We start from the raw sequence: 55,657 nt of genomic DNA on the forward strand, positions 1-55,657 counted from the left end.
GCCCGGGGGCCGGATTACGCAGTGCTGAGCTCCGGCAGCAGGCGGTCATACTCGAGCTTGACCACCGCATAGCACTCGCAGGCCCTGGCCTCCAGCCCGGCCCTGTCCAGAACGGTGATGTGGCCGCGCTGGTAGCGGATCAGACCGGCTTCCTGCAGTTTTCCGGCGGCCTCGGTGACGCCTTCGCGGCGTACCCCGAGCATGTTGGCGATCAGCTCCTGCGTCATCAGCAGTTCGTCCGACGACAGCCGGTCGCGGCTCAGCAGCAGCCAGCGGCAGAGTTGCTGGTCAAGCGAGTGATGCCGGTTGCACACCGCCGTCTGCGCCATCTGGGTCAGCAGTGCCTGGGTGTAGCGCAGCAGCAGATGCTGCAGTCCGATCGAATTATTGAATACCTGCTTCAGCAGTTGTCCCGGCAGCCGGTAGGCGTGGCCGGCGCTCTGCACGACAGCGCGGTTGGGCATGGTTTCGCCGCCCATGAACAGGGCGATGCCGATGATGCCCTCGTTGCCGACCACGGCGACTTCGGCCGAAGCGCCATCAAGCATGACGTAGAGCAGGGAAACGATGGAGTCGGTCGGGAAATACACGTGGCGCAACTCGTGGCCGGACTCGTAGAGCACGTGACCGAGCGGCAAAGGGACCCTTTCCAGCTGTGGGCTGAAGCGGGCATATTCATCCGCCGACAGGGCTGCGAGCAGATGATTATTGAGTGGATCATCAAGGGGAAGCATGGCCGATCTCCTGTTCCGGTCTTACATCACGCTCACAGTCCTCTGGCTGACAGGACCTTTTCGATGCTTGACGTACCATTGTTAGTATAGTAAGCCTGGCCTGGCCTGGCCTGGCCAGGCCAGGCCAGGCCACCGATTGTGGCCGCAGTGGCCGAGGCAATACGCACTATGAGCGTTAGCGTACAGAACTTTTCTTCCAACCGCGACATGATGGAGTCAAGGATCGGCGTTGGAATTGGAAACTGCCCTGGTAACGGGGTTGTGGAAGCCTTAACGGCCTGTCCGGTACAGCCACTGAGAGAGGTCATTCCATGAAAACGCTACAGAATATCGCACGTTGCGCCCTGGTCGCAGCTATGTTGCTCGGTCTGGCGGCTTGTTCCGGCATGTCGCAGCGGGACTCCAATACCGCCGTAGGTGCCGGAGTCGGCGCCGTCGGCGGTGCCGTACTGACCGGTGGCAGCGCCGTAGGTACCGTGGGTGGTGCCGCAGTTGGCGGCATCATCGGTCACGAAATCGATCCCAACTAGGGTTAGTTCATTTAGGTTTGCCGCGCCCGCCGCTTTGAGCGGGCGCGGCTTTTTTACGTCGGCGCCGCAAGAGCGCCTCAGGCACAAAAAAAACCGGCTCCCTGTTAAAGGGCGCCGGTTTTTTGGGTCTTGCCGGGTGCTAAGGAAATCTATCTGCTCGGTCATGGCGTCAGGCAGCCATTGCCCGCGGCCTCTTGGCGCTGGCGGGGCTCCTTATCACCGGCAGGTTTCACTGGCCCTAGTTTACCGGCGCCGGCTCAGGCCCATGACCAGTGAAATGACAAAGAGCACGATAAAAATCAGAAACAGGATTTTGGCAATTTCGACGGCGCCGGCTGCGATACCGGTGAATCCCAGTATCCCGGCGACAAGGGCGACAATGAAAAATACCACGGCATAGTACAGCATCTGCTTTTATCTCCTCTGTTGCGTTCAGCGGGCCGGGATGCAAACCGGAGCCATGCTGCCGTTACTTGATTCGCATGTCGTTTTTGACCGATGTTACGCCCTCGACGTGGCGGGCCAACTCGACCGTCTTGTTGATATCGGCCTGTGAGCTGACGAAACCGCTCAGTTGCACCACGCCCTTGAAGGTCTCGACGTTGATCTCGGCGGATTTCAGTGTGGGTTCATTGAAGATTGCCGCCTTGACTTTGGAGGTCATGACAGTGTCGTCGATATACTCGCCGGTTCCTTCCTGCCGGGCGGTGGATGCGCAGCCTACGAGCAGGGCCAATATGGCAACCATGAAAAAGGCGGGAAAACGTTTCAGTAATGGCATGATCTGGTACTCCGGATAGTCAGGGGTCAGTCTGGTCAGCTTTCGACAGCTGGGCGAGCAGCAGGTACAGACGTACGCGCCCTCGTCATCCTGATGGTCGTTTAATCCGGCGTCGGCGTCTGTGCGCAAACGCACATTGCGTCACTTCGTTGCCGCCCGGCCACTGAACATGGCGGCCATCACCGCCGCCTGCCCCGCAACGCAGGGCGGTGATCAACGTCGAGGTCGAAGTCGAAGTGCGATCAGGACGCTTGCATGATCAGGCTGTAAAGCGAATTGTCGCTACAAAAACAGCTGCAGGCTGACGCCTCCAGACCGGCGCGGTCGAGAATCCTGATATCTCCGCGGCGGTAGCGGATCAGTTTGCGTTTTTGCAGCGTGCTGGCGGCCTTGGTGATGCCGACACGACGTACGCCCAGAATCAGGGCCAGGAATTCGTGGGTGACATGAAAACGGTCCGACTGTGCCCGATCCTGTGCCATCAGCAGCCAGCGGGCAAGACGGGCCTCCAGCAGATGAAAGCGGTTGCAGGCCGCAGTCTGCGCCAGCTGGCCCATCATTACATAGAGGTAGCGTTTCAGCAGTCTGCGCCAGGCGAAGCTGAGTTCGAGTTCGCGGCAAAACTGCGCGGTCTCCATGCGCAGCGCCTGGCCCGGCCCCAGTACGCTGGCATGCAGAGACGACAGATTCAGGCCCAGTATCAGCGAGATGCCCAGCATCCCTTCCTCCCCGATCAGCATCACCCCCAGGCGGGTGGCCCCGTTCATTGTTGTCGTCAGGGAAATGAAGCTTTGCGTCGGAAAGTAGACATAAAGCAGGGGCGTGCCAGGTTTAGCCAGAACCTCGTCGAAGTTCAGCGTGACTTGCTCGCAATTAGCGAGAAAACGCTGTCGTTCAGTGTCAGGCAAACCCGCGATCAGTCGGTTGACGGCAGGCACAGGTTTCGTAATCGGCACAATGGTTTTCCTGGTGAGGGAAATTCTGTAAGCGGTATCGGCTGCGGTCTATATGTCACGCCGATATGGCCCCTTGACGCTGATGCATCCACTGCAGCTTGAAACTAAAGCGGTAGCCTGTCTGGGCGCTAGCGCACATAGGGCTCCGGCATTTGGCCGCTATGAGCGTTAGCGCACAGAAGCCTCTCCTGAAAGTGGGCGATGATAGTCATGACGATAGACCCGGACGCTCGGATCGAACGGTCATGCACACGGTATCGGGGCATTGAATCCCTGTTCGGTGGCCATCATCGTTGCGCGGGCGCAACGGCTCGTCGGAACGACTGCGATGCCGGCCTCCAGGGCTTGCACCCTCTTCACGTTAGGCAGGAGACTTGTCATGAAATTGATGTATGGATTCGGTTCGGGGCTGGCGCTGCTGACGGTGCTGACGCTGGGCGGCTGTGAAAACATGAACAACCCGTCCAGCAATTCCGATTACGGCACATCCGACCACAGATCCGATTACGGCCGATCTGATTACGGCCGATCCGACTACAGATCTTCCGACAACAGGTCATCCGATTACGGCAACGGCAATCAGACTATCTATTCGGGGTACGGTGTCGTGCAGTCCATTGAGCTCGTGCGACAGGAGAGCAGTGGCAACGGTGGTGTGGGTATAGGCACCATCGCCGGCGCCGTTGTCGGGGGTGTGGTCGGAAGCCAGGTGGGGTCCGGCCACGGCAGCACAGCGGCGTCGATCATCGGTGCGGCCGGCGGTGCCTATATTGGCCATGAACTGGAAAACCGGCAACAAACGCAGACCGCCGATGTATACAGCGTCCGCGTGCGCATGGAGAACGGTTCCACTCAAACGCTGCTGCTGAGCAACAACCCCGACCTGCGCGTGGGTGACCGGGTCAGAATCAGCAATGGCATGATGGAACGTTACTGACAGGGCGGGTGGCCGGCATGAAGTTGCCCGCAAGGGTTCGCAGGTCAGCTGTCGTACACCGAATCAACCGGAGGCATGGATCATGAAAGGGCTCAAGACCCTCGGCACGCTGCTGTTCACGGCAGCGCTGCTGGCAGCATTGTCTGGCTGCGAGAAGGAAGGACCGGCGGAACATGCCGGCAAGGAGATCGACAAGGCGATGCAGGACGCCGGCGATCAGCTTGAACAGACCGGCGAAGATATCAAGGAGGCGGCCAAATAGCATGACTGACGGGTGCCTGGCCACTGGCCAGCCACGGGGCTGTTGTCATGGGTGATCGACTGAAGAGTCTTATTCATTGCATCCGGGAGCGGCTGTGGGAACTGCCATTCAATATCGCTGTGTTCGAGGCCTACGTGGGCGGCCGCTGGTATACCTTCGATGCCACGCAGCCAGCGTTAAGAGGCGGGTATGTGGTGCTTGGCTACGGGCGGGATGCCGCCGATGTCGCGGTCTTCAATCAATTCGGCCCCGCCTCTTTTGCCACGGCGCAGGCGGTGCGGGTCGAACGCCTCCATGACTGATCCTGAGCAGGAATCAGGAAATCTTCAATCATTTGCCGACGAGGATCGCCTGCTTGCTTTTCAACATCCAACATCGCACCCGCTATAACTATTCTCAACCCGTGCGGCTGAGCCCGCAACAGCTCCGCTTTTACCCGCGCTGCGACGGCTCGCAGCGCGTCGTCGCTCATCAGCTCAACATCAGTCCCGCACCGCACGGGCAGAATGAACATCTCGACCTGGAAGGCAATCGCGTTACTCAAGTCTGGTTTGAGGGCGAAACCCAGCATTTCGAGATCGAGGTCGACATGCAGGTCGAAACACTGCGCAAAAATGCTTTCGATTTCAAGTTGGCGCCGGAATCAATGCTATTGCCGATCGACCACGAGCAAGATGCGATCTGCGCCAGGGCCTACCTTGATCGCAGTCGCGCGGACGACGCGGTGACCGCCTTTGCGGCGGAACTCAGCCTGGGTGTCAACCGTGATACCTTGCGATTTCTCGATCGCCTCAATCGGCAGTTATACGATGAATTTACCCAGATCCGTCGTCACTCAGGCGCGCCGCAGGCACCGGCGTTCACCTTGCGGAGCCGGCGCGGCGCCTGTCGCGATCTGGCGGTCCTGTTTGTCGACTGCTGTCGGGCCGAGGGCATAGCGGCGCGTTTTGCCAGTGGCTATCAGAAAGGCAACCTGCAGCGCGATCGTCGGGATCTGCATGCCTGGCCGGAGGTGTATCTGCCGGGTGCCGGTTGGCGCGGATTCGACCCGACCCATGGTTATGCGGTCGCCGATACGCATGTGACCATCGCGGCGGCGGCGCGCGCACGCGATACCCTGCCCGTCAGTGGTATTTTTGTCGGTGGGGGCGCGAGAAGCGTGCTCGACTTCGCGGTGCAGATCCAGGTCTCGGACCCATAAGCGGTGATTCCGCCGGGTGCACCAGCATTGAGCTTATGACCCTGGGATTCCAGCAGGCTGAACTATATGGGTAATCAGGAAACATTTTCAGCGTCACTGGTCATTTTAATCACCGATATCATGGTTCGATTCTCCGGATGGGTACCTGGCTGTTGAGCAGCGTGCAAGCGGACCCGGCGGGTGGTGCCGCCCTGGATCGAAAGTGGTCAGTAAACCGATCGCTCCTGTCGCTGGCCGCTTCGGTCCGGCTGTGAGTGGGCACGGCGTGTCGGAGCCCGTCGGCGAGGCAAAGTTCGAGTTCCTTTGATTCAGTGCGCGCCTATGAGCGCTAGCGTACAGAAGCCCCTCCTGAAAGTGGGCGATGATGGTCATGATGATCGACGCAGGCTCCCGGATGGAGCGGGCATGTACACGGCACCGGGGCATGGAATCTCTGTTCGGTCGATAACATCGTTACGCACGCGGAACACAACCCCGGCTTTCGAGTAAGCGGCCGGGTCCGCATCAACCGGAGGCATGGATCATGAAAGGGCTCAAGACCGTTGGCACGCTGCTGTTCACGGCAGCGCTGCTGGCAGCATTGTCTGGCTGCGAGAAGGAAGGACCGGTGGAACATGCCGGCAAGGAGGTCGACAAGGCGATGCAGGACGCCGGCGATCAGCTTGAACAGACCGGCGAAGATATCAAGGAGGCGGCCAAATAGCATGGCCGAGGAGTGCCTGGCCACTGACCAGCCACGGGGCTGTTGTCATGGGTGATCGACTGAAGTGTCTTATTCATTGCATCCGGGAGCGGCTGTGGGATCGGCCATTCAATGTCGCTGTGTTGTCCGTCGCCGCCGTGTTTCCAGCAAAGGCGGCGGACGATCATGGCATCGGCCGGCTGAATCCTTCGATCATCCAGGCTTCGATCGAGACGTTGCTCTGCATTATATCGGCCAGCATGCTGCTGATATTGCCACCCTTGCCATCGCATCGATGGTGTCCGCCTGGGCGTCAGCCAGCAGCAATGCAAGGCTGCACGCCTATTCGCTGGTCATTTCCGACTATATTTCCCAGAACGCGCTCTCGATCTTTGTGGGCGCCGTTATCTTCAGCATCGTTGCGCCGCTGCCTTGAAAAACGGTTATTCCACAGAGTGCCGGGCGCTTCGCTTTGTTCATCATCACCGGGCTGATACTTGCCATGGTGGTCATTTCGTTCGTCGGCCGGGTCGACAGCATTGCGCCCCCAGGGGCCGGGAGTCAGGTCAATGGATGAAAACGCGCCCAGAGACGGGGAGTCAGGCCTAGGGATGAAAAGGAGTACTCAGGTGGTAGCGAGTCAGGATCCAGAACAGAGCAGCAGCTTATCCAATACCGGCCTGGTGGTTTCGGTGCGCGGCAGTGTCGTGGATATCCGCTTCGACCGGTATCTGCCGCCGATCTACTCGCTGCTGCGCGCGGGCGATGAACAGCAGATCGTGATCGAAGTGCTGGCCCAGCGCGATGCCTGTCATGTGCGCGGTATCGCCCTGACGCCGACCCAGGGGCTCGCCCGCGGGATGACCGTGAATGACACCGGCGGGCCGCTGCAAGCGCCCGTGGGCAAAGGTATTGTGTCGCGCATGTTCGATGTGTTTGGCAATACTATCGACCGCGAAGGGGCCTTGTCCGATGTTCAGTGGCGTTCGGTGCATCGGTCGCCGCCGCCCCTGGCGCGACGCTCCACCCGCGCTGAAGTGTTCGAAACCGGCATCAAGGTAATCGATGTGCTGCTGCCGCTGGAGCGTGGCGGCAAGGCGGGTCTGTTCGGTGGTGCCGGTGTGGGCAAGACGGTACTGCTCACCGAGATGATCCACAACATGATCGGGCACCAGGAGGGCATCAGCATCTTCTGCGGTATTGGCGAACGCTGCCGCGAAGGCGAGGAGCTCTACCGCGAGATGAAGCAGGCGGGGGTGCTGCAGAACATGGTGATGATCTTCGGCCAGATGAACGAGCCTCCGGGCAGCCGTTTTCGCGTGGGCCATGCCGCACTGACCATGGCCGAGTATTTCCGCGACGATGAACACCGCGATGTGTTGCTGCTTGTCGATAACATCTTCCGTTTCATCCAGGCGGGCATGGAAGTGTCCGGCCTGATGGGACAGATGCCCTCGCGCCTGGGGTATCAGCCAACCCTGGGTACCGAACTCTCGCAACTGGAGGAACGTATTTCCAATACCGACACCGGCGCTATCACCTCGATCCAGGCGGTGTATGTGCCGGCGGATGATTTCACCGATCCGGCCGCCGTGCATACCTTTTCCCACCTGTCCTCCTCCATAGTGCTGTCGCGCAAACGGGCGAGTGAGGGGCTCTATCCGGCCATCGATCCCCTGCAGTCCAGTTCCAAAATGGCCACTCCGGGTATCGTCGGCGAACGGCATTACCTTCTGGCGCAAGAGATTCGCCGCACCCTCGCGCAATACGCTCAACTCAAGGACATTATCGCCATGCTTGGCCTGGAACAGCTGTCGTCGGAGGATCGCAAGGTGGTTGCCCGCGCCCGGCGGCTGGATCGGTTTCTTACCCAACCCTTTTTCACCACCGAACAGTTCACCGGCCTGAAAGGCAAGCTCGTCAGCCTGGATGAGGCTCTGGACGGATGCGAGCGCATCCTGCACGACGAGTTCGAAGACTACCCGGAGAGTGCGCTCTACATGATCGGCTCGGTAGACGAGGCAAAACAGAAAAAGTCCACCGCCACAGCCGTGGTGGATACAGACCCCGAAACGGACGTGAAACATGGCACCGATACCGATGAACCTTAAGGTACTGCTGCCCTATGGCATCTTCGTCGAGACATCCGGCGTGTCACGCATAGTGGCGGAAACCCGGGCTGGCGCCTTTGGGCTCCTGCCGCACCGCCTGGACTGCGTGGCGGCGCTGGTACCGGGGATACTGATTTACGAAACCGCTGCGGACGGCGAACTGTTCGTCGCGGTGGATGAGGGTGTGCTGGTCAAGGCTGGCGCCCAGGTGCTGGTTTCGGTGCGCCGGGCCCAGGCCGGAGCGGACCTTAAGCAGTTGCGCCACCAGGTGGAGCAGGAGTTTCTGAGTCTGGACGCACAGGAGCAGAACCTGCGTTCGGTCATGGCAAAACTGGAAAGCGGCTTTGTGCGCCGTTTTGCGAGCCTTAACCATGACCGATAAGCCTGAAATAGAGGGACAGAAAGCGCCGGATTTTGCCACCGAGGTCGGTGCCAAGGCGGCGCGCAAGCTCAAGGCCCGGCGCCACGCCACGCCGGGAATCTGGTTTGGCCTGGGCATGATGGGCCTGATCGGCTGGTCCGTGGTGGTACCGACGCTGCTGGGTGCCGCCATCGGTTTCTGGTTGGACAAGCACAGTCCCGGCCAGTATTCGTGGACGCTGGCGCTGTTGATGGCCGGGCTGACGATCGGCTGTTTGAATGCCTGGCACTGGGTTGCCAAGGAGGATCAGGCGATGCGCGACGAACAGGAGGATAGAGATGAGTGAGATGCTGATTCTGGTCATGAGCGGTGCCGCCGGCTTTGGTCTGGGCGTGTTTTTTTTCGCCGGTCTGTGGTGGACGATTCGCCGGAGTTTCTCGGCGCAACGCCCTGCGCTGCTGTTACTCGGCAGCATGCTGTTGCGCATGGGGATCGTGCTGGCGGGGTTCTATCTGGTGTCCGATGGCGACTGGCGGCGCCTGTTGCTCTGTCTGCTGGGGTTCGTTATCGGGCGTTTTACCCTGACACGTTTCGCAGGCCCGCCACTAGAGCAGTTGCCTCCCGCAGCAAAGGAAACCGGTCATGCCCCTTAGTCCCGACGAGATGGTGCTCTGGCAGTGGGGCATAATCCAGCTCAACGCCACCATTGTGTATACCTGGCTGCTGATGCTGGTACTGGCGGTTGGTGCCAAACTGATCACCCGCAAGCTCAGCACCGGGCTGACCCGTTCCCGCTGGCAAAATCTGCTGGAGATCATCGTAACCGCGATCGTGAAACAGATCGAGGAGGTCGGTCTGTCCCATCCGCAGACCTATCTCGGTTTCCTCGGCACGCTGTTCCTGTTCGTCGCCACCGCCAGCCTGTTTACCGTTATTCCCGGCTATCAGCCGCCAACCGGATCATTGTCGACCACAGTGGCACTGGCGCTGTGCGTGTTTGTGGCGGTGCCGCTGTTCGGCATCGCGGAGCAGGGACTGGCCAACTACCTGCGCTCCTACGTACAGCCGACCTTCATCATGTTGCCGTTCAATCTCATCAGCGAGCTGTCGCGCACCCTGGCCCTGGCGGTTCGTCTGTTCGGCAACATGATGAGCGGCGCGATGATCATCGGCATTTTGCTCAGTATTACGCCCTTCGTCTTTCCGATCGTGATGACGCTGCTCGGCCTGCTCACGGGCATGGTACAGGCCTACATTTTCAGCATCCTGGCTGCGGTCTATATCGCCGCCGCCACACGGGTACGTGCCCGGGACAGCGGATCTGAGGCGCAGGTCAGCCCCGAAAAAAAACCTGGTTAAACTAAGGAAATCCTATGGATAGCATGACACTCATTGCCCTGGCTTCGATACTCATCGCCGGTCTGACCACCGGTTTCGGCACCATGGGCCCGGCGCTTGCGGAAGGCCGGGCGGTGGCGACGGCACTCACATCGCTGGCGCAGCAGCCCGACGCTGCCGCCACCATTACCCGAACCCTGTTTGTCGGTCTGGCAATGATCGAGTCCACGGCGATCTACTGCTTCGTGGTCTCGATGATTCTTATTTTTGCCAATCCGTTCTGGAATTACGCCCTCGCTCAGGCCGCAGGACAATAGACCATGCTCATCAATTGGTTCACCGTCGGCGCCCAGCTGCTCAATTTTCTCATCCTGGTGTGGTTGATGAAGCGCTTTCTGTACCAGCCCATCCTTGATGCCATAGACGCGCGGGAAAAACGGATCGCCGCCGAGCTGGCCGGCGCGGCGGCGAAACAGACCGAGGCCGAGCAGGCGCGTGATGACCTGCGTCGCAAAGATGCGGCTTTCGACCAGCAGCGCGCCACGCTGCTGAGTCAGGCGGTGGACGCGGCACAGAAGGAACGCCAGCGGCTGCTCGATGAAGCGCGACAGGCGGCCGATGCCCTGAGCGTAAAACGCAGGCAAGCACTGGAGCAGGAACAACAGCACCTGAGTGATGAGCTCGCCCGCCGCACCCGGGATGAAGTTTTTGCCATTGCGCGCAAGGCGCTGACGGATCTGGCCGGAATCGGTCTGGAGGCGCGCATGAGCGAGGTGTTCGTGCAACGTCTGCGCGATCTGGACAGCGCCACCCGTGACGATCTCGTCAGCAGCCTGACGTCCGGGTCCGAGCCGGTACTGGTTCGCAGCGCCTTCGATCTGCCGGCGCTGCAACGCAGCGCGATACAGGCGGCGCTGGAGGATCTCTTTGCAGCCAGTATCCAGCTCCAGTTCGAGACAGCGCCAAAACTGATCAACGGTATCGAGCTCAGTGTCAACGGGCGCAAACTGGGCTGGAGTATCACGGATTACCTGTCGGCGATGGAAAAAAGCGTCGGCGAACAGCTGACGGTGCCCGATGCCGATGCCGATGCCGATGCCGATGCTCCGGCCGAAACCCCTGAGTCCAAGCCCAAGCTCAAGCTCAAGCTCAAGCCCAAGTCCGAGTCCGAGTCCGAGTCCGAGTCCGAGTCCGAGTCCGAGTCCGAGTCCAAGCCCAAGCCCAAGCCCAAGCCCAAGCCCAAGCCCAAGCCCAAGTCCAAGTCTGAGCCCGAACCTGAATCCGAATCTGAATCCGAGTCGTCTGAGTCGTCTGAGTCGTCTGAGTCGTCCGGGCGGACCGAGCCGGAGCCGCGCCCATGAGTGCGCCGGCCGATACCCTGCAGGAGGTTTTTGAGCGCACCTTTGCCGATCTGCGCCAGGGGCGCGAGGCCTTCAGCCCGCAATTGACCGCACAGGAGGTGGGCCGGATCACCGGCCTGTCCACCGGCATCGCCCGGGTCAGCGGCCTGCCCGGCGTGGGGTCCGATGAGCTGGTCAGCTTTGGGGAGGGCGTATTCGGCATCGCGTTCAACGTGGACGAGGACGAAATCGGCGTGGTGCTGCTTGGCGAATACTGGCGTCTGCAGGCCGGCGACGCCGTCGAGCGCACCGGCCGGGTCATGGACGTGGGGGTAGGGGACGGCTTGCTGGGACGCGTCATTGACCCGCTCGGCCGGCCCCTCGATGGCGCAGGCCCTGTCGTCACCAGCGCACGCCTGCCCATCGAACGCCCTGCGCCGCCGATCATGGACCGGGCGCCGGTCACGGTACCGCTGCAGACCGGCCTGAAGGTGATTGACGCGCTCATTCCCGTCGGTCGAGGCCAGCGCGAACTGATCCTCGGCGACCGCCAGACCGGCAAAACCGCCATTGCCATCGATACCATCCTGAATCAGCGTGGCAAGGATGTGCTCTGTGTCTATTGCGCCATCGGCCAGCGTGCCTCTGCCGTGGCGAAGGTCGTGGCCACCTTGCGGGAGCAGGGGGCACTGGAATACTGCGTCGTGGTACTGACCGAGGGCAACGACCCGCCGGGCCTGACCTACATCGCGCCCTATGCCGCCACCAGTATCGCCGAGTATTTCATGGCCCAGGGCCGCGATCTGCTGATTGTTTACGACGACCTGACCCACCACGCCCGCGCCTATCGCGAGCTGTCTCTGCTGCTGCGCCGCCCGCCCGGTCGCGAAGCCTTCCCCGGCGACATCTTCTATATCCATTCGCGATTGCTCGAACGTTCGACACGGCTGCGGCCGGAATGTGGTGGCGGCTCGCTCACCGCGCTGCCGATCATCGAAACCGAAGCGCAAAATATCTCCGCCTATATTCCCACCAATCTGATCTCCATTACCGATGGCCAGATCTACCTGTCGCCGTCGCTGTTTGAGCTGGGGATGCTGCCGGCGGTCGATGTCGGCAAATCCGTTTCCCGCGTCGGCGGCAAGGCGCAACGGGCGGCGTACCGGGCCGTGGCCGGGGATCTCAAACTCGCCTATGCCCAGTTCGAGGAACTGGAAACCTTTGCCCGTTTCGGCGCCCGCCTGGACGAAGACACCCGCAAGGTAATCGAGCATGGCAGGCGTATCCGCGCCAGCCTCAAGCAGGCCGAATTCTCGCCCGTGCCCATGACCGCGCAGATCACCGTGCTGCTGGCGCTGGTCGAGGGCCTGTTCGACGCGGTGCCGCTGGAACGGATGGCAGAGGCGGAGTCTGCGGTGAGCACGGCAGGCAGCGAGATGGCGGACGAGGTCGGCGCGCGACTGGACAGCGCCGACAGCCTCAGCGATGCCGATCGCGCCAGCCTCCTCGCGCAAGCCCGCGCCGCCCTCGAGGCCCTAGCGCCTGAACCCGAGCCAACGCAGTCCGAGCCCCTTGACGCCGAGTCGCTGAAACCGGAGCCCGTGAATCCAGAGCCCCCGCAACCCAAGCCCCCACAACCCGAGCCGACCGGAGAGGGGGCGTGAGCAATACCACTGAGAGCCTGCGCCGCAAGATCGATAGCGCCACTGATCTGCAGTCCGTGGTCCGCACCATGAAGGCACTGGCGGCCTCGAGTATCAGCCAGTACGAGCAGGCAGTGAGTGCGCTGGGGGAGTACGCCCGCAGCGTGGAGCTGGGATTGAGCGTCTGCTTTCGCGGCGCCGATACCCTGGTAGCGATGACCACCGAAGCGGGCAATACCCAGGAGCGCGCCCTGGGGGCCGTGGTCTTTGGCTCCGACCAGGGGCTGGTGGGGAAATTCAACGATGTCGTCACCGATTATGCCCGCCAGACGCTGGCAGCCCAGCCAGTTCCACCCCTGATCTGGGCGGTCGGCGAGCGCGTGCATGCACGCCTGGAGGATGCGGGCCTGCCGCTGGCCGGCGACTTCAGCGTGCCGAACTCGGTCAAGGCGATCACCCGGCTGGTCGGGCAGATTCTGGTCGAGAGCGAGGCGCGGCTGAGCCAGGGCGAGATCAGCGGACTCTGTTTGTTCTATAACCGCCCCACCTCCGGCGCGGTCTACGCGCCTGTGAGTCAGCGGCTGTTACCGCTGGATGCCGACTGGTGCCGCCAGTTGGCCGAGCGGCCCTGGCCGACGGGCAACCTGCCCGAGGCGATAGGCGCGGGAACGACAACGCTGCAGGCGCTGATCCGGGAATATCTGTTCGTTTCGCTGTTCCGGGCCTGCGCCGAATCCCTGGCCAGCGAGAACGCGAGCCGGCTGGCGGCGATGCAGCGTGCCGACACCAACATCGGCGAACTGCTGGACGAGCTCCACCTGACCTTCCACCGCGTGCGTCAGGGCGGCATTGACGAGGAGCTGTTCGATGTCATCTCCGGCTTCGAAGCGCTGCCCAAGCGCTAGCAGGCGTATGTACGCCAGCGTACAGAGGCATCCACCGGATGGGTGCAAACTGATGCCAAGCGGGTACCCAGGCCGCCACCAAGGTGACCTGACATGAACCCAGGGAGTCCAAAATGTCCATACAACTGCATGAAGAAAACGGCGGCACCATGATTGTCGTTCAGGTTAGCGGCAAGCTGGTAAAGGCCGACTACGAACACTTTGTCCCTGAGTTCGAGCGGCTCGTTCAGGCGCACGGAAAACTGCGCCTGCTGTTCGACATGGCCGGGTTCCACGGCTGGGAGCTCAGTGCGGCCTGGGAGGACCTGAAATTTGGCGTCAAACATTTCGACGACATTGAACGACTGGCAATGGTTGGGGAAAAAAAGTGGCAACAGGGTATGGCCAGGTTCTGCAAGCCGTTTACCAAAGCCCAGGTCCGCTACTTCGATCACAGCGATGCCGCTGAGGCACGCAAATGGCTCGAACAGGCGAACGGTACTGACTGAAAGGCCGGCAGGGTGATCGACATGCCTCAGGGGGCGCCGCATCGGCGGCGGCGGCATCAAGCGCAAGGGTTGGCGGGTGGGGCCGGCTTCGTTGCCGGCAATCAGCTCACCCTGTTGCAGAACGGCGATGACTATTTTCCTGCCATCGAAGCCGCGTTTGACCAGGCCCGGCATGAAATTCAGCTTGAAACCTATATCTACGAAGACGACGCCACCGGGCAGCGGATTGCTGCGGCACTGGCAAGGGCTGCCCGGCGCGGTGTAATCGTCTGTTTGCTGATCGACGGCTATGGTTCCAGAAACCTGCCACCCGCCAGGATCGAGTGCCTTCGATCCGAGGGGGTCAGGGTGCTGGTCTACCGCCCCAGAATATCGCCCTGGACATTTCGGCGTAAGCGCCTGCGCCGCCTGCACCGAAAAATCGTGGTGGTGGACCGGCAGATTGCCTTTATCGGCGGGATCAACATTATCAATGATTGTGCCGCCGCCGGCGACCTGGCCCCTCGCCAGGACTACGCCGTCGCCGTGGAGGGGCCTCTGGTGGAGACGATTCTGCGTTCGACCTCGCGGCTCTGGTCAAGGGTGGCCTGGTTTTCCTTGCGCAAGGACTGGGCCCACCGGATCGATGTGCCGCGCCCGACCGCCGCAGGGGGAGCCATGAGCGCGGCTTTTTTGACCAGAGACAACGTCCGTCATCGCCGCGAGATCGAGGCCGCCTACCTGCAGGCGATCCGGCAGGCGCACTCCGAGATCATTCTTGCCCATGCCTACTTTCTGCCAGGGCGCGAATTCCGCCATGCACTGGCTGGCGCGGTACAGCGCGGGGTGCGGGTGGTTCTGCTGTTGCAGGGAAAAGTGGAATATCGTCTTGAGCATTACGCGGTACGGGCGCTCTATGGCACCCTCCTCAATGCGGGTATCGAGATTTACGAATACCACAAGAGCTTTCTCCACGCCAAAGTGGCGGTAATCGATGCCCATTGGGCGACCATAGGGTCTTCGAATATAGACCCCTTCAGTCTGTTGCTTTCGCTTGAGGCCAATCTGGTTGTCGACGACGAGGTCTTTGGCGGCAACTTTTCCCGGATGCTGAAAGAGACCGTCAGAACCGATGGCTGGCGGATATTGTCGGAAAGCTGGAAGCAGCAGCCCATCTATTTACGCTTTTTTAGCTGGCTCAGTTACGGACTGCTGCGTTTGATGAGAGGACTCAGCGGTTATACGCGTGAAAACGACCGGACCAGGAACGAGTGAATGCCTGGCAGCCTCCGGATGCGGTAATAGTCGAGACTCCGGGTGTCCGGAGCAGGAGAAAACATGATTAAAAAAGCAAAAACCAAACCCCATAAAGTGCCAGCGCCGGATGAACCGGCAGAAGCTCAAAATACGTTCTGCGGCCCGCATCGCAAACTGCCGCCCGTCAAGGCGCTGGCCGATGAGGATGTGCCGCTGCTCGACCGGCTGCTGCATGCAACCATGGGGCGGGTCTATGGCCTGTCTCCGGCGGCGTTGGGCCTGACCTATGCCGACTGGCTGATCCATCTCGCGCTTGCACCTGGAAAGCAGGCTGAATTGGCCGGCAGCGCCACGGACAAGATGGCGCGCCTGGCGGATTTTATGCTGCGGCAGTCCAATGGATCGCAGCCCATGGAATGTTGCGCCGAACCGCTGCCGCAGGATCACCGCTTTGTCGACCAGGGCTGGAATGAGTGGCCCTTTAATCTGTACCAGCAGGCTTTCCTGCAAACCGAGCGGTGGTGGCAGGAGGCCACCAAGGTGCGTGGCATGAGCCAGCACCATGCCGCTGTGCGGCCCTTTATCGCCCGCCAGATTCTGGATATGTGGTCGCCGCTCAATTTTCCCCTGACCAATCCGCGCATCATGAAAGCCGCCGCGGAGCAGGGCGGGCTTAACTTCGTCCGGGGCGCTCAGAATTTGATGGAAGACTGGCAGCGGCTTGTCGCGAAGCAGCCCGCCGCCGGGATGGAAGCCTATGAGGTGGGCGAGAACATTGCCGTGACCAAAGGCAAGGTGGTTTATCAAAACCGCTTGATTGAGCTGATCCAGTATGCGCCGGCGACCTCCGAGGTGTATGCCGAGCCGTTGCTGATAGTCCCGGCATGGATCATGAAATATTACATTCTCGATCTTTCGCCGGAAAACTCGCTGGTCAAATATCTGCTTGAACAGGGGCATAGCGTTTTCATGATTTCATGGAAGAATCCGGGGCCGGAGGACCGTTATCTCGGCAACAGGGATTATCGTGAGCTCGGTATCATGGATGCCCTCGAGGCGATCAATGCAATAGTGCCGAAGCAGAAAATCCATGCCGTCGGTTACTGTCTTGGCGGCACGCTGCTGTCCATTGCGGCGGCGGCGATGGCGCGGGACGGCGATGATCGGCTGAAGAGCGTCACGCTCTTCGCGGCCCAGGTCGACTTCGAGGAAGCCGGAGAGTTGCTGATGTTTATTGACGAAAGCCAGCTTGCATGGCTTGAGGACACCATGTGGGAGAAAGGCTATCTTGACCGTCAGAAGATGACGGGCACCTTCCAGTTGTTGCGCTCGCGCGATCTGTTTTGGTCGCGCATGATCGAGGACTACCTGCTGGGAGAGCGCACGTCGCCAAACGATATGATGGCCTGGAATAGCGACGCGACGCGCATGCCCTTTAAAATGCATAGCGAGTATCTGCGCGAGCTGTTCCTGAATAATGACCTCGCGGAAGGGCATTTTCGCGTCGGCGACAGGCCTGTAGCGCTGACCGATATCCGCGTGCCCATCTTTGCGGTCGGCACGCAACGGGACCATGTCGCGCCCTGGCGTTCGGTATACAAAATCAACCTGCTTACCGACACCGATGTGACCTTCCTGCTGACCAGTGGCGGCCATAATGCGGGCATTGTCAGTGAGCCGGGTCACCCGCACCGTAGCTATCAGGTCGCGACTCTGAACAGCATGGACAAGTTCGTTTCACCCCAGGAGTGGTATGAGCGTACAGCGTCGCTGGAGGGATCCTGGTGGCCGGAATGGAACGCCTGGCTGAGCAGACAATCGGACGGAAAATCCAAACCGCCTGCAACAGGCGCACCGGGCAAGGGATACCCAGGCCTGCGTGACGCGCCGGGCGACTACGTAATGATGAAGTAGAAAATCAGGGGCGAAAGAGCGGCGTGGCGAAAGTGCCGCGCCGCTCTTTTTCCCCCTGGATAGAGGACACTTTGCAGAGGATGCGTGATAGAGGAGGTTCCCCGCTATCAGCCGATACGTATGCTGTCCAGCGACCCCAGCACGCCGAAGGCCTGCAGCAGCCATAGCACCACAGCGATGACGACGACGATATTGAGGATGTTCTTGATTTTTCGGTCCATGGGTATGTAGGCGTTGACGAGCCAGAGCAGTACGCCAACCACGATCAGGACGATGACCAGATTAATAAGAGGCACGTGCATTCTCCTTTAGCATCATTGGGTGTTCGGCAGCGCAAGCGGATTTTCAGCTACGGCGTGATGATTCAGCATCGCTGCCGTTGAAATGCACTCAGGCTGCCTGCGAATTTGGACAGACGCCGGTCGCGTCTGTCCCCTGCGGGTTTAGCGGTTGATGCGGGAAATTTTTGTGCCCTCAATGCTGATGCCCGCCATCAATCCCTGCTGGCTGAAAATAAACGCATAGGCGTCATCCTTCAGCGTGGATGTTGACAAGTTTCTGGCCACGCCTTCGTCAACCAGGACAACGGTAGGACCGACGCCAAGTTCCCAGCCGTTCGACTCTTCGAGATAGCGGACGGCCTCGTCAGTCATCAGAAAAACGGCATAGCCGTAGGACTGGGCGCCAATTTGCAGGCCCCAGGACCCGGTAACGGAGCTGTAATAATCGGCGACGGTCGAGCCCTTGAACAAGACGCCTTCGCCATAGCTGCCACCGAATACCAGGCCGGCCTTTACGATATTTGGAAATACGAGAATTGCCTTGGCCGAATTCGACAGGGTTTGAGCAACAGCTTCGGTCTTATAAAGGGTCTGCAGAGCTTGCTGCGAATCCCTGTCCAGGTCCTCGGCGGTTGCCGCCCTGGCCTGATTCATCACCCCCATCGCGACCATGGTGACCGTTGCGAATATGAGTGCGAGGAAGTGGCGTTGTTTGCTGTACATGTTAAAACTCCTCCCGGGTTGGGATCTTGTTCATACGCCGGCTGATGGAAGAGCCCATCACACGCCTTCATGTTGCCACCGGTCTTTCGCTGCATGGCATCCTGTGCAGTAGCAGCCTGAACCGGTTTGACGGACGTCCGGATGTCACAACAACGCTAATCTTCTGGCGGTTCCCGGTCTGTACGCCAGCGCACACAGCGTTGCGGGCGGAGCTCGGCGAGGAGTGCGCATTGGCGAGCGCCTGTCCCGGTGGCGACATCAAGGCGCCTCTATGTGCGTCGCCGCACCGACGGCAATCGGGATTGTGCTTAGGCTTGTATCGCGACAGGGAGAAATCGATTGGCGACTTCTCTCCTGAGGTGCGGAATGGGAGGCGTTCGAGATGAACTGGGATATTGTTGAAGGTAACTGGAAGCAGGTTAAGGGCAAGGTGAAAGCACAGTGGGGCAAGCTCACCGATGATCACCTCGATGAGATTGGCGGCAAGCGTGACGAGCTGGCGGGCAAGATCCAGGAGGCGTACGGCGTATCGAAAGATGAAGCCGAAGCGCAGATCAAGCGGTTTGAAGATCAAACCGGGGATTAACCGGCATCTGTCACGGGGGGACCGGGCCGCGTATATGGAATGATGTCGATCCCCGCGACCGGAATGGCTGATGCACTCTCTCAGCACCCGCCGCGGTGCTGAAACGGGGCGACCATGCCGCGCTGACGATGGCCAGGAGGCTGTCCGAGAATGCGGTACCAGCCGACGCTGCATGAATACGGCTTGCGCAGATGCCAACATGGTGGCGTTTTTGGTCACACTATTGTCACAACAGGAGATCAATCATGAAAACGCACAAACTTGCCTTGGCTGCCTTGATCGGGTCTATGACCCTGTCGACCGCAGCAATGGCCGCAGATGCGGCGCCAGAGTCCGAAGCGGGGAAGTCCGCAATGAGTTCGGATGCACGGCAGCAAATGGGGATTGAGAGCAAGGACAAGCTCGAACAGGCGCTTGGGGTCGGTAAAGACAAGGCCCATTACACTAAGACGCTGGAAGAAATGGGTTTCCAGGTGACCTCGGTCAATGATAGCGATGAAACGAACCTTGAACTCGAAGTCGTAAAAGCTGATACCACCTACGAAGTCGAAGTGGAGTTCGATGCAGAAACCAAGCTATCGACCTCGGTTGATGTCTCCTCCAATGTGTGGGAAACCGATGCCACGGAGCAGGCCAAGGGCGAGAACGTCGCGTCTATGGCCCTGCCGACCGCAGCAATCGCAGCAATCGCCGCGCAAGATCCCGAAGCGGGGAAAATGGGGATTGAGAGCAAGGACAAGCTCGAACAGGCGCTTGGGGTCGGTAAGGACAAGGCCCACTACACTAAGGCGCTGGAAGACATGGGTTACAAGGTGACCTCGGTCAATGATAACGATGAGACCAACCTTGAGCTCGAAGTCGTAAAAGATGACACCAGCTACGAAGTCGAAGTGAAGTTCGATGCAGAAACCAAGCTATCGACCTCGGTTGATGTCTCCTCCAATGTGTGGGAAACCGAAGCCACGGAGAAGGCAAAGGGCGAGAATTGAGCTGGCCTAATGGTGCCGGACACCTCAGTTAAGAGATAATCTTTGAAACCGAAGTAGATGACGACGAGAAATAAATACACCAAAGAGTGCAAACAGGACGCGGTCCGACGGGTCACGGAGCAAGGCGATGCGGACTGAGGCGGCCCGGAACCTGGGGATCAATGCCAGCATGCTGGGACGCTGGGTCCGGGAATTCCAGGCGGATGAGAACGACTCATTCCGGGGTAATGGCAAGCTGACGCGGGAGCAGGACGAGCTGCGTCGCCTGAGTGACGAGAATCGTCGGCTGAAGCATCACACCTCTCTACCACACATCTACACTCGTCTCGAGCCGCTCGCAGCGGGAGGGCAAGGTGCCCTCCCGGCCAGGGTCAGCCTTCTTTCATACCCAGACTGAGCCGACGGCCACTGGCGACCAGATAGCCGAGGTAGGCGGCGCCGATGGCGAGCCGGATACCACCGCGGCAACATCCGCAAGAAGCTTAATCTCAATAACGCGACGGAACTGACACGCTATGCCCTCGACAATGGCCTCTTGGGTAACCCGGGCGGCGGCTTCAAGCGATAAGCTGTGGCGCCCGGCGCGCCCAGACAACGTTCGCGCAGCAAGGCTAAGGCCGTCCGCGGTTACGAATAGGGTACAACGGGCTTAGAGTGAGTCATCCTGCTGTTGGAGGTCACCATGCATAGGTACAGGGGCATACTCGGGTGGCGTGCGCTGCTGCTGATGATGGTCGTGGCGACTACAGCAACTGCGTCGGATGGTACTGGGCTCAATAGCACGCGGGTCTATGAGTTACCGTCGGGCTCCCGGCCCCACGATGTGGCGTCGGCGCCGGATGGCAAGGTCTGGTATACCGGCCAGCGCCGCGGCGTGCTCGGGATTCTGGAGCCGGAAACCGGGGTGGTGCGCGAGGTGCCTCTGGGGAGTGGTTCGGCCCCCCACGGCGTTATTGCGGGGCCGGATGGGGCCGCCTGGATCACCGATGGCGGTCTGAATGCCATTGTTCGTTTCGATCCGGCGTCCGAACGGGTCACTCTGTTCCCGCTGCCGCCGGCGTGGCCCCAGGCGAATTTGAATACCGCGGCTTTCGATAGCGACGGTCTGCTCTGGTTTACCGGGCAGAACGGGATCTACGGCCGCCTGGATCCGGCCAGCGGTGCAATGCAAGTCTGGGACGCCCCCCGGGGGCCTGGGCCCTATGGCATTGCGGCAACGCCCTCCGGCGAAATCTACTACGCTTCTCTGGCCGCCAGCCATATTGCCCGCATTGATCGCAATACAGGTGCTGCGACCCTGATCGAGCCGCCGCGGGCGGGGCAGGGCGCGCGCAGGGTCTGGTCGGACAGCGTCGGCCGTATCTGGGTAGCTGAGTGGAATTCGGGCTTCCTCAGCCGGTTCGATCCGGGCGGTGATTCCGGTAATGGCCGCTGGAGCAGCTGGAGACTGCCGGGCGAGGCGCCACGGGCCTATGCCGTCTATGTGGATGAGCGCGACATCATCTGGGTCAGCGATTTTGGCGCCAACGCCGTGCTGAGTTTCGACCCGCAAACGGAAACCTTTGCTTCTTATCCCGGCAGCGCCCCCGGCGCCATGGTGCGGCAGATTCTCGGCCGTGCAGGCGAGGTCTGGTTGCCGGAATCCGGTCTGGACCGGCTAGTACGGATTAGGCCTTGAGAAACACTGTCCCGTTACGCCCTAATCCTGTTCGTTAACCTGAGTCAGCATTGCAAGACTGTGTTGTGGCAATTTGGTACGCTAGCCAGGTTTAAACCATTGTTATCCGACGTATTACAGTAAGAACTGCTGCCTTTGGGAGAACGTTTTTGGAGCTTGGAATCATGGAAGCTGAGGCGACGCAAACATCGGCCAGCCTTGCTCGACAGGCGTTGCATCAGGCGCTCAGGGAGCAGCAGTGGCGGGCCGGTGAAAAGCTCCCGCCGGAACGGGAGCTCTGCGAGACTCTGGGGGTCAAGCGCATGTCGCTGCGCCAGGCATTGCTGGCGCTGGAGAACGAGGGGGCGATTTTCCGCATCGACCGCAAGGGCTGGTTTGTTGCCCAGCCCCGTTTTATCTATGACCCGCTTGGCCATGTCAGCTTTCAGCGTGCGGCCCGTGAACAGGGCGACGCCAGCTGGCAGGATCTGGAACAGGAGAGCATAGTCGCGGACGCCGCACAGGCGGCTGATTTCGCTCTTGATATCGGGGTTCCGCTGCTGCGGGTGTTTGGCTGGGGGGCCTTTAATGGCCACCGCATTTTTGTCCATGATGTGCTGATCAACTGTCAGTTGGCCCCGGACTACCCGGACAAGCTGGAGGGCCGCTCCTTTACCGAGGTGTGGGAGCAGGAGTTCAATATCACTCCGATGCTGGCCGATCTGCTGATCCGGCCCATCCGGCTGGAGGGCAGGGCCCAGCAGCTGCTGGGCTGCACCAATGGTGCGCCGGGTCTGTATATCAAGCGGACCAAGAGTGACGGCAAGGGGCGCATCATTCAGATTGATCGCGAGTTCTGGCGCTTTGAGGCACTGGAGCTGCATTTTGCGGTAAAGGACGCCACCTGATACCGGTATGAACGGCGGCCTGGGGCTGCAAGGGGCCTTTCAGGCGGCCATAAAGCGCTTTACGTATTCCTGCCTTACCGCTATCCAATAGGGCGGATCGGCCTGCCACCACCAGAGGTTTTCCAGCGCAGCGTTTGAATAGGTCGCATTGTAGGCTTCCCTTACCTCGGGCAACAGGTGATCCTCGGCACCGGCGACGCAGGAATTGTAGCCCGACTGGTTAGTCATCATTGCGCCCACGTCGGGTTTTAGCAGGTGATTGATAAAGGCATAGGCCTGTCCCAGGTTGTCGGCGCCCGATGGAATCCCCACTGAGTCCAGCCAGGCGAGTCCGCCTTCCTTGGGCATTTGATAGCGATAGCGCCCTTTGCTCTGCTTGAACAGGGTGAGGCCCGGACCGTCCCAGGTCTGTCCGATAACACAAGATTCCTGCGCAAAGGCGGACAGTATTTCCGGGGTGCTGTGCCAGTAGGCGCGGATATTCTGCTTGCGGCGGATGGCAAAGGCTGTGGCCCTTTCCAGAATGTCTCGATATTTCTCCTCGCTGCGATAGGCATTATGCATGCGCTCAGAAGGCAATTCTGCGTTGTAATCCAGCGCCAGTCCCAGGGCGATCAGCGCCGAGCTGGGCCTGAGAGTGACGAGCCCAAGATTATCCGGGTGCCAGAGATCCAGATAGGACAGTTCCCCCTCAGGGTAGTTGCGCATCGAACTGTCGAAGGTGATGGCTTCCGTTCCCCAGGCAAAAGGCAGCAGGTAGCGCTTGCCCTGATGGGTGGCGCCGAGTTCAAGGGATGACGCCAGCATGCTCGGTACGAGGTTGTCGAGGTCAAGCCGGCTCTCGTTCAAGGGTTGCAGCAGCCCCAGGGGATAATAATGGCTGGCGTTGGTGACGGAGGGGAAGATGAGATCGAACCCCTTGCCCTCTGTTGTCCGTAGTCGGCTCAGCGCCTGGTCGTTATCGCCATAGGTCCGGAGGCGGACTTTGATGCCGGTTTTGTCTTCGAACGATCGAATCATGTCGGGCCAGATATAGTCGGGCCAGCTCAAGACGTTGAGCTCACCGGACGATGCCCGTGCTTTAGGGCTGATAATGGCCGGCGCCAGCCCACCCATGCAGGAAATAACCGATGTCGTGGCCATTCCTTTCAGAAATGTCCGTCGCGACAGCGGATGCTGTGGGCCCGGATCGTCGCTTGGGCCTTCAGCACTGCGGCTTGGGTTGTCTTCAGTGATGGCTGATTTTTTTTCGATCGTCATGTTGATGACCTTGTTGAGTGTGCAGCCAGGGTCGGCGTGAGCGTTTCAGGACTCAAAGATCCGGTAGAGATGACTCAGCTTTTGTTGCAGGTCCTGATTGAAATACTTGTTAGCGGGAATATCAGGCTTTTGTTGCCAGGCAAGAGTCTGGACGGCAAGGGCTTCCTCCAGCTGCCAGCGGTACTCGAAGCGTTGTCCGGCGATGGCATTGAGGGCCTGCCACTGAGCCTGTGAAAACCACTGTCGATCGAGGTTGCCGATCTTGTGGGCGTTGAGAAAGAAGTCGCCCAGGTAGCTGAAGTGCAGCAGCGTTTGCCGTTTTTCATTGCTCAGGGACAGGCTGCGTTCCGCGCTTGTGACCAGCGTCTGGGCGGAGCTGTATTCAATATCCTGTAATGGCTGCAGCACTGAGGTGTTGAGGCCCTGGGCCTGGAGCTGATCCATGACCGCCTCGGAAATCACATAGCGTTGTGGCTTGGCAACACTCAGATGCAGCAGGTTCTGCAGCACGAAAAGACAGAGCGTGCAGATGAGGGCGGCAACCACGGGGGTCGCGACCCAGCCACAACCGATGCGCCCTACCAGGCGCCAGTTGACGGAATGACCGCCCTTGAGCAGCCCGATGCCGATCACCGCACCGACAATGGCCTGGGTGCTGCTGACGGGGACCAATGGAATGGAGGGCAATCCCCAGTTGATCAGCTGTCGCTCCAGGGTCTGGGAGGCAAACAAAAACAGTACCAGCGAGTGGGCCACGACGATAATCCAGGCCGAGACCGGGGACACCTGTAGCAGCTTGCAGCCGACCGTCAGCATGACGCCTTTGGAGTAGGTATAGACACCGACCGCAATGGCCAGGCTCCCCAGCAAAAAAAGCTGCTGGGTCGAGCTGACGCGCACACTGGATATATCCAGATCCTGAAACGGGGAGACCGCAATAAACACGCCCATGACATTGGCAATGTTGTTTGCGCCCAGAGTATAGGCGCCGAAGGCACCGGTCACTATTAACGCCAGGCGCGTCCAGCTGTCCTGGGTCAGCAGGTGGGGCTGAAACCGGCGCAGCCCGACCTCGACCGCTTTGGAGAGCAGGACGGCGAAGAGGCCGGCCAACAGCGGGCACAGCACCCAGGTGGCCAGAATTGTCAGCAGCGTATCGGTATCGGTGACCGAATCGGTAAAGAAATTCCAGCCGACGATGGCGCCCACGATGGCCTGGGTTGTCGAGGCCGTGAGCCCGATGCGCACCAGCATGAATACCGATAGCGCAGCCGCAAGGGCGGTGGCGAAAGCGCCGGCAATCTGGTTGATGCCACCGAGTGAGCCGAGGGTGCGGGCGGCGCCGGCGCCATCGATAACCGCGCCCAGTACCACGAATACCGAGCAGATCAGGGCGGCGGTCGAGAAGCGCAGCATGCGTGAGCCGACCGCGGTGCCGAAGATATTGGCGGCATCGTTGGCGCCAAGAGACCAGCCAAGAAACAGGCCGCTGGAAATAAAAAAAACAAAGCTCAGGTCCATGTTACAAAAACCTAGATGCGACGCTTGATGGCATAGATCGAGAGGCGGTCGCTGATGTCTTCAGCGGTATTGGCGAGCTCGTCTATTCGCTCCACGAAATAGCGCAGGTGTACCTTGTGCGCTATATCCAGCTCGGAGTTGAAAATCCGCCTTAGCAGGGCGGTGCTGAGCTTGTCCGCTTCGGTTTCAAGCAGCTGGACCTTGCAGTTGTGGTCCCGCACCGCCTGAATGTCACGGAAGAAGGCCCGGGCGGAGGTGATGAGCAGTTCGACGCACTCACACACGGTTTCCAGCAGGCGGCTCAGTTCTGGCAGGGTGGCTGCCGGGAACTGCGGGCGTTCGATATGAAACTTGAACAGGCCGGCTTCGAACAGGTTGATGAGCACATCGACATCTTCGAGCAGCGACATCACGTCGGCGCGCAGGTCTGGTATCAGGGTGTGGACATAGAGCTCGGTTTCGATTTCACGGCGCAGTTGATCGCTTTCACTCTCCAGCGCTTCAACCCGGGCCATCTTGTCCTCGAACTCGGCGCAGATGCCCTGGTGCATATAGAGCTGCATGGCTTGTCGGAACAGCAGGCCGGCAACGACGACCTTGTCGAAGAAGTCGTCGATATTGCGTTCGACCTTGCTGGTGCGGCTAAAAAGGCTGGGCAGTTTGAAGTTCATTATTGTCTCTTGTCCTGCGCAAGGGGTGTCGTTGCGGGGCCGGGTTCCTGAACCTGGCCCCGTCGCAACAGCCTTCGTATCCGGTGCTATTGCTCCGCTGGCTGAGGCTGTCAAATGCCGGATTCTGGCGGCTCCTGGGAGGGTTTGCCTTGCAGCACGGCCAGCGCCTGGCGGTGCAGCTGTGCCGTGGCGGATGCCACCAGACTGCCGTCCCAGTCAGAGCCGCCCACCGGTTGCCCATGCCAGTCGCTGATGCAGCCTCCGGCTTCCTCGATCACGGTGACCATGGCCATGACGTCGTAGATCTTCAGGTCAGCCTCAACCAGCAGGTCTATATGACCGCTTGCCAGCAGGCCTGCCAGGTAACAGTCGCCCCCAAAACGACGCAGCTTCACCTGCCGAGCAAGCCGGTCGAAGCAGGCCAGTTGAGCGGGGTTGAAAGGGTCCGGTTCTGTGCAGTAGAGGATGGCGTCCGCCAGCTCGGTGACCGAGGAGGTGTGGCAGGGCTGGTCGTTGTAATGGGTGCCGTGCCCGCGGCGCGCCACCCAGCGCTCACCGGAGATCGGGATGTCGATCATGCCGAGTATTGGCAGGTCGGCGTGCTGCAGGCTGATGAGTGTGCCGAAGGTCGGCATGCCGGAAATAAAGCTCTTGGTGCCGTCGATGGGATCTATGACCCAGGTGAAGTCCCCGCCCTGCTGCACCTGTTCATGCTCTTCGCCAATGATGTTGTGGCTCGGGAAGTGCATCCGCAACATCTCCCGCAGCGCCGTTTCCGTTTCCCGGTCAGCGATGGTCACCGGGCTGGTGTCCGCCTTGTCCTGGATGGGGATGCGGGTACGGAAGTAGGGCTGGAGGATGCTTCGTGCACGGTCGGCCATCTTGTGGGCCAGTTCAAGGGGCAACATCTGGGTCATGGGTCGGTACTCTCGTTATTCTGTCATTCGATGAATCAGGGTCGTGTTGCTTAGCGGCTGGTGGGGTCCAGTTTGTCCCGTACCCAGTCGCCGAGAAGCGCGAACGCCAGGGTGGTAAGGAAAATCACCAGGGCGGGCAGGGTGGCGAGCCACCAGGCGGTCAGCAGGTAGTCCCGGCCGAAGCCGACCATATTGCCGAGGCTGGTCATCGGAGGCTGAATGCCCAGGCCCAGGAAGCTCAGCGAGGTTTCCAGCATGATGGTCTGCGGGAAATTCAGCGTCATGTTGACGATCAGTGCATTGGCGATATTGGGCAGGATATGGCGGCCATAGATACGCCAGGGCGAAGCCCCCAGGGTGCGTACGGCGACGGCATAACCATGCTGGATCGATGACAGCGCCAGGCCACGGGTAATGCGGGCGTAACGCTCCCAGCCGAAAATGCCCATCAGCAGGATGAACAGCATCAGGCTGTTGCTGAAAAAGGCGACCACCGCCAGTGCCAGGATCATGAACGGGATCGATGCCTGGTAGTCGATGGCGATCATGACCAGATCATCCACCCAGCCGCGGAAATGGGCGGCGAAGAGTCCGACCAGGGTGCCGAACAGGGCCCCGATGAGGGTGCCGATCAGTGCCACCAGCAGGCTGACCTGAACCGAAATAACCAGCCGGCTCAGTACATCGCGGCCCAGGTGATCGGTGCCGAGCAGATGGCTCCAGCTGCCGTCTGCGAGCCAGACCGGTGGCTCCAGCCGGGCGCGCAGGTCGATCGACTGGTAATCGTAGGGCAGCCAGAGGTCGCCGGTGACCGCAACCAGTACCATCAGGGCCAGCCAGGCAACGGAGAGCCAGATCAGCAGTGGCAGGCGAAACCTGCGCCGGGGATAGACGTTTGTGTCTGTCAGTGTTGTCATCTCAGTCTCCTGTTCTCAGGCTGCCGACGCGGGGGTCGAGCCAGCCATACAGCAAATCGATCACCAGGTTGGTGAGCACCATGGAGCAGGCGATCAGCATGACGATGATCTGCACCACCGCGAGGTCGCGGTTGGCCACCGAACTGACCAGCAGCCGCCCGAGGCCCGGCCAGGCAAAGAGGGTTTCGGTTACCACGCCGCCGGCGACCAGGGTGCCAACAAAGAACCCCACCACGGTGATGAGCGGTATCGCGGCATTGGGCAGTGCATGGCGGCAGACCGCCTGATGCCAGCGCAGGCCCTTGGCTCTGGCGGTACGCATATAGGGCTGGTGCAGCACCTCCAGCATCGCCGAGCGGGTGAAGCGTGCGAAAACGGCCGCTTCCGCCACGGTCATCGTCAGTACCGGCATCACCAGGTGCTGCCAGCTGCCGCTGCCGCTGGTCGGCAGCAGTTGCCAGGTCACCGAAAACAGCAGAATCAGGAAGATACCAAGCACGAAATTCGGCAGGCTGAAGCCCGCCACGGACACCAGCATGGTCAGGCGATCGATCCAGCTGTTGCGGTGCAGTGCGGCATAAATGCCCGCCGGGATGCCGATCAGCAGCGTGCAGAGCCCGGTGATGCCCATCAGCTGCAGGGTTTTGGGCAGGCGTTCAAGTACCGCGGTGATAGCGTCGCGTTCCTCGAAGTAGGAGTAGCCGAAATCGCCCTGCAGGCAGTTGCCGAGGAACTGCAGATACTGCTGCCAAATGGGCAGATTCAGCCCCCACTGCTGGCGAAAAGCATCCAGTGCACGGGGATCGGCATCCAGCCCCAGTACGTAGATCGCGGGGTCGCCGGACAGCCGCAGCACGACGAAGACGGTGGTCACGATCAGCAGCACCGTGAGCAGTGCCCGGGAGAATTTTTTGAGTATATAGAGCATGTTCATCAGGCCATTTCCTCGAGCGGGATCCGGGCTTCAAAGCAGGCGACTGCATGGTTCTTGCGATCCGACAGCAGTTCGGGTGACTGCTGGCGACAGCGCTCAGTGGCCTGGCGGCAGCGGGGGTGAAAGCGGCAACCGTGCGGCGGGTCGGCCGGGCTTGGCGGTTCGCCGACCAGGCTAATACGCTCGCGGGGGACGCCCGGCTCCACTTTGGGGATGGCCGAAATCAGTGCCTGGGTATAGGGGTGCCTGGGGGCGGAAAAGAGTTGATGGGCCGGCCCCATCTCCACCACCTGACCGAGGTACATCACTGCCACGCGGTCGCACAGATGACGCACGATCGACAGGTCATGGCTGATAAAGAGTAGTGTCAGTCCCATGTCGCGCCGCAGCTGTTGCAGCAGGTTGACGATCTGGGCCTGTATCGATACATCCAGTGCCGAGATCGGCTCGTCGCAGATCAGCAGTTCGGGCTTGAGGATCAATGCCCGTGCCAGTACGACGCGCTGGCGCTGACCGCCGCTGAGCTCGTGCGGGTACTTGCCCAGATGGCTGGATTGAAGACCCACACTGTGCAGCAGATCTTCTGCCAGCTGGCGCCGTTGGGCCCTGTCGTGCAGCTGGTGGATGATCAGCGGCTCTATCACCTGATCCAGCACCCTCATGCGAGGGTCCAGCGCCCCCAGCGGATCCTGGAAGACGTACTGCAATTTGCGGCGCAGCGGCTTCCAGGCGGCATCGGACAGGCCGGTCAGTTCCTGACCACGGTATTGCACTGAACCCTCGCAGGCCCGGGCCATGTTCAGCACCAGTTTTGCGGTGGTGGATTTGCCGCAGCCGCTTTCGCCGACCACACCAAAGGCTTCGCCGGCCTGAATATCGAAGCTGACGCCGTTGACGGCATGGATCAGGGAGCGCGGTCCAAACAGGACTGTGCGTGCCTTGCTCTTGAATGCACAGTGCAGGTTGCGAATCCTGAGCAGAGGCGTTGCCGGGGCCTCGGGAGTGACTATGCTGTTCATCATCGATGCTCTCGGTTTTCGTGTACGGGCAGGGGGAAGAAGCAGCTAAACAGCTGTGCGCCGTCGTTGCTCTGCAGGTCCGGCGAGCTGCTGTAACAGCTGCTGGCTGCATGTGAACATCGCGGTGCAAAGGCGCAGCCTTCTCCAAGCTCGTGGGATTGAGGGACGACCCCCGGTATCGGTGTCAGGGCATCGTCGTTGCTGTCGATGCGCGGCAGGGATGCCAGCAGACCCTGGGTATAGGGGTGTCGGGGATGGCGGAACAATGTTGTAGCCGTGCCGCTTTCGACGACGCGGCCGCAGTACATGACCAGCACCCGGTCGCAGATCTGTGCCACCACGCCCAGGTCGTGGGTCACCAGGATGATCGACATGCCGCGTTCGTCTCTCAAAGAGCGCAGCAGATCGATGATCTGCGCCTGGACTGTGACATCCAGCGCTGTAGTTGGCTCATCTGCGATCAGCAGACTGGGGTTGCCCGCCAGCATCATGGCGATCACCATGCGCTGGTTCAGCCCACCCGAAAGCTGGTGTGGATAGGCCTTAAGGCGCTCCTCTGGTGCCGGTACACCGACATCCCTGAGCAGGTCGATAGCGCGCTGCTTCAGCGCTTTGCGTCCGGGTCTTGTGGTGCTGTGAAGTCGAATGGCTTCACACAGCTGTTTGCCAATGGTTTGCACCGGGTTCAGCGCACTCATCGGGTCCTGAAAGATCATCGCCAGGGCGTTGCCGCGCACTACGCTCATGGCGGCGTCGTCCTGGCTGTCGAGGGGTTTTCCGTTCCAGCGGATCTCGCCGTTCAGGCGGGCGTTATCATCCAGCAGGCCCATGGCGGCCATGCAGGTGACACTTTTGCCACTGCCGCTTTCGCCTACCAGGCCGATAATCTCGCCGCTGCCCACCGTCAGGTCGATGCCGCGTACCACCTGGGTAGTGCACTCGTCTGTAACGAAAGTGACATGCAGGTCTCGGGTTTCCAACAAGGGTTGCATCACAACTCCTTACAGCAATAGAGGGGCGGGTTAGCCCGCCCGGTTTATGTCGGGAACAACAGCGCTGGCGTTAGCCCTGGATCCGCAGCATACGGGCGCCCAGATCCATGAAGGGGTTGTCGGTCGGGGTCCATTGCAGGTTTGCCCGCACGCCGTAGAGCATCGGCAGGGTATGGAGGTAAGTGCCGGGCGGATCCTGGCGCTCGTAAATCTCCAGCAACTCGCGCATCGCCTCGACACGTTTGGCCTTGTCGGTGCTCTTGAGCTGCTCGCCCCACTGGTTAAAGGCGTCGCTCTGATAGGTTTTGTTGCGCTGGAACCAGCCTTCGGGGCCGTACAGTCGGTAGATTTGGCCCAGCGGATCGGGATACTCGGCGCTGTTGGACCAGTTGAAGATACCGCGGCCTTCGGGGGCGTCCTCAATCTGGCCCCAGTTCTCTTTCAGCTCCAGCTTGACGTTGAGGCCGACCTGACGCCACATGTCGACCAGGATCTGGGCGGTGTTGACCTCACCGGTGTAGTAGTCCTGCAGGTAGCGATAGGAGATTTCCTCACCCTTGTAACCGGCTTCCTTAAGCAGTTGGCGGGCTTTATCGGGGTCGTAGGGGGTGCCCTGGTGATCGGGGACATAGAGGTTGCCAAACACCTTCATCTGCAGGCCGTTGGGTACGCTGGCGTGGCCCTGATAGAGGGCATCGACAATCAGCTCCCGATCAATCGCATAACTGAGGGCCTGGCGCATTTTCGGGTTTTTCAGTTGCGGATGCTGCTCGTCGAATGCAATGACGCGAATAATCCGCACCGGACCGCCGGCAATCTGGGTGTTGGGATCATCCTGCAGTAACGCGAACTGATCCGGGGTCAGTTCCGTGACAATCTGGTATTCCCCGGTTTTCAGGCCGGCGATGCGTGCCGCGATTTCGGGCACCTCCTTGAAGGTCACACTTTTCGCCGGGGCCTGATCGCTCCAGTACTGATCGAAGGCTTCAAGCTTGATGTAGTCGCCATGCTTGACCTCAGCCAGCCGGTAGGGACCGGTCCCCACGGGTTGCTTAAGCCAGGACTCCCAACTGCCAGCCGCCTCGAAAGCATCTTTGCAGACCATTTCGCTCATCCAGTTGGCGAAGCGCAGCTCCAGCAACGGGTCTGCCTGCTTGAAATGGATTCGTACCCTATGGGCGTTAACCACTTCAACCCGGTCGAGACCGCCGAGGTAGGGCTGTGCAATGGCCCAACCCGGCGCCTGCTCACCCAGAAAGCGCTCAGGCCCAAGACTGAAGGCGACATCCTCGGCATCGAATGTTTCGCCGTTATGGCACTGCACATTCTGCCGCAGACTGAATTCCAGCGTTTTGTCATCAATGAGTTGCCATTTTTCGGCAAGGCCCGGTGTGAGCGCGCCGTTGTTCTGGCTGTCGGTGTAGATCAGGGTTTCCAGGACGTTTTTCATTACCCGGGCGTTGACGTTGCTGTTCTCGGCCATGGGGTCGAGGCGGGACGGGTTTTTTGCTACGGCCACGGTGATGTCCGGGCGGCTATCGGCCATCACTGAGCCTGCGGCGGCACCGATGACAGCACTGATCAGGAGGGTACAGAGCCTGCGGGGGATAGGGATCATTGTTCACTTCTCCAGTTGTTATTGTGGTAGCAGGTCGCCAATCCGGTACCGCAGGATGACCGCGATACGCTTGATTGGTTTAAACCATATCACCAGTTTTTGGTTTAAACCAGAAAGTTTTGTGGTTTAAACCATCTTTCGGTTAGTATGGTTTAAACCAATAGTGTTTCATTCGTGTGAATGATGAGGAAATCAGGGCATGGAAACTAAGGTGACGACGACGTCAGCCGGCAGTGCTCGTCAGGCATTGCAGCAGGCACTGAAGGAACGGTGCTGGCAGGCCGGTGAAAAACTGCCGCCCGAACGCGAGCTTTGTGCAAGCCTGGGTGTGAAGCGGATGTCGCTGCGCCAGGCGCTGCTGGCGCTGGAAAACGAGGGAGCGATCTTTCGCCTTGACCGCCGGGGCTGGTTTGTTGCTCAACCGCGCTATGTGTATGACCCTCTGAGCCATGTCAGCTTCAAGCGTGCGGGCTGCGAGCAGGGCGACGCCAGCTGGCAGGATCTGGAGCAGCAGATGATCGCGGCGGACGTCGAACAGGCCGCTGATTTCGGTATCGATAGGGGGGACCCGCTGTTCCGGGTGTTCGGTTGGGGGGCTCTCAACGGGCATCGGCTTTTTGTGCATGATGTCCTGATTAACTGTGTCGCGGCCCCGGTTTATCCGGCCAGGCTGGACGGTCGATCCTTTACCGAGGTCTGGGAGCAGGAGTTTGATATCAGACCGAAACTGGCGCACCTGATGGTGCGGCCGGTTCGCCTGGAGGGGAGCGCGCAACAATTGCTCGGTTGCACCAGCGGGGCCCCGGGACTCTATATCAAGCGGGTCAAAACGGACGAGAAGGGACAGATTCTGCAGATCGACCGCGAATTCTGGCGCTTCGAGGGGCTGGAGCTGCATCTTTCACCGGAGGCTATCAGATGAAGTACACAGAGAGCGTCACCCTACCTGATCTGTCGGCCGAGCAGGCACGGCGTCTGATTGAGCGCAGCAACCGGATTCCGCTCTATGCCCATGCTTATGCCTTCCATCTGAACTTTCGTTGCAACCGGATGGGGGTTGAAGCGCTGCTGCAGTTTGCGCATCAGCATCGTTTAAAGGGCATCAAGATTCATCTGGATGACGGTGAAAGCTTGAGCCTGAGGCACTGCGATGATGCCCGTCTTGTGGCATTGAAGGCGCTGGCACAGCAGTGGGGACTGGAGGTTCATCTGGAGGTCAGCTCCACTGATACCGCGGAGCTGGGTGAGGCGGTGCGTATAGGCCGCCTGCTGGCAGCGACCTCAATACGCTGTTATCCCCGCTATGCCGGCCGGGTCTCCGAGATCATTGCCTGGACCGTTCGGGACCTAACTGTGCTCAGCACCCTGGATCCCCAGGGCCAGTTCCGTTTCACGCTGGAGCAGCATGAAGACCTCAAGGGTGAGGAGCTGGTACGTATTGTCGAGGCTGTCGGCAACCCCAATCTGAAACTGCTGTTTGACTTCGCCAATATGCTCAACGCCTGTGAGCATCCGCTGGATGCCCTCAAGCAAATGGCGCCTCATATCAGCGATGTGCACATCAAGGATGCGCAGGTGGTCAGTGAGCGGGGTGGCTGGGGTCATCGGGCCTGCCGTAGTGGGGAAGGTCAGTTGCCCATGGCGCGGTTGCTGCTAGAGCTGCTGCTGCTGGGTGATGAGCAGCCCCAGGTGCTGGCCTACGGCCTGGAGGAAGAAGTTGCCTACTATGCACCGCCGTTGCGCTTTGCTGATGAGGCGCCGGATCCCTGGATACCGTACCGTGGTGTCAGCGAAACTGAACTGGCGGCGAATGCCGATCTGGACGCGCTGCTGGTGCGGGAGTTACAGGATGCGCAGGATCAGCTGGATCAGGTGCGGGGATTGCTGGGGCAGCTTCAACTGCATGCTCGACACTGGCTGTAATTACGGGAGTGGTCGGAACAGAGCAACGGGCGCACACTGTTACAGTACTTTGAATAACACGGTTTACTTGTATTTTGATTAAAGTAAGTATTGATACCGCGATATTGTTCAACCTAACCCCGCTTTCCATACTGCATGCATGAGGGGTTTAAGGGCTCCTCTTCGATAACTATAAAAACCAGGAGTCATCAATGGAAAAGAACAGCAGCGACCGCTTTGTGTGTTCCCCGGCCGGAGGCGGGCAACTGTCCGAACAGGCTCAGGATCTCGAGCGGCGCATACGTCTTTACGAAGAGCTGGATGCCCGCGGTGATATGGACGGAGCCCTGGGCTCCGGCGAATATACCGCTATCTTCCTGCTGACCTTTGGCCTCGTTGTCACCTTCTATCTGTGGGGGTACTGAGCATGTCCTCGACGACAAAAACGGATCTGAGACTGGCCGCCGAGCGCGGCGACGCACCCCTTCTTCCCGCAGAACGGATGTGGGGCTTCTGGGAATTCACCTACGCCAACTCGGCCCTGGCCATCGCCACCTGGGCCTTCCTTATCGGTGGCGCCACGGCGCTCTTCGTCGGCGTCAAGGCGGGCATTGCCGCCATCGTCATTGGTAACATCCTCGGCGTGCTGATCATGGCGCTGTCCACCTGCGTGGCCAGCGGCAAGTACGGTACCGAGCAATTTACCTTCCTGCGCAGCATGTTTGGCCGCAACGGCAGCCGGCTGGTGTATCTGCTGGCGGTGGTTTTTCTGACCATGGGCTGGCTGGCGGTACTGGGGCTGATGTTCGGGCGCTCGATAGACAGCCTGGCCGGGCTTGTCACCGACCGGGCGGCGGAGCCCCAGGGCCTGCTGGTGTATCTGGCCGCCTTCTTCGCCATAGGCCTGACCGCCTTTATCGTTGCCAGGGGCCCGACCTCGATCAAGGTGTTCAACACCATCATCGCGCCCACCCTGGTGGTCATCATGGGGGTGATGCTGTACCTGATCTTCAGCAACAGCAGCATGGCCGAGCTGATGGCACTGCCGGCGCTGGATGAACCCTTTGAAGACAAGCAGCTGAACTTCATGATCGCGGTGGAAGTGAATATGGCGGCCGGTTTTTCCTGGTGGCCCTATATCGGCAACCTGGCGCGCCTTAGCAAGAACGAGCGCACGGCTTTCTGGCCCAATATTGTCGGCGTCTTCGGTGCCGCTGTACTGGGTGAAGTGGTCGGGCTGCTGGCGGCCGCCAAATTCGGTGACAGTGATCCGACGGTCTGGATGACGCAGATCGGCGGCTTTGCCTTCGGCATTGTGGCGCTGTGCTTTGTCGCCTTTGCCAATGTCACCAGCATGGCGAACATTCTCTATACCTCTATCGTGGGTCTGCGGCAGGTGGTGGGGGAGAGTCTGCGGCATATTCGCTGGGAGCTGCTGGTGGTGCTGTTCTGTATTGCGCCTGTGATTATCGTTTTCACTGTGCCCGGTATCTATGACGGCTTCTTTATCTTCCTGGTATGGACCTCAGCCCTGAACAGCGCCCTGGCCGGCATCGGCATTGCGGATTACTTTATCCTGCGGCGTCAGCGGGTCAGCCTGCGCCACGTCTTTGCATCCAATGCGCAGTCGGCGTTTCGTTACTGGCACGGCTTTAACCCCGCGGCCCTGCTGGCGCTGGTGGCGGGATTCGCGATCTATGTGTGGATCTTCAATCCCCAGACGCTGGACAGCGCAGGCATCTTTGCCTTTATCTCCGCCTCACTGCCCTCCTGTGCACTGGCTGGCGTGGTGCATATAGTCCTTACGCGGTTTTTCGTTGCCCGCACCGGCTGGGGTGATTATCCCAAGCGGGCTGCTGTAACGAATGAGCCTGCCAACATGCAACCGGCGGTGAGGGCCGATTAAGAACAGTGTTGTCGTTGACCCTAGGGTGGCCAAGCGTCTTGCAGACGCTTGGCCACCCTTTTCCGTTATCCCTGGGGCGCGTCCAGAACGGTTTCCATCTGCTGGCGTATGCAGCGGGCGAAGGCCTGGGCGGCGCGATTGCGTTCGCTTTTGCGATAAGCCAGGTAGAACTGCTCGTGGTACGACAGCGTATCTTCCATCAGGGGGCGCATCTGCCCCGCATCCACCCACTGGGCCGCGTAGTGGGACGGCAGGTAGCCCAGAAAGGCGCCGGACAAAATCATCAGGGCGATGCTTTCCATATGGGAGGCGGTGGCCTGATGCCTGAACTCCAGCGCCTGGGGCGGTTGCCAGTCGCGCATATAGGAACGACCGGCATAGGCGTACTGGCTGATCATTTCAACGTTAATATCTGCCACCGGCAGTTCATGTAATGGGTGGCCGTTACCGCAATAGAGCCTTTGCTGTTCCAGGTAGGTGGGAACAAAGCGAATCGAACTGTGCAGCCGCGACATCGGCGAGAGGATGGCGTGGTAGTGCTCTTCCATCAGGCCCTGCAGCAGCTCCTGGGGTGAGGACACATTGATGTGCAGTTTTACCTCCGGCGCCAGGCGGGCAAAGTCGCCGATGCCCCGGTGCAGCTTGATCTCCTGGTTGCTGGCAATGGCATCGACGATGCCAAAGTGCAGCTCACCAATCAGCTGGCCCCGTGTATTGCCCACCATGCCACGAAAGTTCTCCACCGCACGAAACAGATTCATCGAGGCATCGAACACGATCTGACCCTCTTCGGTCAGGTGAAAGCCCTTGCGGCCCCGTTCGCACAGGCGCATACCGAGGCGCTCCTCCAGCTGGCCTATCTGGATACTGATGGTGGACTGCGAGACCCCCAGTTCGTCCTGGGCGGCGGCAAAGCCCTTGTTGTGTACCACGGCGTGGAACACACGCAGCAGGCGCAGATCGAAGTCGGCAAGGTTCGGCAGGCTGTGATGGCGGGCGGTCATATGCTTCTGCTCTTATCAAAGTAACTGTCAATACGGCATTATTGCTCAATGTTAAATGTTCAGCCACCCCGGCCTGACTGGCGTCGGTTGTGGCATCTGACAGTGCATCTGCGTACCGTCGATGCAGGCGCGATACAAAGATGCCCCGGGATGGGCGGGCTATGCTGTTATTAGCCCGGCGGGCTGATAAATGAAGCAGGGATGCTTCATCATTGGCCGCAGGGCAATGCGAACGCCAGTAAAACCAGCATGTCCGCGCACGTGCGCCTGTTTTTCTGGCGTGACGGAGAAATAGGCAGGGAACCTATTTGTCTGCCAGGTTAACAACGGCCGCACCCCTTGCCGGCAGCGACAAGGGCACTGTGGACTTTATGGGCTGCAAACCAATTCGAGGGGCCCCATGCGCTGTGCCGGCTGCGGGTTCGAAAATCCCAGGGGAGCCAGGTTCTGCAATCAGTGCGGTGGCGCCCTGGCGCGTAGTTGCCCCAGCTGCGGCCATACACTGAGGCCGACGGCCAAGTTCTGCGATGAGTGCGGCGCAGGGCTGGCACAGACTGGCGCTGGCGCCGGTGTGGTCGCGTCCGCGAATAGCCTGGCGCCAATTCACTACACACCTCGGCATCTGGCCGAACGCATCCTGGCCGAGCAGGCGGCACAGCGCACGCGGGGCGGCAGCGGCGGTGAACGCAAGATCGTCACCGCGCTCTTCGCCGACATGGCCGGTTCCACCGGGCTGATCCAGAACCTCGATCCGGAACAGGTGCGAAACCTGATCGATCCGATACTGGCGCTGATGATGGAGGCGGTGCATCACTACGAGGGCTATGTCGCCAAATCCCTGGGCGATGGCATTCTGGCGCTGTTCGGCGCGCCCATCGCGCACGAGGATCACCCGCAGCGGGCCCTCTATGCCGCCTTGCGCATGCAGGAAGCGATGCACCGCTATGCCGACCGCGTGCGTCTGGAACAGGAGATACCGCTGCAGATCCGTGTCGGCATCCATACCGGGGAGGTAGTGGTGCGCTCGATACGCACCGATGATCTGCGTGCCGACTATGAGCCGGTGGGGCAATCCATTCACCTGGCTTCGCGCATGGAGGGGCTGGCGACACCGGGCTCCATTGTCGTCAGCGAAGCAACCCACCGCCTTGCCGAAGGCTATTTCGAGTTCAAGGCGCTGGGGGCTATCCCGGTCAAGGGTGTTGCCGAACCGCTCAATGTGTACGAAGTACTGGGCAGCGGCCCCCTGCGCACCCGGCTGCAGATCGCCGCCCGCCGCGGCCTGGCGCCTTTTGTCGGGCGCCAGCCGGAACTCGCGCAGCTCTGCGGGGCGCTGTCGCGAATTCAGGACTCCCGTGGCCAGGTGGTCGGGGTCGTGGGGGAACCGGGCGTGGGCAAATCACGCCTGTTCTACGAGTTCCGGCCCCGCGCGCAGCAGGACTGCCTGGTACTGGAAACCTTTTCGGTCTCCCACGGCAAGGCCTTTGCCTATCTGCCGCTGATCGAGCTGCTCAAGGCGTATCTGCAGATCGGCCCCCAGGATGACGAACGTCTTCGCCGCGAGAAAGTGACCGGCAAGGTGCTGACGCTGGATCGCCGGCTGGAAGACAGCCTGCCCTATCTGTTTTATTTGCTGGGCGTGGCCGAAGCCAGGGCTTCGCTGGCGCAGATGGATTCGCAGCTGCGGCGTCAGCGCACCTTCGAGGCGATCAGGCAGCTTTTGATGCGCGAGAGCCTGAACCAGCCACTGGTGGTTATCTTCGAGGACCTGCAATGGCTGGACAGCGAAACCGGCCTCTTTCTGGATCACCTGATCGACGGCATCGCCAGTACCCGGCTGCTGTTGCTGGTCAATTATCGCCCCGAGTACCAGCACGACTGGGGAGGTCGCAGCTATTACACCCAGTTGAGGCTGGATCCCCTGGGGCAGGCCGAAGCCGAAGAGCTGCTCTGCTCCCTGCTGGGCGATGACCCGACGCTGGCTGCCATCAAGCCGCTCATCATGGCGCAGACCGAAGGCAACCCGTTCTTCCTCGAAGAAGTGGTGCAGACCCTGGTCGAAGAGGGCGGGCTGCTCGGCGAACCCGGCTATTATCGCCTCGTACAGGCGCCTGAAGCCTTGCATATTCCAACCACGGTGCAGGGCGTGCTGAGTGCCCGTATCGACCGCCTGGCCGCGGATGAAAAAGAGCTGCTGCAGACGCTGGCGGTGATCGGCAAGGAATTCCCCTGGAGCCTGGTACTGCAGGTTGTGGACCGGCCCGAAAGCGAGCTGCGGCGGCTGTTGTCCCGTTTGCAGACCGGAGAGTTCCTCTACGAGCGGCCGGCTTTTCCGGAAGTGGAATACAGCTTCAAGCATGGCCTGACCCAGGAGGTGGCCTACAGCTCATTGCTGACAGAGCGGCGCAATATGCTGCACGAGCGCAGTGCGCAGGCGATTGAAGCGCTGTTCCAGGATCATATCGAAGACCATTGCAACGAACTGGCCCATCACTACAGCCACAGTGGCAACGTTCCGAAAGCGGTGGAGTACCTGCAGTGTGCCGGCGAACAGGCGCTGCACCGCTGCGCCAACAGCGAGGCGGTCGATCATCTGGGCGCGGCCCTGGAACTGATTGGGCGTCTGCCCGATACGCCTGAACGGCAACGTCAGGAGCTGGGGCTGCAGCTGGCGCTGGGCCCGGCCTGGATGGCGCTCAGGGGCTATGCCGCCTGCGAGGTCGAGTCCACCTACAGTCGGGCGCTGGTGCTGTCCCGACAATGCGGGGATGTGCCGGCGGGGTTCGTCGCACTGCTGGGGCTGGATGCGTACTATATCGTGCGCGGTGAGCTGCAACCGGGGCGGGAGATCGCCGAGCAGCTGCTCAGTCTGGCGACGCAGGCGCAGGATACGGACTTCCTGCTGGAAGCCCGTGGTGCCCTGGCCGCGGTGTTTTTCCAGCTGGGCGATCTGGTGCCAGCAGTGGACGAGCTGGAGCAGGGCCTGGCGATCTATGATCCGCAGCTGCATGGTGGCCATGCCTTTCTCTATGGTCTGGACCCGGGCGTGCTCTGTCTCACCTACCTGGCCCTCACGCTGACCCTGATGGGGGCATCGGTCGAAGCCCGGGCCAGGAACGATGAATCCCTCGCTCTGGCTCAGCAATTGTCCCATCCCAACAGCCTGGCGTTTGCGCTGCTGATGGCCGCTCAGTTCGAACAGCTGCAGCAGCAGGCGCCGATGGTTCGGGTACATGCCCAGGCCGCTGTCGAGCTGTCGACCGAACAGGGGTTCCAGTCCTGCCTGGCCAATGCCCGCATTCTGCGTGGCTGGGCGCTGGCGGCAGAGGGGGACTGCGACGAGGGGATCGGGCAGCTCCGCCAGGGGCTGGCGGCATACCGGGCGATGGGGGCGGAAATGTTCGTGACCCATTTCCTCGGGCTGCTGGCCGATGCCCTGGTCAGGGCTGGCAAACCCGGGGAGGCGATGCCGGTACTCGATGAAGCGCTGCAACTGGCGCAGCACACGCAGGAGGGCTTTTACGAGGCGGAACTCTACCGTCTCAGGGGCGACTGCCTGCTGGCTGTGCCGGCGGCGCCGGATGCCCGCGTGCCCGGAACGCCCGAAGACTGTTTTCTGAAAGCGATCGAGCTGGCACGCGGGCAGGGCGCACGGCTGCTGGAGTGGCGGGGAATGCTGTCCCTGGCCCAATTGCGGTTACAACAGACCCGGCCGGAGGAGGCGCGGGAGCTGCTGCAGGCCATCTGCAGCGCTGCGCCGCAAGACAGCGACACGGCCTTTGGCAGCACCGCCAGAGCCTTGCTGGCTCAACTGGACGGGGCGGGGTGAACCTTGTTATCGGTATGGACGCATGCGGGCAGCGTCGGTCGATATCGGTTACGGCACAGAGCGGACATTGATGACCTTAGAAATTGGTATACTGTCCCCGGAATTCCGATGCTTCACGCTACTCCCCGTTCTCCCAATAGCCGGGACGGCTGTAGTGTTCGTAGATATCCGATTCCTGCTTGCGATCCAGTTGCGCCGCTGAGTCGTAGGCAGGCGCGTCTTTCACCGCCTGCCGGGTGAGATTGACCGAGACCTTGGCGTCGGGCCAGCTCACGTCCTGGATCCATTGCGGCGCGATCAGCACTTGGTGACCGAACCACCAGTTGCTGGTGTCCACAATGAAGTATCGAATGGCCCAGGTCTCCTCGTCGACGAGCAGGCCCTGTACATGACCGATGTCACCATCGGTCGCCTGAATGTGATAGTCCGTCACCCCTTTACAACTGCGCAGGTGTAGATCGCCATCCTGGTGCCGCGCTGCGTCAGCTTCCTGCGTTTGGGCATCTACAGCATGCGGTGCCGGAGTATAGCTGGGGTAGTCTGGCATCATCATGCTTGGATACATTGCCCCGCCCCAGAGCCCGGCACCGCCCCAATAATACGGGTAGCCGTAATACCCGAGATACTGTATTTCGTGCTGTCGCGAGACCGGCTTCTCGGTGTCGATGCCGGGGCTGTTCTGCACCTGCTCTTTCGTGATCGAGACAGGCAGTATTTTCTCCGTCCAGTTCGGGTGGCCAATCGCGATAGGCGAAATCAACACCTTTCGACTCGAAAGCCAACTGCCGGTGTCAACTACGAGATAGCGAATAACCCACGCTTCGTCATCGAAATAGAAATCTTTCACGTGGCCAATGATGCCATCGGTCGCGCGGATGGCGTAGTCCTCCAGATCCTTCATGCTGCGCAACATATATTCTTCTCCTTTGCACATGTCGAACAACGAGCATTCGACGAATTGAAAAATAGAGCGTGATGAATTGCTGCAACGCCACGACTAACGGCGCAAACGTCTTGCGAGCACCGTAGACGATTGCCGCCAGCGATCCAGTACCAGGGCCATCATAGCCTCGGCAGCCAAGCTGCTCTGTACGTTGGCGTACAGACTGGAGCCTGGACGAGGAAGATCGTGCTAAAACAATGGAGAGCAACTGGAGGCCGAGATGAATTGGGGTCGTTTCGAAGGCAACTGGAAACAGGCGAGCGGGAAAGTGAAAGAGCAATTGGGTGATATGACCGGCCGGCTCAACACCAACAGTGCCAACAGCAGCAAGCCGCCCTCCCAGGATCCGAACCGACCTAAGAAGATCCGCAGCAAGGGCGAGCGCAAACCGGGCGGGCAGCCCGGGGAGGCGCTGCCGGTACTCGATGAAGCGCTGCAACTGGCGCAGCACACGCAGGAGGGCTTTTACGAGGCGGAACTCTACCGTCTCAGGGGCGACTGCCTGCTGGCCGTGCCGGCGGCGCCGGATGCCCGCGTGCCCGGAACGCCCGAAGACTGTTTTCTGAAAGCGATCGAGCTGGCACGCGGGCAGGGCGCACGGCTGCTACAGACCCGGCCGGCGTTGGCGCGGGAGCTGCTGAAGGCCATTTGCAGCGCAGCGCCGCAAGACGACGAAACGGCCTTTGGCAGCACCGCCAACGCCTTGCTGGCAAAATTGGACGGGGCGGGGTGAGCCTTGTTATCGGGGTTTGGGGTGGTGGGGGCGGAGTGGGTTGATATCGGTTCACGGCACAGAACGGACATTGATGACCTTAGAAATAGGTATACTGTCCCCGGAATTCCTATTTAATATTTCTTGTTATGCATGTTCAATTTCATTATCAAGTTCTTCTCCCGAGCACCCAAATGCTCAGCAGTAGAAGTGTACCGCCTAGCCACTGCAACGCACTTAGGTGTTGATCAAGTAGTAAAGCTGAAAGCACAACAGCGGTGAGTGGCTCAAGTAATGTGGCCACAGTAAGTGCAGTTGGTGTAAGTCGCGCTGCCCCCCAGTTGAATGCAAGTAGTGCAAGAGCTGCGGTTACTAAACCCAGATACAAAAACCAGGCTTGTGGTGGAACCTCGGTGGGCCATATGAATGGTCGATAAAGAGTGGCAAAACTCATTACAATAGCTGCAACCAGGGTCAAACACGCTGCGTAGGGCCCAGCTCCGAGAGCAATTGAAATACGCCCACTGATCATGGAGAAGCCAGCGTACAGAAGTGCTGAACCAATCGAGAACACAATGCCAAGCAGGATGCTGTGCGAATCAGTGCCTGCAGTCGTTGTGCTGTGCTGGGTGATGATTAAAACTGTACCTATGATTGCTCCCGATAGCACAAGAATTAGCTGCAGGTCCGCTATTTCCCGTCCGCGAGCTACCGAGATTATTGTAACGATAACAGGTGGCAGGCAGAGTGCAATTAGCGTTGGAATTGCCGGGCCCATTTGTTCAATTCCAAGAAACCAGAGCAATACATAGCCAGCCATAGCCGTACCAGCGATAAGTACAGTAAAAAGTAGCGGTCGCAGTCGACTCCAGATAATTCTGCGACCAAAGATTCCGATTAAAACAATAGCACCAATGAGAAAGCGCCAAAAAGAGACATTCTCAGGTGTGAAACCGTGTTGGGCAACAAGCACGTCGACAACGAGCGCACCAGTACCCCACAGAACTCCTGCTCCGCAGGCTGCTGTCAGAGCTAGCTTAGGCGAAGACGTGTGCGGCGGGAATTTGGGAGAGTTCATGGATTATTTTCAGTCATTGATTTTGTATAGCGGTAGTCTCCAGCGGCCCGCGCTTGCGGCGGTCCGCTGGAAGGCCTGGTTAGGGGATAAACCCAATAGCAGCACCCGAAAACGCCAAGGTCATTCCCGGAACTAACTGAATAGAGCGAGATAATTTAGATCTCACAGCCATTCTCCACCGTTGAGATCGTGCCTGCGCGTTTGCCTAAAAATCTGTGTAGTACCTGGCAGCCATCAATCCGTAATGACTTGATATTGGACCATTTTTTGCGCCCATGCCAGCACGAATTGACGCTGGTAGCGACAGCTCCGCTATGGGTCTAGGAGGAAATCAGACCCCCGAAAAACCAAAAAGGGCCGATGAGTTAACTCATCGGCCCTTTCATAGGGTTTGCAGCTTACCGAAGAATATCGTGCGCCCCGCCTCCGTCTATCCGAAACGCCCCTATTCGCCTTAAAACATCACATCTCAACCTTGCGCACCGGTGCATGGGGCCGCTGCTGGGTTTCCCAGCCTGGAACCAGGCCGACGTCGACGTCTGCGGGTGCCAGGGTCTGGCGGCCGCGCACCAGGTCCGAGGCGCGTTCGGCCAGCATGATGGTGGGGGCATTGAGGTTGCCGTTGGTTTCGGTGGGGAAGACCGAGGAGTCGATTACGCGCAGGCCGGCAAGACCATGGACGCGCAGCTGTGAATCCACCACCGCCAGCGGGTCTTCACCCATCTTGCAGGTGCCGCAGGGATGGTAGGTGCTCTCCAGGTTGTCCCGCACGAAGGCGTCGATTTCGTCATCGGTTTGCACATTGGAGCCGGGTGCGATTTCGCCGTCGTTGTAGGCGTCCATGGCCGGCTGGCCGATGATTTCCCGGGTCAGGCGCACGCATTTGCGAAAGCCTTCGCGGTCTTCTTCGCGTGCCAGGTAATTGAACTGAATCGCCGGATGCACTTCCGGATCCGGGGAAACGGCACGCACATGGCCGCGGCTTTTGGGCTTGTTGGGCCCGGTCAGTACCATGAAACCGTGGCCCTTGATGGGGGCATTGCCGTCATAGCGCATGGCAGCAGGCAGGAAGTGGAACTGGATGTCCGGCCATTTCAGGCCGGCTTCGGAGCGGATAAAGCCGCAGGATTCGAAATGGTTGGTAGCGCCCAGGCCATCCTTGCACAGCAGCCAGCGGGCACCGATCAGCGCCTTGCTCAGCAGGTCCATTTTGCTGTTCAGCGTGATCGGCTGTTTGCATTTGTACTGGATATAGATCTCGGCGTGGTCCTGCAGGTTTTCGCCCACACCCGGCAGGTCGTGCAGCACCTCTATGCCGGCCTCGCGTAACACTTCCTTGGGGCCTATGCCGGAGACTTGCAGCAGGTGGGGCGAGCCTATGGGGCCTGCCGACAGCAGCACTTCGCGGTTGCAGTAGACGCTATGGGTGCTGCCTGCGCGTGAGTATTCGACGCCGCTGGCGCGCTTGCCGTCCAGCAGGATACGTCGGGTCATGGCATGGGTGACCACGGTCAGGTTGGGCCTGTCCATGGCGGGGCGCAGGTAGGCATTGGCGGTCGACCAGCGCACGCCTTTCTTCACGGTCATGTGCATGGGCCCGAAGCCTTCCTGCATCTGGCCGTTGCAATCCTTGGTCTTGATATAACCGGCCTGCTCGCCGGCATCGACGAAAGCGCCATACAGCGGGTTGGCCATGTTGTTGCCGTTATTGGTGTGCAGGGGCCCGCTGTCACCGCGGTACTCGTCGCCGCCCTGTTGCTGCGTCTCGGCTTTCCTGAAGTAGGGCAGGCAATTCTGATAACCCCAGCCCTTGGCGCCGAGACTCTCCCATTCATCGAAATCACAGGCATGGCCGCGAATGTACACCAGGCCATTGATAGACGAGGAGCCGCCCAGCACCTTGCCCCGCGGGCAGTGCACGCGGCGGCCGTTCAGATGGGGCTCGGGCACGGTCTCGTAACGCCAGTTGTACTTCTTGGTGTTCATGGGCATCGAGAAGGCGGTCGGCATCTGGATAATGACACTTTTGTCACTGCCACCGGATTCCAGCAGCAGCACCGAGGTGGCGGGGTCTTCCGACATCCGGTTTGCCAGTACGCAACCGGCGGAACCGGCACCGATGATGATGTAGTCATACCGATCAGCCATGCTTGATACCTCTTTATTATGCTTATTGGATGCCTGGCGTCCTGCACTGGGTCTCTTCCCCTGAGCGATCGCAGCGGGTCCTGTGGACCCAGGCGCGCCGGCCTGTTGAGAGTTCCTATTCTTGATGAAGGGGTTTGATTGATAAATATCGTTGTATCAATTGAAAAATTTACAGCGGTAAATGTATTTCCACCCGTTGATAACTGCTTCGTCCTTGTCGCGTACTGAACGCTTTTTTCATATCTTTTTATCAATCCAAGTATTGATAGATCGATATTTTTAAATGTTATGAGCTTTCCGATACTGGTCAGCACAGGGTGAAGGCCCGGCCAATAACAAGCACAACGAACGAGGCGACGATGGACACTAGCGTAAAGGCGTATCTCGACAACTATCAGGTTTCCCAGGCAACGCGGGACTTTCTCGCCAAATCCCAGCGCATGTTTATCGGTGGCGACTGGGTGGCAGCCAGTGACGGCGCCGTCAGTGAGGTGATAGAGCCCTCCACCGGCGGGCTGCTGACACGGATACCGGAAGGCACCACTGCGGATCTGGACCGCGCTGTCGCCGCCGCCCGCCATCAGTTCGATGAGGGCGAGTGGAGCCGGCTGAAACCGCTGGAGCGCGAGCGGCTGCTGCACAAGCTGGCGGATCTGCTGGAAGCCAATGCCCAGGAGCTGGCCGAAATCGAGTCCATCGATATGGGCAAATCGGTGGCGCAGGCGCTGGAAGTGGATATTCAGGGCACCATCGATACCTTTCGCTACTTCGCCGGCTGGGCCTCGAAGATTTATGGTCGCAGCGTTGAGCCGGCGTCCCTGCCCGGCAGCTACGTGGCCTATACCCGCAAGGAGCCGGTGGGCGTGGTGGCCTCGATCATTCCGTGGAACTTTCCGCTGCAGACCATGGCCTGGAAACTCGGCGCGGCCCTGGCGGTCGGCTGCACGGTGGTGGTCAAGCCGGCGGAACTGACGTCGCTGAGCACACTGCGCTTTGCAGAGCTCGTGCAACAGGCCGGCATTCCGGACGGAGTGGTGAATATCGTCACCGGGCGCGGTTCGGTGGTGGGCGCGGCCATGTCCAGCCACCCGGGCATCGACAAGATTACCTTCACAGGCTCCACCCCCGTCGGGCGCACGGTCGGCCAGGCTGCGCTGCAGGATATGAAACGCATGACGCTGGAGCTGGGTGGCAAGTCGGCGGTGCTGGTGTTCGAGGATGCCGATATCGAAGCCACGGCGCAAGCGGTGGCCCAGGGCATCTTTTTCAACTCGGGCCAGGTGTGTGATGCCGGCTCCAGGCTCTATGTGCATGCGTCAATCTATGAACGCTTCCTTGAAGCCCTGACCGATTACGTCAGCGGCCTGAAGATCGCGCCCGGGCTGGACCCAGACTGCTTTATCAGCCCGCTGGTGTCTGCCAAGCAGCAGGATAGCGTGCTCAGCTATATCGAGGCCGGCAAACAGGAAGGTGCACGGCTGGTGTTCGGCGGCGAGGCTCATGGCGGGCCGGGTTACTTCGTGCCGCCGACCCTCTTTGCCGATTGTCGCAATGACATGAAGATCGTGACCGAGGAGATCTTCGGGCCTGTGCTGGTGAGTCAGTCCTTCAGCGATGAAAACGAAGTGGTGGCGCTGGCCAATGACTCCATCTACGGCCTGGCGGCGGCTATCTACTCCAATGATCTGAATCGTGTACACCGGCTGATACCGCAGCTCAAGGCGGGGTCTGTCTACGTCAACGGTCACAGCACCATAGACCCGGCCATGCCCTTTGGGGGCTACAAGCAGTCGGGCTTCGGTCGCGATCTGGGGCCTGAGCAGCTGGAAAGCCTGCTGGAAACCAAATCCGTGTGGATCACGCTGAGCTGAGGCATCGCGTCCAGCGAGTTTTCCGTTTGCCCCTTTGCCCGCTAATGCATGCTGAATTTTTTGGATAAATGACCAGGCTGGTTACAAAAGCCAGCCTTGATCGAGGAGAACAATAATGAGTGAAAATGCCTACGAAAAAGGTCGACTGAACCTGCCCTTTGTCGGTTTCTGTACCTTCGGCAAGAACCGCACCTGCGAGGACTGGGACAACATCAAGGCCGACGTGGCCTTTATGGGCGCGCCCTTTGACTGCGGTACCCAGTGGCGCTCCGGTGCGCGCATGGGACCGCGCTCCATCCGCGAGGCCTCGACGCTGTTTTCGTTCGGTCATGGTGGCGCCTATTCCTACGAAGACGACGTGATGTACCTGGAAGGCGTCGATATTGTTGATATCGGCGATGCCGACATGGTGCATACCAACACCGAGAAGAGCCACGCCAACATCGAATACGGCGTGCGCAAGATGCTCGATGCGGGTGTATTGCCGGTCGTGGTCGGCGGCGATCATTCGGTGAACGCGCCCTGTATCCGCGCCTTCGAGGGCCGCGGGCCCATGCATATCATCCAGATCGATGCGCACCTGGATTTCGTCGACGAGCGTCACGGCGTGCGTTTCGGCCACGGCAATCCTATTAGGCGCGCCTCGGAGCAGGACTTCGTCACCGGCATGACGCAGCTGGGCATCCGCAACGTGTCCTCGTCCAACCGGGCCGATCACAAGGCGGCGGAGGCGGTGGGGTCCACCATCCTGTCGGTGCGCGATGTGCGCCGCCTCGGCACCCAGGGGGTGCTGGATCTGATTCCCAAGGGGGTCAACTACTACATCACCATCGATATCGACGGTTTCGACCCGTCGATCGCGCCGGGCACGGGTACGCCGAGCCATGGTGGCTTCACCTATTACGAAGTGATGGAAATCCTGCAGGGCGTGGCCTTCAGCGGCGATGTGGTTGGCATTGATCTGTGCGAAGTGGCACCGGATTACGACCACAGCGGCTCGACCAGCATCCTGGCGGCCCAGGTGCTGATGAACCTGATCGGCTATGTCTTCCACGGCCGTGCATTGCGCAAATAGCGCATCTGGAGCCGTTATCCAAAGGTAAAAACGCGCAGGCCTCGGGCCTGCGCGTTTTTTGTCGTACGGGTTTTGTCGGATGGCTTTGCCGGGGCTTAGCTAGCGGCGGTTAAAGGCCAGAAACTCACGTTCCACGATGGACTCCAGCGCCTGACTGCGGGTGGTGTGCACCAGGTATACCAGGGTGTCGGCGCGGGTGGGTTCCAGGCGGTAGAATCCGCCCTGGGATGAAAGTTCAGGGCAGGCCCCCAGTACGCGGTAGCTGCCCATGGGAGTCAGCGCCAGGGTGCGATTGTTGCCATAGGCGAAGCCGATCAGCGGGTGCTGCGAAGTGTGGCCGATTTCTTTGGCTTCGCTGTCCCAGGTGTATTCGGTAACCCAGAATTCAATGCTGGGATTACAGATCACGGCATAGCTGGAATCAATTCCGCTCATGGATGGACTTACCTCAAATGTTCCGTTGTTTCAGCCCCGGCTCAGTCTGGTTGTTGATCCGCAGAAAAAGCGTCAGGCGCCAGCCTGGGCATGCAATTGCGAAAAGCATAACCCAGAATCGCGGCGGATGCGCACTGTGTCGTGTGTTCAGGCGGCTGGCCGATTGCGGGAAGGGGTGTCAGCGCCGATTGCGGCGCCGACGCAAGTGCCCCGGTGCGGGGCGCGCGGGCCAGGTGGCGGGCTAAACGGGGTTAACGGCAGAGGTCAGCAGGTTCAGGTCGCAGGCTCGCCTGCATCTGGGTAATGGCGGTCTGGGCCAGAGGGGTCAGTTTGCTGCCATCTTGTTGCAGGTAGGCGATGATTTGCTGCTTCATGCTGCGTGCCCAGAATTTCTTCAGGTGGGCCGCCACGCGTATCGCCGCTTCTTCCTGGGTGCCGTAGTGGCTGTTGTTGTCGGCGATCTGATTCGCCATGTGGATCAGGGTATCGAGCTGGTTCATGGGCTCTGTCCTTAACCCGCCGCGTGGGCGGTGTTGACCGAATAAGGGTTGTTATCCTGTTGGCCTTGATTGCCAGGATGGTAGATTACGTGGCGCCCGGGCCGTGCGAAGCCCACCAGCATCAGGCCGCCCAGGCGTGCCTGTTCAATGGCCAGCGAGGTGGGCGCTGATACCGCCACCAGAGCGCCAATGCCGGCGCTGCAGCTTTTGTGCACCATTTCGTAGCTGGCCCGGCTGGACACCAGTGCAAAACCGCCGTCGCGGGGCAGATCTGCCCGCACCAGGGCACCAATCAGCTTGTCGAGCGCGTTGTGACGCCCCACATCCTCCCGTGCCAGCAGGATCTCGCCGTCGCTGTTGCACCAGGCCGCGCCGTGGCTGGCGCCGGTCAGCCCCTGCAGCGGCTGGTGCTGCTGCAGGGCGCCAAGCGCACGCTGAATGGCCTGATCCGACAGTTGCGGTGCCTGCACCTGGGGCACGGGCCGAATCGCCTGTTCGAGGGACTCGGTGCCGCAGAGGCCACAGCCGGTGCGCCCGGTGAGGTTGCGCCTGTGCTGTTTCAGCTGCGCCAGGCGCTGGGCGCTGATCTGCATCTGCACGCTGATACCGCGGTCTTCCTGCACCACCTCGATCTCGTACAGCTCATCGGGGTGTTGCAGAATAGCTTCGGTGAGGCTAAAGCCCAGGGCGAAGTCTGCCAGATCCGTGGGGCTGGTCATCATGACGGCATGGGAGATGCCGTTGAAGACCAGCGCCACCGGCACTTCCTGTGCGATGCAGTCCGTGGCCTGGTGCGCGGCGCTACGGGCCGCGCTGCTGTCCAGAGTGTCCTGCCGTTCGGGCGTACGAATGTCCACGGGCGCCTCTATGCTGCCGGGGGCTTCGCAGCTGTTGCGGGCGTTGCTGCCCATCAGCCGGCTCCGTTACCGTTGGCGAGCGTTGCGGCATCCCCCTTGAGCAGCTTGTGTTGCAGCTTCTCGAAGGAACGGAAGTTCTGCTGCCATTCAGACGGCTGGCTGACCTTCTCGACCTGCACCGCGGTCACCTTGTACTCCGGACAGTTGGTCGCCCAGTCGGAGCTGTCGGTGGTGATGACGTTGGCGCCACTGCCGGGGTGATGGAAGGTGGTGTAGACCACGCCCGGCAACATGCGCTCGCTGATGCGGGCGCGCAGCACCGTCTGGCCTGCGCGGCTGGAAATGCCCAGCCAGTCGCCATCCCTGATGCCGCGCAGTTCGGCGTCGGACGGATGCACTTCCAGTACATCCTCGTCATGCCAGATCTGGTTGTCGGTGCGACGGGTCTGGGCACCCACGTTGTACTGCGACAGTATACGCCCGGTGGTCAGCAGCAGCGGGAAGCGCCGGTTGGTGCGCTCCTCGGTGGCCACGTATTCGGTGATGGCGAACTGGCCACGGCCGATGGGGAAGTCCTCGACATGCATGGTGGGCATGCCGTCGGGGTGCTCGTCGTTGCAGGGCCACTGGATGCTGCCCAGCTGATCGAGCTTGTCGTAGCTGACGCCGGTAAAGGTCGGGGTCAGGCTGGCGATTTCGTCCATGATTTCCGACGGATGGGCGTAGTTCATCGGGTAACCCAGGGCATTGGCCAGATCCTGGGTGACTTCCCAGTCTTCCTTGCCGGCGACGGCGGGCATGACCTTGCGCACGCGGTTGATGCGCCGCTCGGCGTTGGTGAAGGTGCCGTTCTTCTCGAGGAAGGACGAGCCCGGCAGCAGTACATGGGCAAACTTGGCGGTTTCGTTGAGGAAAATATCCTGCACGATCAGGCAGTCCAGCGACTTGAGCGCCGATTCCACGTGGTGCGTGTTGGGGTCGGACTGGGCGATGTCTTCACCCTGGACATAGAGCGCCTTGAAGGTGCCGGCGATGGCCGAGTCGAACATGTTGGGAATGCGCAGCCCCGGCTCGTCGTCCAGCGTGACACCCCATACCTGCTCGAAGCGGGCACGGGCGGCGTCGTCGGACACATGCTGGTAGCCCGGCAGTTCGTGCGGGAAGGACCCCATATCACAGGAGCCCTGGACGTTGTTCTGGCCGCGCAGCGGGTTTACGCCCACGCCTTCACGGCCAATATTACCGGTGGCCAGCGCCAGGTTGGCGATGCCCATGACCATGGTGGAACCCTGGCTGTGCTCGGTAACGCCCAAACCGTAGTAGATGGCGCCATTGGGCGCCGTGGCATAGGTGCGTGCCGCACGGCGCACGGCTTCGGCGCTCACGCCGGTAACGGCTTCCATCTGCTCGGGGGAGTGGCGTGCATCGCTGATAAAGGCGCGCCAGGCCTGATAGCCCTTGTCGTCGCAGCGGCTGGCGATAAAGTCGGTGTCTTCCAGGCCTTCATCCATGATGACGTGGGCCAGGGCATTGATCAGCGCGACGTTGGTGCCCGGACGCAGCGGCAGATGCTGGGCATCCTTCAGGTGCGGTGTTTTCAGCAGGTCGATGCGACGCGGGTCGGCCACAATCAGCTCGGCGCCTTCACGCAGGCGACGGCGCATCAGGGAGCCGAATACCGGGTGGGCGTCGGTGGGGTTGGCGCCTATGACGATAATGACGTCGGACTGCATCACCGAGTCGAAGGTCTGGGTGCCGGCGGATTCGCCCAGCGTTGCCTTGAGGCCGAAACCGGTGGGCGAGTGGCAGACACGGGCACAGGTGTCGGTGTTGTTGTTGCGAAAGCCTGCCCGGACCAGTTTCTGTACCAGGTAGGTTTCTTCGTTGGTGCAGCGCGAGGAGGTGATGCCGCCGATGCTTTCGCGACCGTACTTGGCCTGAGTTTCCTTCAGGCGACGGGCGGCAAAGCCGATGGCTTCTTCCCAGCTGACTTCGCGCCAGGGCTGGTCGATGGAGTCACGGATCATCGGGTGCTTGATGCGATCGGCGTGGGTGGCATAACCAAAGGCGAAACGGCCCTTGACGCAGGAGTGGCCGTGGTTCGCATCGCCGCCCTTGTAGGGCACCATGCGGATGACCTGGTCACCCTTCATTTCGGCCTTGAACGAGCAGCCTACACCGCAGTAGGCGCAGGTGGTAACGATACTGTGTTCCGGCTGGCCGGCGTCGATAACGCTCTTTTCCATCAGCGTGGATGTCGGGCAGGCCTGCACGCAGGCGCCGCAGGACACGCAATCCGAGCTCATGAAATCACCGCCCTGACCGGCGGCGACCTTGGAGTCGAAACCGCGGCCCTCGATGGTCAGTGCGAAGGTGCCCTGGACTTCCTCGCAGGCACGTACGCAGCGCGAACAGACGATGCACTTGCTGGCGTCGAAGCTGAAATAGGGGTTGGAGCTGTCGGTTTTGGCGTCCAGGTGGTTTTCACCCTCAAAGCCATAGCGGACATCCCGCAGGCCCACGGCGCCTGCCATGTCCTGCAGCTCACAGTCGCCGTTGGCCGGGCAGGTGAGGCAGTCCAGCGGGTGATCGGAGATGTAGAGTTCCATGATATTGCGGCGCAGCCTGGCCAGCTTGCCGTTCTGGGTGGTGATCTTCATGCCGGCTTCGGCCGGGGTGGTGCAGGACGCCGGGTAGCCGCGGCGCCCTTCGATCTGCACCGCACACAGGCGACAGGAGCCAAAGGCTTCCAGGTTGTCGGAGGCGCAGAGCTTGGGAATATTGATGTCGTGCAGTGCGGCTGCGCGCATCACCGAGGTGCCTTCGGGCACGGTGATCTGGACGCCGTCGATGTCGAGGGTTACCAGCGTCTCGGACAGGCGCGCCGGGGTGCCGTAGTCCTTGTCGGGAGAGCCCTTGTACGCAGAGCCTTTGCTGGGATCAAAATGTTGCAACATGATTATCGTCTCCGCCCAGCTTAGCGCTGCAGGTCTTCAGGGAAGTATTTCATCACGCTCTGTACCGGGAACGGCGTCATGCCGCCCATGGCACAGAGGGAGCCGTCCACCATGGTGTCGCACAGATCGGCCAGCAGTTCGAGATTGGCCTCGCGATTTTCGTTGCCGCGGATGCGGTCGATGACCTCGACGCCACGGGTCGAGCCGATGCGGCACGGGGTGCACTTGCCGCAGGATTCAACGACACAGAACTCCATCGAGAAACGCGCCTGCTCACCCATGTCGACAGTATCGTCAAACATCACCACACCGCCGTGACCCAGTACCGCACCGACGGCGGCAAAGGATTCGTAATCCAGCGGCGTATCCCACTGGCTCTGCGGCAGGTAGGCGCCCAGCGGGCCACCGACCTGCACCGCGCGCAGCGCACGGCCGGAAAAAGTGCCGCCGCCGAAGTCTTCCATCAGCTGGCGCAGGGTGGCGCCGAAGGCCAGTTCGATCAGGCCACCGCGCTTGACGTTGCCGGCCAGCTGCATCGGCAGGGTGCCCAGCGAGCGCCCCATGCCGTAGCTGGCATAGGTTTCGCCGCCCTTGTGCATGATGAAGGGCACGGCGGCCAGTGACAGTACGTTGTTGACCACCGTCGGCTGCCCAAAGAGACCGACAATGGCCGGCAGCGGCGGCTTGGCACGCACCAGGCCGCGCTTGCCTTCGAGACTTTCGAGCAGCGAGGTTTCTTCGCCGCAGATGTAGGCACCGGCGCCCAGGCGCACTTCCAGATCAAACTGGCGGCCGCTGCCCATCAGGTTGTTGCCCAGATAACCGGCGGCATAGGCGCGCTCGATCGCAAGATTCATCAGCCGGTGAGCCACCGGGTATTCGGATCTCAGGTAGATGTAACCCTGGGTGGCGCCCACGGCCAGGCCGGCGATGGCCATGCCTTCGATCAGCATGTAGGGGTCACACTCCATCACCATGCGGTCGGCGAAAGTACCGGAGTCGCCTTCGTCAGCGTTGCAGACGATGTATTTCTGTTCGGCCGGGGCATTGAGCACTGTCTGCCACTTGATGCCGGTGGGGAAGGCCGCACCGCCGCGTCCGCGCAGGCCTGACGCCTTGATCTCGTCGACGATCTGCTGGCCGTCCAGTTGCAGGGCCTTTTCCAGACCGCGGAAACCCTCGAATGCACGGTAGTCTTCGATAGACACCGGATCCGTGATGCCTGAGCGTGCGAAAGTCAGGCGCTGCTGCTTCTTCAGGAAGGGAATCTCCTCCACCAGGCCCAGGGCCAGCGGGTGTTCGCCGGCGCCCTCGAACAGACCTGCGTCCACCAGGGCGGCGACATCCTCGACCTCAACGGGGCCAAAGCCAATGCGGCCGGCGCCTGTCTCGACTTCCACCAGGGGCTCGAGCCAGAAGAGGCCTCGGGAGCCATTGCGAATGATTTCAACCTGGGCACCGCGGGCCTGGGCCTGGTGTGCAATTTCAGCTGCAACGGCGTCGGCACCCATGGCCAGTGCGGTGGTATCGCAGGGGACAAAAATGCGAGTTTTCATTATTTCAGCTCCAGGGCGCGGGTTGTCAGGCGGCTCACCAGGCGATCGAATTTTTCCGGCGAGACGCGGCCATGGATGTCATTGCCGATGCGCACCGAAGGGGCGCAGGCGCAATTGCCCAGGCAGTAGACCGGTTCAAGGGTGATTTCATGATCCGCTGTGGTGCCGTGGTAATCGACGTTCAGGCTGGCCTTGGCGTGGGCCTCAAGCGCGCGCGATCCCATGGACTGGCAGGCCTCGGCCCGGCAGATCTGCAGGGTGTGGCTGCCGGGTACGCTGGTGCGAAAATGATGGTAGAAACTGATGACGCCGTGGATTTCGGCGCGGGTCTGATTGAGCGCATCACCGATCTGGGGCACGGCCTCTGTGGGCACATAGCCGAATTTGTCCTGAATCGCGTGCAGAATAGGCAGCAGGGCGCCTGGCTTGTGTTTCAGGGCGTCAATTTCTGCTTGGATCAACTCGGGGGTCC

The 55,657-nt window shown here is 60.5% G+C and carries 57 protein-coding genes (1 of these 57 only partly in view); 32 read left to right on the forward strand and 25 right to left on the reverse strand.

The window, feature by feature from the left end:
- Positions 1–14 precede the first annotated feature (14 nt).
- Positions 15–734, reverse strand: a complete 720-nt coding sequence (locus MRS74_RS07865) for a Crp/Fnr family transcriptional regulator (protein ID WP_254579727.1) — start codon at positions 732–734, stop codon at positions 15–17.
- A 311-nt stretch (positions 735–1,045) separates the two neighbouring features.
- On the opposite strand from MRS74_RS07865, the gene MRS74_RS07870 reads away from it, so the two are divergent.
- Positions 1,046–1,264 (forward strand): YMGG-like glycine zipper-containing protein, encoded by a 219-nt coding sequence (locus MRS74_RS07870; protein WP_254579728.1) that lies wholly within the window; start codon positions 1,046–1,048, stop codon positions 1,262–1,264.
- A 243-nt stretch (positions 1,265–1,507) separates the two neighbouring features.
- Here MRS74_RS07870 and MRS74_RS07875 read toward each other — a convergent pair whose 3' ends face one another.
- The 3 genes from MRS74_RS07875 to MRS74_RS07885 all read right to left on the reverse strand — a co-directional run bounded on the left by MRS74_RS07875 (position 1,508) and on the right by MRS74_RS07885 (position 3,001).
- Positions 1,508–1,672 (reverse strand): DUF1328 domain-containing protein, encoded by a 165-nt coding sequence (locus MRS74_RS07875; protein ID WP_254579729.1) that lies wholly within the window; start codon positions 1,670–1,672, stop codon positions 1,508–1,510.
- Between the two features lie 61 nt (positions 1,673–1,733).
- Positions 1,734–2,045: a BON domain-containing protein gene (locus tag MRS74_RS07880; RefSeq protein ID WP_254579730.1), complete on the reverse strand. Its 312-nt coding sequence runs from the start codon at positions 2,043–2,045 to the stop codon at positions 1,734–1,736.
- Between the two features lie 242 nt (positions 2,046–2,287).
- Positions 2,288–3,001: a Crp/Fnr family transcriptional regulator gene (locus tag MRS74_RS07885; protein ID WP_254579731.1), complete on the reverse strand. Its 714-nt coding sequence runs from the start codon at positions 2,999–3,001 to the stop codon at positions 2,288–2,290.
- Between the two features lie 379 nt (positions 3,002–3,380).
- Between MRS74_RS07885 and MRS74_RS07890 the strand changes: the two genes are divergently transcribed.
- The 18 genes from MRS74_RS07890 (at position 3,381) to MRS74_RS07975 (ending at position 17,419) form a co-directional block, all read left to right on the forward strand.
- Complete coding sequence (locus MRS74_RS07890) at positions 3,381–3,938, forward strand: outer membrane lipoprotein (protein WP_254579732.1); 558 nt, start codon at positions 3,381–3,383, stop codon at positions 3,936–3,938.
- Positions 3,939–4,020: 82 nt separating this feature from the next.
- Positions 4,021–4,200, forward strand: coding sequence for a hypothetical protein (locus MRS74_RS07895; RefSeq protein WP_254579733.1), 180 nt, complete (start codon positions 4,021–4,023; stop codon positions 4,198–4,200).
- Positions 4,201–4,247: 47 nt separating this feature from the next.
- Positions 4,248–4,502, forward strand: coding sequence for a hypothetical protein (locus MRS74_RS07900; protein ID WP_254579734.1), 255 nt, complete (start codon positions 4,248–4,250; stop codon positions 4,500–4,502).
- Between the two features lie 53 nt (positions 4,503–4,555).
- A complete protein-coding gene (locus MRS74_RS07905; RefSeq protein WP_254579735.1) occupies positions 4,556–5,401 on the forward strand; it encodes a transglutaminase family protein in 846 nt (281 codons plus the stop codon).
- A 523-nt stretch (positions 5,402–5,924) separates the two neighbouring features.
- Positions 5,925–6,104, forward strand: a complete 180-nt coding sequence (locus tag MRS74_RS07910) for a hypothetical protein (protein WP_254579736.1) — start codon at positions 5,925–5,927, stop codon at positions 6,102–6,104.
- Between the two features lie 94 nt (positions 6,105–6,198).
- Positions 6,199–6,519, forward strand: coding sequence for a hypothetical protein (locus MRS74_RS07915; protein ID WP_254579737.1), 321 nt, complete (start codon positions 6,199–6,201; stop codon positions 6,517–6,519).
- A gap of 175 nt (positions 6,520–6,694) precedes the next feature.
- Positions 6,695–8,194: a F0F1 ATP synthase subunit beta gene (atpD, locus tag MRS74_RS07920; RefSeq protein WP_254579738.1), complete on the forward strand. Its 1,500-nt coding sequence runs from the start codon at positions 6,695–6,697 to the stop codon at positions 8,192–8,194.
- Entirely contained in the window at positions 8,169–8,576 is a 408-nt protein-coding gene (locus tag MRS74_RS07925) for a F0F1 ATP synthase subunit epsilon (protein ID WP_254579739.1), read from the forward strand. Before atpD ends, MRS74_RS07925 begins: the two co-directional genes overlap by 26 nt.
- Positions 8,566–8,901, forward strand: coding sequence for an AtpZ/AtpI family protein (locus tag MRS74_RS07930; RefSeq protein ID WP_254579740.1), 336 nt, complete (start codon positions 8,566–8,568; stop codon positions 8,899–8,901). Before MRS74_RS07925 ends, MRS74_RS07930 begins: the two co-directional genes overlap by 11 nt.
- Positions 8,894–9,208 (forward strand): ATP synthase subunit I, encoded by a 315-nt coding sequence (locus MRS74_RS07935; protein ID WP_254579741.1) that lies wholly within the window; start codon positions 8,894–8,896, stop codon positions 9,206–9,208. Before MRS74_RS07930 ends, MRS74_RS07935 begins: the two co-directional genes overlap by 8 nt.
- Positions 9,198–9,914: a F0F1 ATP synthase subunit A gene (locus MRS74_RS07940; protein ID WP_254579742.1), complete on the forward strand. Its 717-nt coding sequence runs from the start codon at positions 9,198–9,200 to the stop codon at positions 9,912–9,914. Before MRS74_RS07935 ends, MRS74_RS07940 begins: the two co-directional genes overlap by 11 nt.
- A 14-nt stretch (positions 9,915–9,928) precedes the next feature.
- Positions 9,929–10,210, forward strand: coding sequence for a F0F1 ATP synthase subunit C (locus tag MRS74_RS07945; RefSeq protein ID WP_254579743.1), 282 nt, complete (start codon positions 9,929–9,931; stop codon positions 10,208–10,210).
- A 3-nt stretch (positions 10,211–10,213) separates the two neighbouring features.
- On the forward strand, positions 10,214–11,254 hold the full coding sequence (locus tag MRS74_RS07950) for a F0F1 ATP synthase subunit delta (RefSeq protein WP_254579744.1): 1,041 nt from the start codon (positions 10,214–10,216) through the stop codon (positions 11,252–11,254).
- Positions 11,251–12,897 carry an alternate F1F0 ATPase, F1 subunit alpha gene (locus MRS74_RS07955; RefSeq protein WP_254579745.1) on the forward strand — a complete coding sequence of 549 codons (1,647 nt, stop codon included), beginning with the start codon at positions 11,251–11,253 and terminating at the stop codon, positions 12,895–12,897. The genes MRS74_RS07950 and MRS74_RS07955 overlap by 4 nt, the downstream gene beginning before the upstream one ends.
- Positions 12,894–13,781, forward strand: coding sequence for a F0F1 ATP synthase subunit gamma (locus tag MRS74_RS07960; RefSeq protein ID WP_254579746.1), 888 nt, complete (start codon positions 12,894–12,896; stop codon positions 13,779–13,781). Before MRS74_RS07955 ends, MRS74_RS07960 begins: the two co-directional genes overlap by 4 nt.
- 113 nt (positions 13,782–13,894) lie before the next feature.
- On the forward strand, positions 13,895–14,269 hold the full coding sequence (locus MRS74_RS07965; RefSeq protein ID WP_254579747.1) for a SpoIIAA family protein: 375 nt from the start codon (positions 13,895–13,897) through the stop codon (positions 14,267–14,269).
- A gap of 69 nt (positions 14,270–14,338) precedes the next feature.
- Positions 14,339–15,523, forward strand: coding sequence for a cardiolipin synthase ClsB (clsB, locus tag MRS74_RS07970; RefSeq protein ID WP_254579748.1), 1,185 nt, complete (start codon positions 14,339–14,341; stop codon positions 15,521–15,523).
- A gap of 63 nt (positions 15,524–15,586) precedes the next feature.
- Positions 15,587–17,419 carry a PHA/PHB synthase family protein gene (locus tag MRS74_RS07975; RefSeq protein ID WP_254579749.1) on the forward strand — a complete coding sequence of 611 codons (1,833 nt, stop codon included), beginning with the start codon at positions 15,587–15,589 and terminating at the stop codon, positions 17,417–17,419.
- Between the two features lie 107 nt (positions 17,420–17,526).
- Here MRS74_RS07975 and MRS74_RS07980 read toward each other — a convergent pair whose 3' ends face one another.
- Together MRS74_RS07980 and MRS74_RS07985 are read right to left on the reverse strand one after the other, a co-directional pair.
- A complete protein-coding gene (locus MRS74_RS07980; protein ID WP_254579750.1) occupies positions 17,527–17,721 on the reverse strand; it encodes a Thivi_2564 family membrane protein in 195 nt (64 codons plus the stop codon).
- Between the two features lie 141 nt (positions 17,722–17,862).
- A complete protein-coding gene (locus MRS74_RS07985) occupies positions 17,863–18,423 on the reverse strand; it encodes a lipid-binding SYLF domain-containing protein (RefSeq protein ID WP_254579751.1) in 561 nt (186 codons plus the stop codon).
- A 382-nt stretch (positions 18,424–18,805) separates the two neighbouring features.
- Here MRS74_RS07985 and MRS74_RS07990 point away from each other — a divergent pair, with 382 nt between their 5' ends.
- The 5 genes from MRS74_RS07990 (at position 18,806) to MRS74_RS08010 (ending at position 22,563) form a co-directional block, all read left to right on the forward strand.
- The gene (locus MRS74_RS07990; protein ID WP_254579752.1) at positions 18,806–19,009 is read left to right on the forward strand and encodes a CsbD family protein; all 204 of its coding nucleotides are present in this window, start codon (positions 18,806–18,808) and stop codon (positions 19,007–19,009) included.
- 245 nt (positions 19,010–19,254) lie between these two features.
- Positions 19,255–19,998, forward strand: coding sequence for a hypothetical protein (locus MRS74_RS07995; RefSeq protein WP_254579753.1), 744 nt, complete (start codon positions 19,255–19,257; stop codon positions 19,996–19,998).
- A 127-nt stretch (positions 19,999–20,125) separates the two neighbouring features.
- Positions 20,126–20,395 (forward strand): transposase, encoded by a 270-nt coding sequence (locus MRS74_RS24325; RefSeq protein ID WP_438362321.1) that lies wholly within the window; start codon positions 20,126–20,128, stop codon positions 20,393–20,395.
- Between the two features lie 285 nt (positions 20,396–20,680).
- Positions 20,681–21,676, forward strand: coding sequence for a Vgb family protein (locus tag MRS74_RS08005; RefSeq protein WP_254579754.1), 996 nt, complete (start codon positions 20,681–20,683; stop codon positions 21,674–21,676).
- Positions 21,677–21,840: 164 nt separating this feature from the next.
- Entirely contained in the window at positions 21,841–22,563 is a 723-nt protein-coding gene (locus MRS74_RS08010) for a GntR family transcriptional regulator (protein ID WP_254579755.1), read from the forward strand.
- Positions 22,564–22,602: 39 nt separating this feature from the next.
- Here the strand turns inward: MRS74_RS08010 and MRS74_RS08015 are convergent, their stop codons facing one another.
- The 9 genes from MRS74_RS08015 to MRS74_RS08055 form a co-directional block, all read right to left on the reverse strand.
- Positions 22,603–23,823, reverse strand: coding sequence for an extracellular solute-binding protein (locus MRS74_RS08015; RefSeq protein WP_254579756.1), 1,221 nt, complete (start codon positions 23,821–23,823; stop codon positions 22,603–22,605).
- A 45-nt stretch (positions 23,824–23,868) separates the two neighbouring features.
- Positions 23,869–25,344, reverse strand: coding sequence for an inorganic phosphate transporter (locus MRS74_RS08020; protein WP_254579757.1), 1,476 nt, complete (start codon positions 25,342–25,344; stop codon positions 23,869–23,871).
- Positions 25,345–25,355: 11 nt separating this feature from the next.
- Entirely contained in the window at positions 25,356–26,015 is a 660-nt protein-coding gene (locus MRS74_RS08025; protein WP_254579758.1) for a DUF47 domain-containing protein, read from the reverse strand.
- Between the two features lie 110 nt (positions 26,016–26,125).
- Positions 26,126–26,932 carry a histidinol-phosphatase gene (gene hisN / locus MRS74_RS08030; protein WP_254579759.1) on the reverse strand — a complete coding sequence of 269 codons (807 nt, stop codon included), beginning with the start codon at positions 26,930–26,932 and terminating at the stop codon, positions 26,126–26,128.
- 50 nt (positions 26,933–26,982) lie between these two features.
- On the reverse strand, positions 26,983–27,849 hold the full coding sequence (locus tag MRS74_RS08035) for an ABC transporter permease (protein WP_254579760.1): 867 nt from the start codon (positions 27,847–27,849) through the stop codon (positions 26,983–26,985).
- Position 27,850: 1 nt separating this feature from the next.
- On the reverse strand, positions 27,851–28,783 hold the full coding sequence (locus MRS74_RS08040) for an ABC transporter permease (protein WP_254579761.1): 933 nt from the start codon (positions 28,781–28,783) through the stop codon (positions 27,851–27,853).
- Entirely contained in the window at positions 28,783–29,805 is a 1,023-nt protein-coding gene (locus MRS74_RS08045) for an ABC transporter ATP-binding protein (RefSeq protein WP_254579762.1), read from the reverse strand. The genes MRS74_RS08040 and MRS74_RS08045 overlap by 1 nt, the downstream gene beginning before the upstream one ends.
- Complete coding sequence (locus tag MRS74_RS08050) at positions 29,802–30,794, reverse strand: ABC transporter ATP-binding protein (RefSeq protein WP_254579763.1); 993 nt, start codon at positions 30,792–30,794, stop codon at positions 29,802–29,804. The genes MRS74_RS08045 and MRS74_RS08050 overlap by 4 nt, the downstream gene beginning before the upstream one ends.
- A gap of 70 nt (positions 30,795–30,864) precedes the next feature.
- On the reverse strand, positions 30,865–32,412 hold the full coding sequence (locus MRS74_RS08055) for an ABC transporter substrate-binding protein (RefSeq protein WP_254579764.1): 1,548 nt from the start codon (positions 32,410–32,412) through the stop codon (positions 30,865–30,867).
- Positions 32,413–32,611: 199 nt separating this feature from the next.
- Between MRS74_RS08055 and MRS74_RS08060 the strand changes: the two genes are divergently transcribed.
- From MRS74_RS08060 to MRS74_RS08075, 4 genes are all read left to right on the forward strand, one after another.
- On the forward strand, positions 32,612–33,334 hold the full coding sequence (locus MRS74_RS08060; RefSeq protein WP_254579765.1) for a GntR family transcriptional regulator: 723 nt from the start codon (positions 32,612–32,614) through the stop codon (positions 33,332–33,334).
- Positions 33,331–34,335, forward strand: a complete 1,005-nt coding sequence (locus tag MRS74_RS08065; protein ID WP_254579766.1) for a sugar phosphate isomerase/epimerase family protein — start codon at positions 33,331–33,333, stop codon at positions 34,333–34,335. Before MRS74_RS08060 ends, MRS74_RS08065 begins: the two co-directional genes overlap by 4 nt.
- Positions 34,336–34,526: 191 nt before the next feature.
- Positions 34,527–34,739: a hypothetical protein gene (locus MRS74_RS08070; RefSeq protein WP_254579767.1), complete on the forward strand. Its 213-nt coding sequence runs from the start codon at positions 34,527–34,529 to the stop codon at positions 34,737–34,739.
- Between the two features lie 2 nt (positions 34,740–34,741).
- Positions 34,742–36,220, forward strand: a complete 1,479-nt coding sequence (locus MRS74_RS08075) for a purine-cytosine permease family protein (protein WP_254579768.1) — start codon at positions 34,742–34,744, stop codon at positions 36,218–36,220.
- 65 nt (positions 36,221–36,285) lie between these two features.
- Here the strand turns inward: MRS74_RS08075 and MRS74_RS08080 are convergent, their stop codons facing one another.
- The gene (locus tag MRS74_RS08080) at positions 36,286–37,224 is read right to left on the reverse strand and encodes a LysR family transcriptional regulator (protein WP_254579769.1); all 939 of its coding nucleotides are present in this window, start codon (positions 37,222–37,224) and stop codon (positions 36,286–36,288) included.
- 400 nt (positions 37,225–37,624) lie between these two features.
- On the opposite strand from MRS74_RS08080, the gene MRS74_RS08085 reads away from it, so the two are divergent.
- The gene (locus MRS74_RS08085) at positions 37,625–41,053 is read left to right on the forward strand and encodes an adenylate/guanylate cyclase domain-containing protein (RefSeq protein WP_254579770.1); all 3,429 of its coding nucleotides are present in this window, start codon (positions 37,625–37,627) and stop codon (positions 41,051–41,053) included.
- A 118-nt stretch (positions 41,054–41,171) separates the two neighbouring features.
- Here the strand turns inward: MRS74_RS08085 and MRS74_RS08090 are convergent, their stop codons facing one another.
- A complete protein-coding gene (locus MRS74_RS08090) occupies positions 41,172–41,966 on the reverse strand; it encodes a PRC-barrel domain-containing protein (RefSeq protein ID WP_254579771.1) in 795 nt (264 codons plus the stop codon).
- A 250-nt stretch (positions 41,967–42,216) separates the two neighbouring features.
- Between MRS74_RS08090 and MRS74_RS24330 the strand changes: the two genes are divergently transcribed.
- Positions 42,217–42,729 (forward strand): DUF6444 domain-containing protein, encoded by a 513-nt coding sequence (locus MRS74_RS24330; protein ID WP_438362322.1) that lies wholly within the window; start codon positions 42,217–42,219, stop codon positions 42,727–42,729.
- A gap of 148 nt (positions 42,730–42,877) precedes the next feature.
- Here the strand turns inward: MRS74_RS24330 and MRS74_RS08100 are convergent, their stop codons facing one another.
- Positions 42,878–43,786, reverse strand: a complete 909-nt coding sequence (locus MRS74_RS08100) for a DMT family transporter (protein ID WP_254579772.1) — start codon at positions 43,784–43,786, stop codon at positions 42,878–42,880.
- Positions 43,787–44,248: 462 nt separating this feature from the next.
- Entirely contained in the window at positions 44,249–45,934 is a 1,686-nt protein-coding gene (gene betA / locus MRS74_RS08105) for a choline dehydrogenase (protein ID WP_254579773.1), read from the reverse strand.
- Positions 45,935–46,293: 359 nt separating this feature from the next.
- Between betA and MRS74_RS08110 the strand changes: the two genes are divergently transcribed.
- Positions 46,294–47,805, forward strand: a complete 1,512-nt coding sequence (locus MRS74_RS08110) for an aldehyde dehydrogenase family protein (RefSeq protein ID WP_254579774.1) — start codon at positions 46,294–46,296, stop codon at positions 47,803–47,805.
- Between the two features lie 115 nt (positions 47,806–47,920).
- A complete protein-coding gene (locus MRS74_RS08115) occupies positions 47,921–48,880 on the forward strand; it encodes an agmatinase (protein ID WP_254579775.1) in 960 nt (319 codons plus the stop codon).
- A gap of 99 nt (positions 48,881–48,979) precedes the next feature.
- On the opposite strand, the gene MRS74_RS08120 is transcribed toward MRS74_RS08115, so the two are convergent.
- From MRS74_RS08120 to MRS74_RS08145, 6 genes are all read right to left on the reverse strand, one after another.
- Complete coding sequence (locus MRS74_RS08120) at positions 48,980–49,315, reverse strand: hypothetical protein (RefSeq protein ID WP_254579776.1); 336 nt, start codon at positions 49,313–49,315, stop codon at positions 48,980–48,982.
- A 251-nt stretch (positions 49,316–49,566) separates the two neighbouring features.
- On the reverse strand, positions 49,567–49,815 hold the full coding sequence (locus MRS74_RS08125) for a formate dehydrogenase subunit delta (protein ID WP_254579777.1): 249 nt from the start codon (positions 49,813–49,815) through the stop codon (positions 49,567–49,569).
- A gap of 11 nt (positions 49,816–49,826) precedes the next feature.
- Complete coding sequence (gene fdhD / locus MRS74_RS08130) at positions 49,827–50,726, reverse strand: formate dehydrogenase accessory sulfurtransferase FdhD (RefSeq protein ID WP_254579778.1); 900 nt, start codon at positions 50,724–50,726, stop codon at positions 49,827–49,829.
- The gene (gene fdhF, locus MRS74_RS08135; protein WP_254579779.1) at positions 50,726–53,629 is read right to left on the reverse strand and encodes a formate dehydrogenase subunit alpha; all 2,904 of its coding nucleotides are present in this window, start codon (positions 53,627–53,629) and stop codon (positions 50,726–50,728) included. Before fdhF ends, fdhD begins: the two co-directional genes overlap by 1 nt.
- Before the next feature lie 20 nt (positions 53,630–53,649).
- Positions 53,650–55,185 carry a formate dehydrogenase beta subunit gene (locus MRS74_RS08140; protein ID WP_254579780.1) on the reverse strand — a complete coding sequence of 512 codons (1,536 nt, stop codon included), beginning with the start codon at positions 55,183–55,185 and terminating at the stop codon, positions 53,650–53,652.
- On the reverse strand, positions 55,185–55,657 hold the 3' portion of the coding sequence (locus tag MRS74_RS08145; RefSeq protein ID WP_254579781.1) for a formate dehydrogenase subunit gamma. 19 nt of this gene lie beyond the right edge of the window; only the last 473 of its 492 coding nucleotides appear in the window; its start codon lies beyond the right edge, outside the window; the stop codon is at positions 55,185–55,187. Before MRS74_RS08145 ends, MRS74_RS08140 begins: the two co-directional genes overlap by 1 nt.

The organism is Marinobacterium sedimentorum, assembly GCF_024267675.1.
GTDB lineage: Bacteria > Pseudomonadota > Gammaproteobacteria > Pseudomonadales > Balneatricaceae > Marinobacterium_A > Marinobacterium_A sedimentorum.

What these genes read in the sequence shown, in the direction of transcription:
- MRS74_RS07865 (WP_254579727.1), bottom strand. Translation starts at nt 734, where the DNA reads ATGCTTCCCCTTGATGATCCACTCAATAATCATCTGCTCGCAGCCCTG.
- MRS74_RS07870 (WP_254579728.1), top strand. Translation starts at nt 1,046, where the DNA reads ATGAAAACGCTACAGAATATCGCACGTTGCGCCCTGGTCGCAGCTATG.
- MRS74_RS07875 (WP_254579729.1), bottom strand. Translation starts at nt 1,672, where the DNA reads ATGCTGTACTATGCCGTGGTATTTTTCATTGTCGCCCTTGTCGCCGGG.
- MRS74_RS07880 (WP_254579730.1), bottom strand. Translation starts at nt 2,045, where the DNA reads ATGCCATTACTGAAACGTTTTCCCGCCTTTTTCATGGTTGCCATATTG.
- MRS74_RS07890 (WP_254579732.1), top strand. Translation starts at nt 3,381, where the DNA reads ATGAAATTGATGTATGGATTCGGTTCGGGGCTGGCGCTGCTGACGGTG.
- MRS74_RS07895 (WP_254579733.1), top strand. Translation starts at nt 4,021, where the DNA reads ATGAAAGGGCTCAAGACCCTCGGCACGCTGCTGTTCACGGCAGCGCTG.
- MRS74_RS07900 (WP_254579734.1), top strand. Translation starts at nt 4,248, where the DNA reads ATGGGTGATCGACTGAAGAGTCTTATTCATTGCATCCGGGAGCGGCTG.
- MRS74_RS07910 (WP_254579736.1), top strand. Translation starts at nt 5,925, where the DNA reads ATGAAAGGGCTCAAGACCGTTGGCACGCTGCTGTTCACGGCAGCGCTG.
- atpD (WP_254579738.1), top strand. Translation starts at nt 6,695, where the DNA reads ATGAAAAGGAGTACTCAGGTGGTAGCGAGTCAGGATCCAGAACAGAGC.
- MRS74_RS07925 (WP_254579739.1), top strand. Translation starts at nt 8,169, where the DNA reads ATGGCACCGATACCGATGAACCTTAAGGTACTGCTGCCCTATGGCATC.
- MRS74_RS07930 (WP_254579740.1), top strand. Translation starts at nt 8,566, where the DNA reads ATGACCGATAAGCCTGAAATAGAGGGACAGAAAGCGCCGGATTTTGCC.
- MRS74_RS07935 (WP_254579741.1), top strand. Translation starts at nt 8,894, where the DNA reads ATGAGTGAGATGCTGATTCTGGTCATGAGCGGTGCCGCCGGCTTTGGT.
- MRS74_RS07940 (WP_254579742.1), top strand. Translation starts at nt 9,198, where the DNA reads ATGCCCCTTAGTCCCGACGAGATGGTGCTCTGGCAGTGGGGCATAATC.
- MRS74_RS07945 (WP_254579743.1), top strand. Translation starts at nt 9,929, where the DNA reads ATGGATAGCATGACACTCATTGCCCTGGCTTCGATACTCATCGCCGGT.
- MRS74_RS07950 (WP_254579744.1), top strand. Translation starts at nt 10,214, where the DNA reads ATGCTCATCAATTGGTTCACCGTCGGCGCCCAGCTGCTCAATTTTCTC.
- MRS74_RS07955 (WP_254579745.1), top strand. Translation starts at nt 11,251, where the DNA reads ATGAGTGCGCCGGCCGATACCCTGCAGGAGGTTTTTGAGCGCACCTTT.
- MRS74_RS07965 (WP_254579747.1), top strand. Translation starts at nt 13,895, where the DNA reads ATGTCCATACAACTGCATGAAGAAAACGGCGGCACCATGATTGTCGTT.
- MRS74_RS07975 (WP_254579749.1), top strand. Translation starts at nt 15,587, where the DNA reads ATGATTAAAAAAGCAAAAACCAAACCCCATAAAGTGCCAGCGCCGGAT.
- MRS74_RS07980 (WP_254579750.1), bottom strand. Translation starts at nt 17,721, where the DNA reads ATGCACGTGCCTCTTATTAATCTGGTCATCGTCCTGATCGTGGTTGGC.
- MRS74_RS07985 (WP_254579751.1), bottom strand. Translation starts at nt 18,423, where the DNA reads ATGTACAGCAAACAACGCCACTTCCTCGCACTCATATTCGCAACGGTC.
- MRS74_RS07990 (WP_254579752.1), top strand. Translation starts at nt 18,806, where the DNA reads ATGAACTGGGATATTGTTGAAGGTAACTGGAAGCAGGTTAAGGGCAAG.
- MRS74_RS07995 (WP_254579753.1), top strand. Translation starts at nt 19,255, where the DNA reads ATGAAAACGCACAAACTTGCCTTGGCTGCCTTGATCGGGTCTATGACC.
- MRS74_RS24325 (WP_438362321.1), top strand. Translation starts at nt 20,126, where the DNA reads ATGCGGACTGAGGCGGCCCGGAACCTGGGGATCAATGCCAGCATGCTG.
- MRS74_RS08005 (WP_254579754.1), top strand. Translation starts at nt 20,681, where the DNA reads ATGCATAGGTACAGGGGCATACTCGGGTGGCGTGCGCTGCTGCTGATG.
- MRS74_RS08010 (WP_254579755.1), top strand. Translation starts at nt 21,841, where the DNA reads ATGGAAGCTGAGGCGACGCAAACATCGGCCAGCCTTGCTCGACAGGCG.
- MRS74_RS08015 (WP_254579756.1), bottom strand. Translation starts at nt 23,823, where the DNA reads ATGACGATCGAAAAAAAATCAGCCATCACTGAAGACAACCCAAGCCGC.
- MRS74_RS08020 (WP_254579757.1), bottom strand. Translation starts at nt 25,344, where the DNA reads ATGGACCTGAGCTTTGTTTTTTTTATTTCCAGCGGCCTGTTTCTTGGC.
- MRS74_RS08025 (WP_254579758.1), bottom strand. Translation starts at nt 26,015, where the DNA reads ATGAACTTCAAACTGCCCAGCCTTTTTAGCCGCACCAGCAAGGTCGAA.
- hisN (WP_254579759.1), bottom strand. Translation starts at nt 26,932, where the DNA reads ATGACCCAGATGTTGCCCCTTGAACTGGCCCACAAGATGGCCGACCGT.
- MRS74_RS08035 (WP_254579760.1), bottom strand. Translation starts at nt 27,849, where the DNA reads ATGACAACACTGACAGACACAAACGTCTATCCCCGGCGCAGGTTTCGC.
- MRS74_RS08040 (WP_254579761.1), bottom strand. Translation starts at nt 28,783, where the DNA reads ATGAACATGCTCTATATACTCAAAAAATTCTCCCGGGCACTGCTCACG.
- MRS74_RS08045 (WP_254579762.1), bottom strand. Translation starts at nt 29,805, where the DNA reads ATGATGAACAGCATAGTCACTCCCGAGGCCCCGGCAACGCCTCTGCTC.
- MRS74_RS08050 (WP_254579763.1), bottom strand. Translation starts at nt 30,794, where the DNA reads ATGCAACCCTTGTTGGAAACCCGAGACCTGCATGTCACTTTCGTTACA.
- MRS74_RS08055 (WP_254579764.1), bottom strand. Translation starts at nt 32,412, where the DNA reads ATGATCCCTATCCCCCGCAGGCTCTGTACCCTCCTGATCAGTGCTGTC.
- MRS74_RS08060 (WP_254579765.1), top strand. Translation starts at nt 32,612, where the DNA reads ATGGAAACTAAGGTGACGACGACGTCAGCCGGCAGTGCTCGTCAGGCA.
- MRS74_RS08065 (WP_254579766.1), top strand. Translation starts at nt 33,331, where the DNA reads ATGAAGTACACAGAGAGCGTCACCCTACCTGATCTGTCGGCCGAGCAG.
- MRS74_RS08070 (WP_254579767.1), top strand. Translation starts at nt 34,527, where the DNA reads ATGGAAAAGAACAGCAGCGACCGCTTTGTGTGTTCCCCGGCCGGAGGC.
- MRS74_RS08075 (WP_254579768.1), top strand. Translation starts at nt 34,742, where the DNA reads ATGTCCTCGACGACAAAAACGGATCTGAGACTGGCCGCCGAGCGCGGC.
- MRS74_RS08080 (WP_254579769.1), bottom strand. Translation starts at nt 37,224, where the DNA reads ATGACCGCCCGCCATCACAGCCTGCCGAACCTTGCCGACTTCGATCTG.
- MRS74_RS08085 (WP_254579770.1), top strand. Translation starts at nt 37,625, where the DNA reads ATGCGCTGTGCCGGCTGCGGGTTCGAAAATCCCAGGGGAGCCAGGTTC.
- MRS74_RS08090 (WP_254579771.1), bottom strand. Translation starts at nt 41,966, where the DNA reads ATGTTGCGCAGCATGAAGGATCTGGAGGACTACGCCATCCGCGCGACC.
- MRS74_RS24330 (WP_438362322.1), top strand. Translation starts at nt 42,217, where the DNA reads ATGAATTGGGGTCGTTTCGAAGGCAACTGGAAACAGGCGAGCGGGAAA.
- MRS74_RS08100 (WP_254579772.1), bottom strand. Translation starts at nt 43,786, where the DNA reads ATGAACTCTCCCAAATTCCCGCCGCACACGTCTTCGCCTAAGCTAGCT.
- betA (WP_254579773.1), bottom strand. Translation starts at nt 45,934, where the DNA reads ATGGCTGATCGGTATGACTACATCATCATCGGTGCCGGTTCCGCCGGT.
- MRS74_RS08110 (WP_254579774.1), top strand. Translation starts at nt 46,294, where the DNA reads ATGGACACTAGCGTAAAGGCGTATCTCGACAACTATCAGGTTTCCCAG.
- MRS74_RS08115 (WP_254579775.1), top strand. Translation starts at nt 47,921, where the DNA reads ATGAGTGAAAATGCCTACGAAAAAGGTCGACTGAACCTGCCCTTTGTC.
- MRS74_RS08120 (WP_254579776.1), bottom strand. Translation starts at nt 49,315, where the DNA reads ATGAGCGGAATTGATTCCAGCTATGCCGTGATCTGTAATCCCAGCATT.
- MRS74_RS08125 (WP_254579777.1), bottom strand. Translation starts at nt 49,815, where the DNA reads ATGAACCAGCTCGATACCCTGATCCACATGGCGAATCAGATCGCCGAC.
- fdhD (WP_254579778.1), bottom strand. Translation starts at nt 50,726, where the DNA reads ATGGGCAGCAACGCCCGCAACAGCTGCGAAGCCCCCGGCAGCATAGAG.
- fdhF (WP_254579779.1), bottom strand. Translation starts at nt 53,629, where the DNA reads ATGTTGCAACATTTTGATCCCAGCAAAGGCTCTGCGTACAAGGGCTCT.
- MRS74_RS08140 (WP_254579780.1), bottom strand. Translation starts at nt 55,185, where the DNA reads ATGAAAACTCGCATTTTTGTCCCCTGCGATACCACCGCACTGGCCATG.